The 57,671-nt window shown below is 39.9% G+C and carries 51 protein-coding genes (2 of these 51 running past the window's edge); 35 read left to right on the top strand and 16 right to left on the bottom strand.

Annotated elements, in window-relative coordinates; all coding sequences use genetic code 11:
- The 6 genes from rlmB to metF form a co-directional block, all read left to right on the top strand.
- Nucleotides 1-581, top strand: the 3' portion of a protein-coding gene (gene rlmB / locus GNP81_RS01290) for a 23S rRNA (guanosine(2251)-2'-O)-methyltransferase RlmB (protein ID WP_005421141.1). The gene continues 163 nt to the left of window position 1, outside the view; the window shows 581 of its 744 coding nt (coding positions 164-744); its start codon lies beyond the left edge, outside the window; its stop codon occupies nt 579-581.
- A 254-nt stretch (nt 582-835) separates the two neighbouring features.
- Entirely contained in the window at nt 836-1,216 is a 381-nt protein-coding gene (rpsF, locus tag GNP81_RS01285) for a 30S ribosomal protein S6 (RefSeq protein ID WP_005421140.1), read from the top strand.
- An 8-nt stretch (nt 1,217-1,224) separates the two neighbouring features.
- A complete protein-coding gene (gene priB, locus GNP81_RS01280) occupies nt 1,225-1,527 on the top strand; it encodes a primosomal replication protein N (protein ID WP_005421138.1) in 303 nt (100 codons plus the stop codon).
- A gap of 15 nt (nt 1,528-1,542) precedes the next feature.
- A complete protein-coding gene (gene rpsR / locus GNP81_RS01275; RefSeq protein ID WP_005421136.1) occupies nt 1,543-1,770 on the top strand; it encodes a 30S ribosomal protein S18 in 228 nt (75 codons plus the stop codon).
- A 40-nt stretch (nt 1,771-1,810) separates the two neighbouring features.
- Nucleotides 1,811-2,260, top strand: a complete 450-nt coding sequence (rplI, locus tag GNP81_RS01270; protein ID WP_005421134.1) for a 50S ribosomal protein L9 — start codon at nt 1,811-1,813, stop codon at nt 2,258-2,260.
- 267 nt (nt 2,261-2,527) lie between these two features.
- The gene (metF, locus tag GNP81_RS01265; protein ID WP_005421132.1) at nt 2,528-3,415 is read left to right on the top strand and encodes a methylenetetrahydrofolate reductase; all 888 of its coding nucleotides are present in this window, start codon (nt 2,528-2,530) and stop codon (nt 3,413-3,415) included.
- Between the two features lie 137 nt (nt 3,416-3,552).
- Here the strand turns inward: metF and ppc are convergent, their stop codons facing one another.
- Nucleotides 3,553-6,183 carry a phosphoenolpyruvate carboxylase gene (ppc, locus tag GNP81_RS01260; RefSeq protein WP_155670971.1) on the bottom strand — a complete coding sequence of 877 codons (2,631 nt, stop codon included), beginning with the start codon at nt 6,181-6,183 and terminating at the stop codon, nt 3,553-3,555.
- 179 nt (nt 6,184-6,362) lie between these two features.
- Entirely contained in the window at nt 6,363-7,499 is a 1,137-nt protein-coding gene (argE, locus tag GNP81_RS01255; protein ID WP_155670973.1) for an acetylornithine deacetylase, read from the bottom strand.
- A gap of 208 nt (nt 7,500-7,707) precedes the next feature.
- On the opposite strand from argE, the gene argC reads away from it, so the two are divergent.
- The 4 genes from argC (at nt 7,708) to argH (ending at nt 12,949) form a co-directional block, all read left to right on the top strand.
- Nucleotides 7,708-8,712, top strand: a complete 1,005-nt coding sequence (gene argC / locus GNP81_RS01250; RefSeq protein ID WP_155674249.1) for an N-acetyl-gamma-glutamyl-phosphate reductase — start codon at nt 7,708-7,710, stop codon at nt 8,710-8,712.
- 15 nt (nt 8,713-8,727) lie between these two features.
- The gene (gene argB / locus GNP81_RS01245; RefSeq protein ID WP_155674250.1) at nt 8,728-9,510 is read left to right on the top strand and encodes an acetylglutamate kinase; all 783 of its coding nucleotides are present in this window, start codon (nt 8,728-8,730) and stop codon (nt 9,508-9,510) included.
- A gap of 55 nt (nt 9,511-9,565) precedes the next feature.
- A complete protein-coding gene (locus GNP81_RS01240) occupies nt 9,566-10,777 on the top strand; it encodes an argininosuccinate synthase (protein ID WP_155674251.1) in 1,212 nt (403 codons plus the stop codon).
- 297 nt (nt 10,778-11,074) lie between these two features.
- Nucleotides 11,075-12,949, top strand: a complete 1,875-nt coding sequence (argH, locus tag GNP81_RS01235; RefSeq protein ID WP_155674252.1) for an argininosuccinate lyase — start codon at nt 11,075-11,077, stop codon at nt 12,947-12,949.
- A 167-nt stretch (nt 12,950-13,116) separates the two neighbouring features.
- Here argH and GNP81_RS01230 read toward each other — a convergent pair whose 3' ends face one another.
- The 3 genes from GNP81_RS01230 to GNP81_RS01220 all read right to left on the bottom strand — a co-directional run bounded on the left by GNP81_RS01230 (nt 13,117) and on the right by GNP81_RS01220 (nt 15,747).
- Nucleotides 13,117-13,365, bottom strand: a complete 249-nt coding sequence (locus tag GNP81_RS01230; protein WP_054775330.1) for a DUF3624 domain-containing protein — start codon at nt 13,363-13,365, stop codon at nt 13,117-13,119.
- 104 nt (nt 13,366-13,469) lie between these two features.
- Complete coding sequence (locus GNP81_RS01225; protein WP_155674253.1) at nt 13,470-14,936, bottom strand: dihydrolipoyl dehydrogenase; 1,467 nt, start codon at nt 14,934-14,936, stop codon at nt 13,470-13,472.
- 82 nt (nt 14,937-15,018) lie between these two features.
- Nucleotides 15,019-15,747: a redoxin family protein gene (locus GNP81_RS01220; RefSeq protein WP_011262707.1), complete on the bottom strand. Its 729-nt coding sequence runs from the start codon at nt 15,745-15,747 to the stop codon at nt 15,019-15,021.
- Between the two features lie 179 nt (nt 15,748-15,926).
- Here GNP81_RS01220 and oxyR point away from each other — a divergent pair, with 179 nt between their 5' ends.
- Complete coding sequence (gene oxyR, locus GNP81_RS01215; protein WP_155674254.1) at nt 15,927-16,838, top strand: DNA-binding transcriptional regulator OxyR; 912 nt, start codon at nt 15,927-15,929, stop codon at nt 16,836-16,838.
- A 56-nt stretch (nt 16,839-16,894) separates the two neighbouring features.
- Here oxyR and GNP81_RS01210 read toward each other — a convergent pair whose 3' ends face one another.
- Nucleotides 16,895-19,393 carry a penicillin-binding protein 1A gene (locus GNP81_RS01210; RefSeq protein ID WP_005421103.1) on the bottom strand — a complete coding sequence of 833 codons (2,499 nt, stop codon included), beginning with the start codon at nt 19,391-19,393 and terminating at the stop codon, nt 16,895-16,897.
- A gap of 138 nt (nt 19,394-19,531) precedes the next feature.
- Here GNP81_RS01210 and pilM point away from each other — a divergent pair, with 138 nt between their 5' ends.
- The 17 genes from pilM (at nt 19,532) to GNP81_RS01125 (ending at nt 36,478) form a co-directional block, all read left to right on the top strand.
- On the top strand, nt 19,532-20,533 hold the full coding sequence (gene pilM / locus GNP81_RS01205; RefSeq protein ID WP_155674255.1) for a type IV pilus biogenesis protein PilM: 1,002 nt from the start codon (nt 19,532-19,534) through the stop codon (nt 20,531-20,533).
- Nucleotides 20,518-21,084 carry a PilN domain-containing protein gene (locus tag GNP81_RS01200; protein WP_146862733.1) on the top strand — a complete coding sequence of 189 codons (567 nt, stop codon included), beginning with the start codon at nt 20,518-20,520 and terminating at the stop codon, nt 21,082-21,084. The genes pilM and GNP81_RS01200 overlap by 16 nt, the downstream gene beginning before the upstream one ends.
- Nucleotides 21,084-21,662, top strand: a complete 579-nt coding sequence (locus GNP81_RS01195; RefSeq protein ID WP_005421098.1) for a type IV pilus inner membrane component PilO — start codon at nt 21,084-21,086, stop codon at nt 21,660-21,662. The genes GNP81_RS01200 and GNP81_RS01195 overlap by 1 nt, the downstream gene beginning before the upstream one ends.
- Complete coding sequence (locus tag GNP81_RS01190; RefSeq protein WP_155670981.1) at nt 21,655-22,173, top strand: pilus assembly protein PilP; 519 nt, start codon at nt 21,655-21,657, stop codon at nt 22,171-22,173. The genes GNP81_RS01195 and GNP81_RS01190 overlap by 8 nt, the downstream gene beginning before the upstream one ends.
- An 86-nt stretch (nt 22,174-22,259) precedes the next feature.
- Nucleotides 22,260-23,948, top strand: coding sequence for a type IV pilus secretin PilQ (locus GNP81_RS01185; protein ID WP_196587402.1), 1,689 nt, complete (start codon nt 22,260-22,262; stop codon nt 23,946-23,948).
- Between the two features lie 224 nt (nt 23,949-24,172).
- A complete protein-coding gene (gene aroK, locus GNP81_RS01180) occupies nt 24,173-24,691 on the top strand; it encodes a shikimate kinase AroK (RefSeq protein ID WP_005421091.1) in 519 nt (172 codons plus the stop codon).
- Between the two features lie 36 nt (nt 24,692-24,727).
- Nucleotides 24,728-25,816 (top strand): 3-dehydroquinate synthase, encoded by a 1,089-nt coding sequence (aroB, locus tag GNP81_RS01175; protein WP_155674256.1) that lies wholly within the window; start codon nt 24,728-24,730, stop codon nt 25,814-25,816.
- Nucleotides 25,817-25,824: 8 nt separating this feature from the next.
- Entirely contained in the window at nt 25,825-27,348 is a 1,524-nt protein-coding gene (locus GNP81_RS01170) for an SPOR domain-containing protein (protein ID WP_155670987.1), read from the top strand.
- An 82-nt stretch (nt 27,349-27,430) separates the two neighbouring features.
- Nucleotides 27,431-28,261, top strand: coding sequence for an adenine-specific DNA-methyltransferase (gene dam / locus GNP81_RS01165; RefSeq protein WP_012534276.1), 831 nt, complete (start codon nt 27,431-27,433; stop codon nt 28,259-28,261).
- A 167-nt stretch (nt 28,262-28,428) separates the two neighbouring features.
- Nucleotides 28,429-29,106, top strand: a complete 678-nt coding sequence (rpe, locus tag GNP81_RS01160; protein WP_155670989.1) for a ribulose-phosphate 3-epimerase — start codon at nt 28,429-28,431, stop codon at nt 29,104-29,106.
- 5 nt (nt 29,107-29,111) lie between these two features.
- The gene (locus tag GNP81_RS01155) at nt 29,112-29,795 is read left to right on the top strand and encodes a phosphoglycolate phosphatase (RefSeq protein WP_155670991.1); all 684 of its coding nucleotides are present in this window, start codon (nt 29,112-29,114) and stop codon (nt 29,793-29,795) included.
- Between the two features lie 119 nt (nt 29,796-29,914).
- Entirely contained in the window at nt 29,915-30,931 is a 1,017-nt protein-coding gene (gene trpS / locus GNP81_RS01150; protein ID WP_005421081.1) for a tryptophan--tRNA ligase, read from the top strand.
- An 88-nt stretch (nt 30,932-31,019) separates the two neighbouring features.
- Nucleotides 31,020-31,598, top strand: a complete 579-nt coding sequence (locus GNP81_RS01145) for an aminodeoxychorismate/anthranilate synthase component II (protein ID WP_155674257.1) — start codon at nt 31,020-31,022, stop codon at nt 31,596-31,598.
- Nucleotides 31,599-31,903: 305 nt separating this feature from the next.
- The gene (locus GNP81_RS01140; RefSeq protein ID WP_155674258.1) at nt 31,904-33,118 is read left to right on the top strand and encodes an aspartate aminotransferase family protein; all 1,215 of its coding nucleotides are present in this window, start codon (nt 31,904-31,906) and stop codon (nt 33,116-33,118) included.
- 67 nt (nt 33,119-33,185) lie between these two features.
- On the top strand, nt 33,186-34,202 hold the full coding sequence (astA, locus tag GNP81_RS01135; RefSeq protein WP_065622793.1) for an arginine N-succinyltransferase: 1,017 nt from the start codon (nt 33,186-33,188) through the stop codon (nt 34,200-34,202).
- Nucleotides 34,203-34,214: 12 nt separating this feature from the next.
- Complete coding sequence (gene astD, locus GNP81_RS01130; protein WP_155674259.1) at nt 34,215-35,672, top strand: succinylglutamate-semialdehyde dehydrogenase; 1,458 nt, start codon at nt 34,215-34,217, stop codon at nt 35,670-35,672.
- Between the two features lie 11 nt (nt 35,673-35,683).
- A complete protein-coding gene (locus GNP81_RS01125; RefSeq protein WP_155674260.1) occupies nt 35,684-36,478 on the top strand; it encodes a DUF1338 domain-containing protein in 795 nt (264 codons plus the stop codon).
- Nucleotides 36,479-36,550: 72 nt separating this feature from the next.
- Here GNP81_RS01125 and crp read toward each other — a convergent pair whose 3' ends face one another.
- Nucleotides 36,551-37,183: a cAMP-activated global transcriptional regulator CRP gene (gene crp / locus GNP81_RS01120; protein WP_005421074.1), complete on the bottom strand. Its 633-nt coding sequence runs from the start codon at nt 37,181-37,183 to the stop codon at nt 36,551-36,553.
- Between the two features lie 245 nt (nt 37,184-37,428).
- On the opposite strand from crp, the gene GNP81_RS01115 reads away from it, so the two are divergent.
- The gene (locus GNP81_RS01115) at nt 37,429-37,833 is read left to right on the top strand and encodes an OsmC family protein (protein WP_155664441.1); all 405 of its coding nucleotides are present in this window, start codon (nt 37,429-37,431) and stop codon (nt 37,831-37,833) included.
- 82 nt (nt 37,834-37,915) lie between these two features.
- Here GNP81_RS01115 and hslU read toward each other — a convergent pair whose 3' ends face one another.
- From hslU to priA, 5 genes are all read right to left on the bottom strand, one after another.
- Entirely contained in the window at nt 37,916-39,250 is a 1,335-nt protein-coding gene (hslU, locus tag GNP81_RS01110; RefSeq protein ID WP_155652396.1) for an HslU--HslV peptidase ATPase subunit, read from the bottom strand.
- A 19-nt stretch (nt 39,251-39,269) separates the two neighbouring features.
- Nucleotides 39,270-39,794, bottom strand: a complete 525-nt coding sequence (gene hslV / locus GNP81_RS01105) for an ATP-dependent protease subunit HslV (RefSeq protein WP_005421069.1) — start codon at nt 39,792-39,794, stop codon at nt 39,270-39,272.
- A 179-nt stretch (nt 39,795-39,973) separates the two neighbouring features.
- On the bottom strand, nt 39,974-40,549 hold the full coding sequence (locus GNP81_RS01100; RefSeq protein ID WP_047863558.1) for an SPOR domain-containing protein: 576 nt from the start codon (nt 40,547-40,549) through the stop codon (nt 39,974-39,976).
- Nucleotides 40,550-40,720: 171 nt separating this feature from the next.
- Nucleotides 40,721-41,728 (bottom strand): DNA-binding transcriptional regulator CytR, encoded by a 1,008-nt coding sequence (cytR, locus tag GNP81_RS01095; RefSeq protein WP_155674261.1) that lies wholly within the window; start codon nt 41,726-41,728, stop codon nt 40,721-40,723.
- Between the two features lie 192 nt (nt 41,729-41,920).
- Nucleotides 41,921-44,122, bottom strand: coding sequence for a primosomal protein N' (priA, locus tag GNP81_RS01090; RefSeq protein ID WP_196587401.1), 2,202 nt, complete (start codon nt 44,120-44,122; stop codon nt 41,921-41,923).
- A 239-nt stretch (nt 44,123-44,361) separates the two neighbouring features.
- On the opposite strand from priA, the gene rpmE reads away from it, so the two are divergent.
- Together rpmE and GNP81_RS01080 are read left to right on the top strand one after the other, a co-directional pair.
- On the top strand, nt 44,362-44,580 hold the full coding sequence (gene rpmE, locus GNP81_RS01085; RefSeq protein WP_005421061.1) for a 50S ribosomal protein L31: 219 nt from the start codon (nt 44,362-44,364) through the stop codon (nt 44,578-44,580).
- Between the two features lie 264 nt (nt 44,581-44,844).
- Nucleotides 44,845-46,092 (top strand): malic enzyme-like NAD(P)-binding protein, encoded by a 1,248-nt coding sequence (locus GNP81_RS01080; RefSeq protein WP_012533332.1) that lies wholly within the window; start codon nt 44,845-44,847, stop codon nt 46,090-46,092.
- Nucleotides 46,093-46,165: 73 nt separating this feature from the next.
- On the opposite strand, the gene GNP81_RS01075 is transcribed toward GNP81_RS01080, so the two are convergent.
- From GNP81_RS01075 to metJ, 4 genes are all read right to left on the bottom strand, one after another.
- Nucleotides 46,166-46,993 carry a MalM family protein gene (locus GNP81_RS01075; protein WP_155674263.1) on the bottom strand — a complete coding sequence of 276 codons (828 nt, stop codon included), beginning with the start codon at nt 46,991-46,993 and terminating at the stop codon, nt 46,166-46,168.
- Between the two features lie 73 nt (nt 46,994-47,066).
- Nucleotides 47,067-48,410, bottom strand: coding sequence for a carbohydrate porin (locus tag GNP81_RS01070; RefSeq protein WP_155674264.1), 1,344 nt, complete (start codon nt 48,408-48,410; stop codon nt 47,067-47,069).
- Nucleotides 48,411-48,820: 410 nt separating this feature from the next.
- The gene (locus tag GNP81_RS01065) at nt 48,821-50,842 is read right to left on the bottom strand and encodes an alpha-amylase family glycosyl hydrolase (protein ID WP_336495404.1); all 2,022 of its coding nucleotides are present in this window, start codon (nt 50,840-50,842) and stop codon (nt 48,821-48,823) included.
- 119 nt (nt 50,843-50,961) lie between these two features.
- Nucleotides 50,962-51,282 carry a met regulon transcriptional regulator MetJ gene (gene metJ, locus GNP81_RS01060; RefSeq protein WP_005421050.1) on the bottom strand — a complete coding sequence of 107 codons (321 nt, stop codon included), beginning with the start codon at nt 51,280-51,282 and terminating at the stop codon, nt 50,962-50,964.
- Nucleotides 51,283-51,628: 346 nt separating this feature from the next.
- On the opposite strand from metJ, the gene GNP81_RS01055 reads away from it, so the two are divergent.
- The 4 genes from GNP81_RS01055 to GNP81_RS01040 form a co-directional block, all read left to right on the top strand.
- Complete coding sequence (locus tag GNP81_RS01055; protein WP_155674265.1) at nt 51,629-52,795, top strand: O-succinylhomoserine (thiol)-lyase; 1,167 nt, start codon at nt 51,629-51,631, stop codon at nt 52,793-52,795.
- Entirely contained in the window at nt 52,795-55,212 is a 2,418-nt protein-coding gene (locus tag GNP81_RS01050; protein WP_155674266.1) for a bifunctional aspartate kinase/homoserine dehydrogenase II, read from the top strand. Before GNP81_RS01055 ends, GNP81_RS01050 begins: the two co-directional genes overlap by 1 nt.
- A gap of 325 nt (nt 55,213-55,537) precedes the next feature.
- A complete protein-coding gene (gene leuO, locus GNP81_RS01045) occupies nt 55,538-56,509 on the top strand; it encodes a transcriptional regulator LeuO (RefSeq protein WP_011262679.1) in 972 nt (323 codons plus the stop codon).
- 246 nt (nt 56,510-56,755) lie between these two features.
- Nucleotides 56,756-57,671, top strand: the 5' portion of a protein-coding gene (locus tag GNP81_RS01040) for an AMP-dependent synthetase/ligase (protein ID WP_155671010.1). 923 nt of this gene lie beyond the right edge of the window; 916 of the gene's 1,839 nt are visible here — the first part of the coding sequence; the start codon lies at nt 56,756-56,758; its stop codon lies beyond the right edge, outside the window.

The following is a 57,671-nucleotide window of genomic DNA, read 5'->3' as shown; positions in this document are numbered from 1 at the left end:
CACGTAAAACGTTGGATGACAAAGCGAAAGGTGCTAATCACCAAGGAATTATTGCTCGTGTAACACCAGCTAAACAACTAAATGAACATGATTTAGACGATATCGTATCTCAAACAGAGAACCCATTACTGCTTGTTCTTGATGGTGTGACTGATCCTCACAATCTAGGTGCATGTTTACGTAATGCTGATGCGGCAGGTGTTGCTGCGGTTATCGTACCAAAAGATAAATCTGCCTCAATGACAGCAACCGTAAGCAAAGTTGCGTGTGGTGCGGCTGAAACGGTTCCTTTAGTGCGTGTCACTAACCTAGCTCGTACAATGCGTGCATTACAAGAAAAGGGCGTATGGTTTGTTGGGACTGCTGGTGAGGCAACTCACGATGTATTCCAGTCTAAATTAACTGGTCCTTTAGCGATAGTGATGGGCGCTGAAGGGGATGGCATGCGTCGTTTAACACGTGAAACGTGTGATGACCTAATTAAAATCCCAATGGCTGGCTCTGTATCAAGTCTAAATGTTTCTGTAGCGTCTGGTATCTGTTTATTTGAAGCTGTACGCCAACGTGCGTTACAAGGCTAAATAAGTAGGCATTTAGGTGCTAATTACCTGATTAGCATTATGAAATAAGCTCAAAAAAGAGGATGTTTTTTCATTCTCTTTTTTTCTTAGCGAAGACGAAAATATTTTTGTGATTTAAGTATCTTTTTCTTGCTACTAGCGCTGTTTTTATATACTATCTGCCGTCCTTAATTCTCGGTCTTTTTTTTAGTTCCTTGCTTCCCTTGGATGACCGAGCCGTTCGTGGAAGCTGAATAATCCGTAAGGAGCAACCAATGCGTCATTATGAAATCGTATTCATGGTGCATCCTGATCAAAGCGAGCAAGTTGCTGGCATGATCGAGCGTTACACTGGTTCAATCACTGAAGCTGGCGGTACTATCCACCGTCTAGAAGATTGGGGTCGTCGTCAAATGGCTTACCCAATCAACAAGCTGCACAAAGCACACTACGTTCTTATGAACGTTGAGTCTGAGCAAGCTGTTATTGATGAACTAGAAACTGCATTCCGTTACAACGATGCTGTTCTACGTAACATGATCATGCGTACAAAAGCTGCGATCACTGAGCCATCAGTAATGATGAAAGCTAAAGAAGAGCGTTCTGCTAAGCGTGAAGACGCTGCACCACGCGCTGAAGAAGCTGCTGCTGAGTAATTGATTTGATGACCAATCGATTGGAGTTAAGCGGTGTTATCGCAAAGGCTCCGGTTCGAAGTCTAAGTCCTGCGGGCATACCTCATTGTCATTTTGTCATTGAGCATCGTTCGATTAAACAGGAAGCTGACTTATCACGACAAGTCTATTGCAGAATGAACGTGGTAGTGAGTGGACAAGGGTCACAAGCTTTAACTGCAAATTTAGCTCAAGGCAGTAACGTTACGGTAGGTGGTTTTATCACATACCAGACAGGCCGAAATGGTGTGTCGAGAGTAGTGTTACATGCTGAGCATATTAAACTAATTTAGATCTGGAGATAGCCCATGGCTCGTTTCTTCCGTCGTCGTAAATTCTGCCGTTTTACTGCAGAAGGCGTACAAGAGATTGACTACAAAGACGTAGCAACTCTAAAAAACTACATCACTGAAGCTGGTAAAATCGTACCTAGCCGTATCACTGGTACTCGTGCTAAATACCAACGTCAGCTAGCTCGCGCTATCAAGCGTTCTCGTTACCTTGCACTTCTACCGTACACAGATAAGCATCTGTAAGTCGTTAGTTGTTTAATTAAGTTTATAGAGGACTAAGATAATGCAAGTTATTCTACTTGATAAAATCGGTAACCTAGGTAGCCTTGGCGACCAAGTTAACGTTAAAGCTGGTTACGCACGTAACTTCCTTATCCCACAAGGTAAGGCTGTTATGGCAACTAAAGCTAACGTAGAGATGTTTGAAACTCGTCGTGCTGAACTAGAAGCTAACGTTGCTAAGCAACTAGCTGCTGCTGAAGCTCGTGCTGAGAAAGTTAACGCTCTAGAAGTTACAATCGCATCAAAATCTGGTGACGAAGGTAAACTATTCGGTTCAATCGGTACTCGTGACATCGCTGAAGCTGCTACAGCTGCTGGCGTTGAAATCGCGAAAAGCGAAGTTCGTCTTCCTGAAGGCGCTCTACGCACAACTGGTTCTTTCGAAGTTAGCATCCAACTTCACTCTGAAGTATTTGCTACATTGAAATTAGAAGTTGTTGCTGCTGAGTAATCAATAGCCAACTTATGATTTAAAACGCTAGCCTTGTGCTAGCGTTTTTTTTATCTTTAAATATCTTCCACTCTTTCTACTTCCTCATCTTATTTTTTCCATCTTGAAAAAAGCTCAATTACAACTTGAGAAAAATTCATAATCAGAACCTTGACTTTGAACTCCATTGCATACATTCTGTAGACATATAGACGTCTAAATGATGTCATCATGGATGATGAGATTTTGTAGTATCACCTTTTGATACTGCGGCAGGGAGAGCAAGACATGGCATATTCACACGCAAGCCACTTAGAGTCACTGAATCAAAATATTGCCGAATTAGACGGTAATATCAACGTATCTTTTGAGTTTTTTCCGCCAAGTTCAGAGAAGATGGAAGAAACACTATGGAATTCAATTCACCGTTTGAAAACACTAAAACCTAAATTTGTATCAGTAACTTATGGTGCAAACTCAGGTGAACGTGATCGTACCCACTCAATTATTAAAGAAATTAAAGAACAAACCGGTTTAATTGCAGCTCCTCATCTAACGTGTATTGATGCGAGTCGCTCAGAGCTAATTGATATTGCTAATGATTATTGGGCAAATGGTATTAAAGATATCGTTGCTTTACGTGGTGATATTCCTCCGGGTGGTGGAGCTCCTGAGATGTATGCTTCAGATTTAGTAGAGCTACTTAAGTCTCAACATGATTTTGATATTTCTGTTGCAGCTTTCCCTGAAGTGCACCCAGAGGCGAAGAGTGCTCAAGCTGATTTACTTAACTTGAAACGTAAAGTGGATGCAGGTGCAAGTCGTGCTATTACTCAATTCTTTTTTGATGTTGAGAGCTATTTACGTTTTCGTGACCGTTGCGTATCCGCAGGTATTGATGTTGAGATCATTCCAGGGATCTTACCGGTATCGAATTTTAAGCAAGCCTCTCGTTTTGCCAAAATGAACAATGTGAAAATTCCAGGTTGGATGGCACAACAGTTTGAAGGATTAGATGATGATCCTGTGACTCGCCAAATGGTTGGAGCAAGTCATGCGATTGATATGACTCGTATTTTGAGTCGTGAAGGGGTAAAAGATTTCCATTTCTATACGCTTAACCGTGCCGAGCATACTTACGCACTGTGTCATACATTAGGTGTTCGTCCAAAATAACATTTATCATTACTTATAATAAAAGTCGCTCACGGTAGCGGCTTTTTTATTTCTGATGCAGGCAAAGATAAAGCTAAAATAAAAAAGGCCACCGAAGTGACCTTAAATTAGGAAGGATTCTTTTTATCTGCGATAAGTTAACCCGTGTTACGCATACCTGCTGCAATACCCGCTATCGTCACCATAAGCGCTTCTTCAAGCTCTGGTGACGTCTCTTCTTGTTGACGAGTACGGAATAGAAGCTCTGCTTGTAGCATATTTAGTGGATCAACATAGATATTACGTAGACGAATGGATTCAGAACCCCATGGGTCACGTTCCATCAAGTGGTCATTGTTTTCTACATTTAGTACCGCTTTGATATCTGTCTGTAGTTGATTACGTAGACGCTCGCCTAATGGCCATAGAGACTTATCAGTTAAACGTTGATCGTAGTATTCAGACATCTGTGGATTACATTTAGTGTAAACCATTTCAAGCATACCAAGGCGTGTTGAGAAGAATGGCCATTCACGACACATCTCTTCTAATAGTTCTTGGTGACCCTTATCAATTGAATATTGAATCGCTTCACCTGCTCCTAACCATGCAGGAAGCACTAGGCGGTTTTGACTCCATGAGAAAATCCATGGAATAGCACGTAAACTTTCAACGCCACCATTTGGATTACGTTTTGCTGGACGAGAACCGAGAGGAAGTTTACCTAGCTCTAGTTCTGGTGTTGCTGCACGGAAGTAAGGTACAAAGTCTTTTTCGCCACGAACGACGTTACGGTAAGCTTCACACGATACTTCAGATAGCACTTCCATTAAGTCGCGCCATTCTTGTTTTGGTTCCGGTGGTGGAAGAAGGTTCGCTTCAAGAATTGCACTTGCATACAAATTAAAGCTGTTTACTGCTACCTCTGGAAGACCCAGTTTGAATCGGATCATTTCACCTTGCTCTGTTACTCGTAGACCACCTTTTAAGCTCTTAGGTGGTTGAGATAAGAGTGCTGCGTGCGCTGGTGCACCGCCACGACCGATAGTACCGCCACGACCATGGAAAAGAGTCAGTTCGATGCTTTCTTTCTCACAGACTTCAACAAGCGCTTCCATTGCACTGTACTGAGCCCAACCAGCAGACATTACACCTGCATCTTTAGCTGAATCTGAATAACCGATCATTACCATTTGATGGTTTTGGATAAACCCACGATACCAATCAATAGAGAATAGTTGTTCCATTACTTCTTTAGAGCGATTTAAATCGTCTAAAGTTTCGAATAATGGACATACATCCATACGGAATGGGCAACCTGCTTCTTGAAGTAATAGATGAACAGCCAATACGTCAGATGCAGTACGAGCCATTGAAATGACATAAGAGCCTAAGGCTTCTTTAGATTGTTCTGCAACTACTTTACAAGTATCAATAACTTCTTGAACTTCTGGAGACGGTTCCCATTTACGTGGAAGAAGAGGACGTTTTGAACTTAGCTCATTAACAAGGAATGAAATTTTATCTTGTTCACTCCATTGGTCATAATCACCAATGCCTAAGTAACGAGTCAGTTCAGATAATACATCTGAGTGACGGGTACTTTCTTGGCGGATATCTAAACGAACTAAGTGAGCACCAAATGCTTTTACTCGACGTAATGTATCCAGTAATGAACCATCAGCGATGATCCCCATGCCACAAGCATGCAGTGATTGATAACATGCGTATAGAGGATTCCAAAGTTGGTCAGCATCAGTCAGGATAGCTTTATTTGGTACTAGCTCACCCTTCATTTGTGCATCTAGGCTTTCAAGAGTATCGCCTAGTAATGTACGTAGTTGTTTTAGAATGGCACGATAAGGTTCGTGCTGATCCCCTGCCAGTTCACGAACTTCATCAGTACATTTAACCATTGAAAGTTCGCTGATTAGCTCATTAATGTCTTTTAAGTAAAGATCGGCCGCTTTCCAACGTGAAAGAAGCATTACTTCACGAGTAATTTTGTGCGTTACAAATGGGTTACCATCACGGTCTCCACCCATCCAAGATGACATGTGAACTGGACGCGCATCGATTGGAAGCCCTTCACCTAAGTGGCCTTCTAGGCGTTGGTCGAATTCACGTAAAAATTCTGGAATACCTTGCCATAGAGAGTTTTCAACAACAGCAAAGCCCCATTTAGCTTCATCTAATGGCGTTGGACGTTCTTGACGAATAACGTCTGAGTGCCATGCTTGAGCAATCAGTTGTTCTAGACGACGTTCTGTTTTATCTCGCTCAGAAAAAGAGATATCACCAAGCTCAAGTTTTGATAAACATTCGTTGATTTTAACCAACTTGTTGATCATGGTGCGACGTGCGATTTCAGTAGGGTGTGCAGTAAGAACCAATTCGATATTTAATTCACGAACGGCTTGTGCTGTATCTAGCTTACTTACGTTACTTTGGCTTAGTTTTGAGAATAAGGTACTAATAGCATCAGGTTCACATACATGTGCTTCACAATGGCGTGAGATAGTATGATATTGTTCTGCCATATTGGTAAGGTTTAGAAATTGGCTGAATGCTCGAGCAACAGGTGTCAGTTGATCGTCTGGAAGGCTTTTAATTTCTTCAATCAGTGCATTGCGGTCTTCGTCGCTTCCTGCGCGCGCTGTTTTAGACAGCTTACGAATGGTTTCAACTTTTGCTAATAGCTCTTCACCATGTGCGTCTCGAATCGTGTTACCAAGCAGGTGACCCAACATGCTGACATTGCTTTTTAAAGCAGCGTACTTTTCATTCATACATACTTCCTATACTTGTAATTTTGTTACATCCTGATTTTTTACTGCCTTCAATCTATCCGAATTTAAGGCTACTCGTCAAATATTGGTGAATATTTGTTGGTTTTTTGAACGCTAATTTGCCGTAGATCATCGAACCTTACTTTTCATATTGACGAGTTTTGTAAATTTATTTCAGCCTAAAAGCAGTGTTTGTACATTAATTTACTTAATACACTGATGGTTGGGTCTATAAAAGAAAAAGCCAGATACTCATCAGGTTGGTGAGCTTGTTCAATAGAGCCGGGACCAAGTACTAATGTAGGACAAAGATCTTGTAAAAAAGGCGCTTCAGTACAGTAGTTTACGGTTTCTACATCTTGCCCACAAATGTCAGCAGTGCTCGTTACTATCGGACTATCGGCGCTACATTCATAACCAGGAATGGGTTCATGAAGTGGGGTAATATCAATACGTCCCGGCCATTTTGCTTCAACCTCTTTTAGAGCATCTCGAAGCATATTATCGAGACCATCTAAACTTATGCCCGGTAGTGGACGAACATCATAATGCAGTTCACAGCAGCCACAAATACGGTTAGGACTGTCTCCACCATGGATATGACCGAGATTAAGGGTTGGATAAGGAATAGAAAACCCCGGATTATGGTATTCCTTAACTAATTTATTTTTTAATGTCATGAGTGCGAACATGATCTCATTCATGATCTCTAAGGCATTCACACCATGAGCGGGATCTGAAGAGTGGCCCGATTTACCTGTTACTCGAATGGCATTAGCAACATGTCCTTTATGTCCACGGATCGGTTTTAGACTGGTAGGTTCACCGATAATGCAATAATCGGGTTGAATCTTAGTATTTGATGCAAAGTGACGAGCACCGAGCATGGTGGTCTCTTCATCACAAGTTGCTAGAATATATAGAGGTTTAGATTGATCTTTCCAATTAATGTTTTTGATTGCTTCTAGAATAAAAGCAAAGAAACCTTTCATGTCAGCGGTGCCTAGCCCATAAAATCGGTCGTTAGCTTCAGTTAATGCGTGTGGTTCATAATTCCAACGTCCTTCGTCGTATGGAACGGTATCGGTATGACCCGCTAATAATAGCCCACCCTCACCAGAGCCTAATTTTGCTAATAGATTGAGTTTACCCTTTTCAATCTCTTCTATTTCAATTTCACACCCAAGATCTTCGCACCATTGTGCAAGTTTATTTATGACTTCTGCATTGCCTTCATCCCAACTTGAGTCAGTCGAGCTTATTGAAGAGGTTGAAATGAGTTGTTGATAATAATCTTTAAATTCCGGAAATTTCATTTATTCATACATCCACTGTTGACACAAAAGAGAGAATTCTGTAAAACACATATTAAATCACATTAAGTGAATAAAAATACAATTTAGTTAAGTTTGAGTGAATAACTAAATTGAGAGAAGGAAAGGATACCTTCAATATGGGCAACACTCACGTTACCCTGAATGGCTTTTCCCTTCAATAAGATTTAAGAGATAAAAGGGACGAATTATGTTGAAAACAGCCATTATTGGAGCGAGTGGATACACAGGAGCTGAATTAGCTCTGATGGTATTTAAGCATCCACATCTTTCTTTATCGGGTTTATATGTTTCAGAAAACAGTTTAGATAAAGGAAAAGCGATCAGTGAATTGCATGGTTCATTAAAAGGAATTGTTGATGAAGCATTACAGCCATTAATTAATGTGAACCAAGTTGCTAAAGAGTGTGATGTCGTTTTGTTAGCGACTGCTCATGAAGTCAGTCATAACTTAGCCACAACATTTTTAGAAAATGGCTGTGTAGTGTTTGATCTATCTGGTGCCTTTCGTGTGAAAAAAGAAGGCTTTTACAGTGAGTTCTATGGTTTTGAACATCAATATGAAGCGTGGTTAGATAAAGCGGTTTATGGTTTAGCTGAGTGGAATGCTGAAGCCATAGCGAAAGCGCAATTGATTGCTGTTCCTGGTTGTTATCCGACTGCGTCACAATTAGCACTAAAACCGTTAGTTAAATCTGAATTATTAGATAAGAATCAATGGCCTGTTATAAATGCAACCAGTGGAGTAACAGGCGCAGGACGTAAGGCAAGTTTAACCAGTGCTTTTTGCGAAGTGAGTTTACAACCCTATGGTGTGTTTAATCATCGTCACCAACCTGAAATTGCAGCTCATTTAGGTTGTGATGTGATTTTTACTCCTCATTTAGGTAATTTTAAGCGTGGTATTTTAGCGACAATCACCACGAAATTAGCGAAAGGCGTGACAGAAAAAGAAATTCAAGAAGCGTTTGAAGCGGCTTATACCCAAACCCCTGCTGTGCGTTTATTAGGAAACGAAATGCCCAAGATTCAATCGGTAGAGAAAACGCCTTTTTGCGATATTGGTTGGAAGATTCAGGGAGAGCATCTGATCGTTGTTTCTGCTATTGATAACTTGCTGAAAGGTGCATCAAGTCAAGCAATGCAGTGCATTAATATTCGTTTTGGTTTTCCGGTATTAACCGCATTGATTTAAGGATGAATAATAAATATGAATCAACGTCCATTGGTTATAAAGCTTGGTGGGGCAGTATTGTCTTCAATTGATACGCTCACGCTGTTATTTAAAACAATTTCAAACTATCAACAGCAAGCTAAGCGTTCTCTTATTATTGTTCATGGTGGTGGGTATCTTGTTGATGAGCTTATGGCAAAGCTTCAATTAGAAACAATAAAAAAAGAGGGGTTACGAGTTACTCCAAAAGATCAAATTGGCTATATCACAGGTGCGTTGGCGGGAACGGCAAATAAAATGCTACAAGGCCAAGCGATGAAAAATGGTGTGAAAGCGATTGGTCTAAGTTTGGCTGATGGTGGTTTATGTAAAATCACTCAGTTAAATCCTGAATTAGGTAATGTAGGTTTGGCAATCGCAGGTGATGCAAAGGTATTAGAGGCGATTTTAGCAACTCAAGTAACGCCCATTATTAGCTCTATCGGTATTACGAATGATGGTGAATTAATGAATGTAAATGCTGATCAAGCAGCGGTTGCAGTAGCTACTACTCTCGATGCTGATTTGGTTTTATTGTCAGATGTTCCCGGAGTGTTGGATGCTGAAAAACAGTTGATTAAGAGTTTAGATTCAGCTCAAGCAGAAATGTTAATTCAACAAGCTGTTATTACCGATGGAATGATAGTTAAAGTGCGTGCAGCTCTGGATGCAGCTCAAGAATTAGGACGAGCGATAGAAGTGGCTTCATGGCGTTCACCAGAAAAATTAGCTGAGTTGTTTATTGGAAACAGCATTGGCACACAATTTCAGCCTCAATAGGCAATGTGATTTTAAGAATACAGTCGCCGCGAGTATGCGGTTCAAGGAGAATAGAATGAGTAAGAAAGTAGAAGTAAACAAGGTTGTTGTCGCATACTCTGGTGGCCTAGATACCTCAGTGATCATCCCGTGGTTAAAAGAAAATTATAACTGTGAAGTAATTGCTTTTGTTGCGGATGTTGGTCAAGGCGAAGAAGAGCTTGAAGGTATTGAAGCTAAGGCAATTGCATCGGGTGCGACAGAATGTTACATCGCTGATTTAAAAGAAGAAATGGTTTCTGAATATATTTTCCCAACTCTAAAAACAGGTGCTTTGTACGAAGGGAAATATTTACTAGGAACGTCAATGGCACGCCCTATCATTGCTAAGGCACAAGTTGAAGTTGCACGTAATGTAGGAGCGGATGCACTTTGTCATGGTTGTACTGGTAAAGGTAATGACCAGATTCGTTTTGAAGGTGCTTTTGCTGCACTAGCTCCAGATCTTCATATTATTGCTCCGTGGCGTGAGTGGGATCTTGTGAGTCGTGAAGAATGCCTAGATTATTTAGCTGAGCGTAATATCCCTTGTACAGCTTCTCTTACTAAGATTTATTCTCGTGATGCTAATGCATGGCATATCTCAACGGAAGGTGGTGTTTTAGAAGAAACATGGAATGCACCAAATGACGATTGTTGGGCATGGACGGTTGATCCTGAACAAGCACCAAATGAATCAGAAACGATTTCATTAAAAGTAGAAAAGGGTGCGGTTGTTGCGGTTGATGGTAAAGCGATGACACCTTATGAAGTGGTTGTATACCTAAATGAGAAAGGGGCAAAGCACGGTGTTGGTCGTATTGATATCGTTGAAAACCGTTTGGTAGGAATGAAGTCTCGTGGTTGTTATGAAACACCTGGGGGCACGATCATTAATGAAGCGCTACGTGCAGTTGAGCAGCTTGTTTTAGATAAAACGTCATTTGAATTCCGTGAAGAGCTAGGCATTAAAGTCTCTCACCTTGTTTATGATGGTCGTTGGTTTACACCGTTATGTAAATCTATCTTAGCGGCATCTGAAGAGCTAGCAAAAGACGTGAATGGTGAGGTCGTTATTAAGTTGTATAAAGGCCATGCGACGGTAATTCAAAAGCGTTCTGATAACAGTTTATATTCAGAAGAGTTTGCTACTTTTGGTGCTGATGAAGTGTATGACCAAAGTCATGCAGAAGGCTTTATTCGTCTTTACTCGTTATCAAGCCGTATTCGTGCGCTAAATAGCAAATAAGTAATGCGTATTGTTTATTAAGAACAAGATTTAAACAATTTGTTTTACACTATGTCGAAGCTCGTTTTATATAAACGAGCTTCGATTTTTTGTATATAACGGTGAATATCAATCAAATATCCAATTGCGTTGATTAATATAATCCGAGTTAAATAAATTTATTTTGAATAAATATGTAGAAATAATGAATTTTTTCTTTATTTTTATCTGTAATTACCGTAAGTTAAAACCATCAAGAAAAATACTGAGTTTAATCAGAATAAAAGCAGTGAGCATTGTGCATTTAGGAGAGACAGCATGGCATTATGGGGCGGACGTTTTAGTCAAGCAGCAGACACCAGATTCAAACAGTTTAACGATTCACTTCGTATTGATTACCGCCTTGCAGAACAAGATATTGTTGGTTCGATTGCATGGTCTAAAGCATTACTTTCAGTCGGTGTTATTACCGAACTTGAGCAGCAAAAGCTTGAATTAGCACTAAATGAATTAAAATTAGAAGTGATGGAAGATCCTGAGCAGATCTTATTGTCTGATGCTGAAGATATCCACAGTTGGGTAGAAACTCAGTTGATTGGTAAAGTTGGTGACTTAGGTAAAAAACTCCATACCGGCCGTTCTCGTAATGACCAAGTAGCGACAGATTTAAAACTCTGGTGTCGTCAACAAGGACATCAACTGTTGCGTACACTTGATCAACTACTTAATCAATTAGTCAACGTAGCAAGTGAACACCAAGCGACAGTGCTTCCGGGCTATACACATTTGCAACGTGCGCAGCCTGTAACTTTTGCTCACTGGTGTTTAGCTTATGTTGAGATGATTGAGCGTGATTATTCTCGTCTTGAAGATGCCATTACTCGTTTGGATACTTGTCCCTTAGGCTCAGGGGCTCTTGCTGGTACCGCTTATCCTATGGATCGTGAAAAGCTGGCTCGTAACCTTGGATTCCAACGTGCAACACGTAATAGTTTGGACTCGGTATCGGATCGTGATCATGTCATGGAACTTATGTCGATCGCTTCCATTTCAATGTTGCACCTTTCTCGTCTTGCTGAAGACATGATTTTCTACAATTCAGGTGAATCTAATTTCATTGAGTTGGCTGATACGGTGACATCAGGCTCATCACTCATGCCACAGAAGAAAAACCCAGACGCACTTGAGTTAATCCGTGGTAAGTGTGGACGTGTATATGGTGCAATGGCTGGCATGATGATGACAGTAAAAGCATTGCCATTGGCTTACAATAAAGACATGCAAGAAGACAAAGAAGGTTTATTTGATGCACTGGATAGCTGGTCTGATTGTATTGAAATGGCTGCGTTATGTTTTGAAGGTATCAAGATTAATGGTGAACGTACGCTTGAGGCTGCAAAACAAGGTTATGCAAACTCAACAGAACTTGCAGATTATTTGGTAGCGAAAGGCATTCCATTCCGTGAAGCTCACCATATCGTTGGTGTAGCTGTTGTCGGTGCGATTGAAAAAGGTTGTGCACTAGAAGAACTTTCTATTGCTGAACTTAAAGCTTTCTCTGAAGTAATTGAAGACGATGTGTATGAAATCCTCACCATTGAATCTTGCCTTGCAAAACGTTGTGCATTAGGTGGCGTTGCTCCTGAGCAAGTTGCGTATGCCGTTGAGCAAGCAGGTAAACGTCTACAAGAGCGTGATAATGCTGGTGTGAAGGTTCGTCCAGCTCGTTTAACTGATCTAGATGCACTGGAAGGAATGGTTGCTTACTGGGCAGGGCTTGGTGAAAACTTACCACGTAATCGTAATGAATTAGTACGTGATATTGGCTCGTTTGCTGTAGCTGAGCACCACGGAGAAGTTACAGGCTGTGCTTCTTTGTATGTGTATGACTCAGGACTTGCAGAAATTCGTTCATTAGGTGTAGAAGCTGGGTGGCAGAGTCAAGGTCAAGGTAAAGCAATTGTTCAGCATTTAGTTGAAAAAGCACGGGAGATGGCGATTAAGAAAGTCTTTGTATTAACTCGTGTTCCAGAGTTCTTTATGAAACAAGACTTTATTCCGACCTCTCGTTCATTGTTGCCAGAGAAAGTGCTGAAAGATTGTGACCAATGTCCACGTCAACATGCCTGTGATGAGGTTGCATTAGAAGTGAATCTACAAGAGCAAGTGATCATTAAAAGCAGTGTAGCTTAGTTTGTATTGCAAATATTTATGCGATTGAGTTAACTAAATAAGCGGAATAAAAAAGAAAAAGTGGTGAACTTTTTAATTAAGTATTAGTCTTATTAATACTGCTTTTTCTTAGAAAGATTCTAAGAGGCCCCAATGCTTATATGGTATTGGGGCTTTATTTTATCTGCTCACTTACTATGATTGGTATTATTCAAACGGTAATAAGCCATGGCAATAAGATGTAAAACAAGTAATCCAGTAAAGGCTGAACTCACCATAAATGTGGCGATTGCTTCTATTTTATATGGTGTCATTTGAAAGAACTCCAACCAAGTCAACCATCCCCCAATAGAAAGAAATGTCAGTTGTTTCATACAACGCGTACAGCGACCTAGTTTTTGTTTGAAAATGTCTGAGCGACAAGTTTTACATGTCATGTATTGAGTTCTTTGATTGATAAGCGGGTGGAGAGAACTTTAAATGCAAAAAGACCAATGCGCAAACATTGGTCTTTTTATTTTTCAGTGACGCTTTAATTCGATTAACAACCTGGACCACAATCCATGCAGTGTTTGATCATTTCAGGTCCTAAATGTAATTTCGCATTTAAATCACGAAGGGCAGTACGAACCCCTTCTTCGATTACAGGGTGGTAGAAAGGCATATCTAGCATTTCAGAAACCGTCATCTTGTTTTGATGTGCCCATGCTAACAAGTGAGCTAAGTGTTCTGCGTTTGGTCCCATCATTTCAGCACCAAGGAAACGACCTGTACCTTGCTCACCGTATACATGAAGAATACCTTTATTGCGTAGCATCACTCGTGAACGACCTTGGTTTTCAAAAGATACTTCACCCGTTGCGAAACAACCACAAGTACCTAAACGTGTTGTGATTTCTTTATAAGTTTCACCAACCATTGCAATCTGTGGGTCAGAGAATACCGCTGAGATTTTCGAGCGGCGAAGACCTGCACGGATCTCTGGGAATCGGCCTGCATTATCACCGGCAATACGTGCTTGGTCAGCGGCTTCGTGTAATAACGGCAATTGGTTACTTGCATCACCAGCAATAAATACCGTTGGTAGTGATGTTTGAAGTGTGTAGAAATCGGCTGTTGGTACACCACGTTCATCTAATTCAATTGACGTATTTTCTAAGCCCAGTTTATCGGTATTTGGACGACGCCCCGTTGCTGCTAATACATACTCAACAATATTGATTTCTAATTCACCTTGCTTGTTGATGAATTGAATTTCAACGCGATTTTCTCCTGATTCTGTTGTAATGCGTTTCATGCTTTCAACTTTTACGTCCGCATCAAGGTAGAACTCTTCATTGAATGCTTTGTTCGCGTATGCCATTACTTCAGGGTCTGTAACTGGGCCTACTTGACCACCTAAACCAAACAGTTTGGTTTTAACACCTAAACGGTGAAGAGATTGACCAAGTTCAAGACCAATAACTCCAGGGCCAAATACCGCAACTGATTTTGGTAGCTCATCCCAGTTAAATACGTCATCATTAATGATCAAACGATCACCTAGTTCATTCCAAACTGCAGGGTAAGCAGGACGAGAACCAGTAGCGATAACAATACGTTTTGCATTAATGATCGTGTGATCATCAACTTGAAGCGTGTTGTCATCTAAAAATTTTGCGTAGCCAGAGATTTTATCTTCAGCAGGAATTTCATCAACGCCTTCTAAAACAAACCCAACAAAACGGTCACGCTCAAACTTAACGCGCTCCATTACTTCACGGCCATTAATTACGATTTCACCTTGAGGGTGGATACCAAATTTAGGTGCTTTTTCAATTTGGTGAACGCTTTCTGCTGCTGCAATTAATAGCTTAGATGGCATGCAACCAACGCGAGCACAAGTAGTACCGTAAGGACCGCCTTCGATCATGACAACACTGTCAGTATGTGCTTTTGCTGCACGGTAAGAGCCTAAACCTGCTGTACCACCACCGATAACAGCTACATCAACATTGACTTGTTTCATAATTCATATCTCACGTAGATTTATTTTAGAAGAAGAGTTTGAAATGGTAGCCCACGGTTTGTGGGCTACTTTTCATTAATGGTTAAGCTAGGAAAGCTTCTAGTTCTTCGCTACCACCGATGTGCTTACCACCGATGAATACTTGAGGAACCGTAGTGCGACCAGTGATAGCTCGTAGGCTTACTGTTGTTGCATCTTTACCTAGTACCACTTCTTCGTAGTTTAGGCCTTTGTCGATTAGGTTTTGTTTCGCTTTCATACAGAAAGGACAACCTGGTTTTGTGAATACTGTGATTGACTCTTGCTCTTTATGTTCAGGAGCAAGGTAGTTAAGCATTGTATCTGCATCAGAAACTTTGAACGGGTCGCCTGGTACGTCTTCTTCGATAAACATTTTTTCAACTACGCCATTTTTAACTAGCATGCTGTAGCGCCATGAACGTTTACCAAAACCAAGGTCGTTTTTCTCAACTAGCATACCCATGCCGTCTGTGAATTCACCATTACCATCAGGGATGAAAGTGATGTTTTCTGCTTCTTGATCTGCTTTCCATGCGTTCATTACAAACGTATCGTTTACTGATACACATAGGATGTCATCAACGCCATTCTCTTTAAATACAGAGTGTAACTCGTTGTAGCGAGGTAGGTGGCTTGAAGAACATGTTGGTGTAAAAGCACCTGGAAGACTGAATACGATAACTGTTTTGTCTTTAAATAGTTCTTCTGTTGTTACGTTAACCCAAGCATCACCTTGACGAGTAGGGAAAGTTACTTGAGGAACTGATTGACCTTCTTTAGATGTAAACATAATGATGTCCTTTAATTTAAATAATTTTGAATTTCTTTTTCGGGGTCTGCCCGTTTGATGTAGCTATTATGCAAAAGTTACCTTGATAGCTCTAATCGTTTGGTGTTATCGTTTCAATCGTTAAAATCTATCAATCAATATTTGATAATAAAGTGGTAAAGCTTACGGGAGTTTAATACATGAATATCCGAGATTTTGAGTACTTGGTCGCACTTGCTGAGCATAAACACTTTCGTAAAGCGGCAGAATCTTGTTTTGTTAGTCAGCCGACATTAAGTGGACAAATCAAGAAGTTAGAAGATGAAGTTGGTTTGGCTTTATTAGAGAGAACCAGTCGAAAAGTCTTGTTCACTGAGGCGGGGTTGCAGTTAGTCGAGCAAGCGAAAAAGATTTTACTTGAAGTAAAACGCTTTTCTGAACTTGCCAATCAACAAGGCAAGGAAATGACAGGCCCGTTGCATTTAGGGTTTATACCTACCGTTGGACCTTATGTGTTGCCATGGATTGTTCCAACACTAAAAGCACAATTCCCTGATTTAAATTTATACCTTCATGAAGCGCAGACACACCAATTAGTGAAAATGCTAGAAGAGGGGAAAATTGACTGCATGATTTTGGCTTCCGTCGAAGAGACCAATATGTTTATCGAGGTTCCTGTTTATGATGAGCCGATGGTACTTGCAGTGCCTAAAGATCATAAATGGGCAATAGAGGAGTCGATTGACATGTCTCGTCTGAATGGTGAGTCGGTTCTTATGCTAGGAGATGGTCACTGTTTACGAGATCAAGCATTAGGTTTTTGTTTTGCTGCTGGTGCTAAAGATGATGATCATTTTAAAGCAACCAGCTTAGAAACCTTACGTAATATGGTTGCTGCGGGTGGGGGTATTACATTAATGCCATACTTGTCGGTACCAAAAGAAAAAGAGCGTGATGGTGTGTGTTATTTACCTGCTCAAGATCCTGTCCCTCATCGTCAAATAGTTTTAGCTTATCGTCCTGGTTCACCATTAAGAACGCGATATGAGTCACTCGCTAAAGAGATTGAAAATAAAATGTCAGATGTTATCCATAGGCAAAAATCGGAATAATAAAAAAGGCACGCTATATAAGTAGCGTGCCTTTTTACTAAAGTGCTTTTAAAAGATTAGAACAGACTTTCGTCTTCCATTCCGTCACCATCTGCATCGTGTGATGAATAAATAGTGTCTTGGAAATCTTGTTCTACATACTCTTTTGGTTGAGTTCCACCAGCAAAATATTCCCACATACTGGTTTCATCATTTTTGTTGGTTAGTAGACCGGTTTCGCGATCTATCTTCACTTTAATGATGTTTGCCGGAAGCTGTAGCTTCTCTTCAGGAACACCTTCTAGTGCGACCTTCATGAAATTAACCCAAGCGTAAATAGCCGTTTTACCACCCGCTTCACCACCAAAAGACATCTCTTCTTTGGTCATGTTGTCGTTTTTGGTTGTGTAACCTAGTCGGTGCGACGGGTTATCAAAACCAACCCATGCTGTTGCTACTACATTCGGTCCATAGCCATTGTACCAAGCATCAACAGAGTCGTTAGTTGTACCTGTTTTACCACCAATATCACGACGTTTTAATACTTGTGCACGCCAACCAGTACCATTCCAGCCTGTACCTTTACGCCAACTACCGCCACCCCAAATGTTGCTGTACATCATTTGTTTAGTTAAGAAAGCATTTTGTGCCGAAATTACTTTTTTCGCATAAGGTGAATCTTCATCATTTTGATGAGAACAATCACGCTGACAAATGGTTTTTGGTGTTGCTTTGTAAACCTCATCACCAAATGGACCAGTAATGTGGTCAATATAGTAAGGTTCTACGTAATAACCATTGTTAGCGAATACTGCGAAGCCTTGTGCCATTTGAACTGGTGTTAAACTACCAGCACCAAGAGCGATGGTTTCAGAGCGTGGAAGTTCATCTTTCTTAAAGCCAAAACGTGTTAGGTAATCGATAGTTTCATCTAAACCAACATCACGTAAAACACGAACTGCCATTACGTTTTTAGATTGAGCCAAACCAATACGTAAACGAGCAGGACCAACATAAGTTGGTGGTGAGTTTTTCGGTCTCCATGCTGTACCTTGGCTCTCATCCCATGTATTAATTGGCGCATCGTTGATTAAACTAGCTAATGTTTTACCGTGGTAAAGTGCCGCGGAATAAATAAATGGTTTGATACTTGAACCAACCTGACGAACAGATTGAGTTGCTCGGTTAAATTTGTTATGAACAAAGTTAAAACCACCAACCAAAGAAGTAATTGCACCATCTCTTGGGTCCATAGCAACAAATGCTGTGTTCGCTGCAGGTACTTGGCTTAGTTTCCATACGGTTGTTGTTACATCGTCTGTTGTCTCTTGGCTTAATGGACGAACATAAATTTGTTCACCAACCGCTAAGATATCAGAAGCACGACGTGGTGCAGGTCCTTGGCGCTTATCTGTTTTAAAGCGACGAGCCCACTTTAGGCCATCCCAAGGAATAGTCGCGACGCCATTATTTTTAATATCAACCGTTGCCGTTTTACCTTTAATTGAAGTAACAACAGCAGGCATTAACTCACCGTATGAAGGTTCGTTTTTAAGATGCTTAGTAATTGCTTCTTCATCAAGAGGTGTTGCTTTTGGTTCCCATACGGTTTTAACCGCTCCACGGTAACCATGACGCTCGTCATAAGCTAATAGGTTATCAATTGATGCTTTATTAGCAGCAGCTTGCATTTTTGAATCTACGGTTGTGTAGATGTTCATGCCAGAAGTATAAGCCGCTTCTTCGCCGTATTTGTTTACCATCCAAGCACGAGCAATTTCAGCAATATATGGTGCTTGTAATTCGATTTCTGCGCCGTGGTATTTAGAAATAACCACCTCGGCCTTTGCATCATCAAATTCTTGTTTTGTTATGTAGCCTTCATCAAGCATACGAGCAAGAACAACATTACGACGTGTTGTTGCACGATCAACAGAATAAATAGGGTTCATTGTTGATGGGGCTTTTGGTAAACCTGCGATAATAGCAACTTCACCTAAGGTCAGTTGGCTCACTTCTTTACCAAAGTAAACATGAGCAGCCGCACCGACACCATAAGAACGGTAACCTAAGTAAATTTTATTTAGGTAGAGCTCTAAGATTTCTTGTTTTGTTAATAGCTGCTCAATGTGAACGGCAATAAAGATCTCTTTAACTTTACGCATAATTTTCTTTTCATTAGATAAAAAGAAGTTACGTGCAAGTTGTTGAGTGATGGTACTTGCCCCTTGCTTTGCAGAGCCAGAAGCTAATACAGCAAAGGCTGCACGAGTAATACCGATAGGGTCAAAACCATAGTGGCTATAAAAGCGGCTATCTTCTGTGGCAATGACGGCTTCAAGTAGATGAGGCGGCATTTCTTCCAGTTTCAATGGAATACGGCGCTTTTCACCAAATTGTGCGATTAACTTACCATCGCGGCTATATACCTGCATTGGTGTTTGCAGTTGAACATCTTTTAATGTTGCCACATCTGGTAATTCTGGCTTCACATATTGGTAGAAACCAAAAATTGTTGTGACCCCAAGAATTATGCAAACCAATGTAACTATTAGTAGTGCCTTTATGAACTTCACCTGATATTTCCCGTTTACTTTAATCTGTATTATCGTTTCTGACCCATAACTGAGTAGTATAAATATAACACAACAAAAAATAACGCAAATAAACGCTTAATTTTGAGATATTTATTTATTACTTGGAGTTAAATCAGGATGATCTACCCCACTATTACAGGTTTAGATGTAGGGCATCATAGCATTAAAGCCGTATCTGTAAGGTTAAAGAAAGGTCAATTAGATCTCGTTAGTTCTTTCGAAGTTCTATTGCCTGAATCTGTATTTGTGGATACCAATAATTTAAATGTCGAAGAATTAAAGCCTTACTTATCTCGAATAAAGAAACAGTTAAAGCTGAATCAAAAACAAATTGCATTTTCCATCCCGGATAGCAGCATCACTAGTAAAGTAGTGCAAATTGATAGTCAACTCGATGAACGAGAAACAGAATTTGCTATTGCTCATAATTTTGAACAGCACTCTTCTTTTTCATCTGATGATCTGAATATTGATTATGTGGCCTCTGAACATAGAGGAACAGGCAGCTTACAGACGATCACTTACCAAGTTTTTGCGACCCGCAAAGATTTAGTTAACTCTCGTCAGCGTTGTTTTGAATCTGCTGGACTTAAACCTGTGCTGGCAGATGCTCATTCAAATGCACTTTTAACCTTATGGCAGAGAGCGATAGCGGTTTATCCAGACAAAAAAAATTGGATGCTAATTGATATTGGTTATATGCAAACCGTTTTTTGTATTGCTTCTCCGAGTCAACATTTATATAGCAAGCACATAGCATTTGGTGCGGTTGCTCAAGAAAAAGAACAGGCGTCTAACACTGAAAATGCTTCAATTGATTTGTCTGCAGGGACGCTTTTTATTAAGCAGTTATCTGAGCATATTCATCGTCAAGTCACTCTTTATTCATCGGTTAATCAGCATAAGGTTGAAGGCGTATGGATTACTGGTGGTGGCTCAATGCTACCAGGGTTATCGGATTCTTTAAGTTATGAATTATCCTTACCAACGGTTGATTTAAATCTTCTTTCTTTATTTCAAACACCAAAGAAAAGAGTGGGATCGTTCCATGAACAAAAAAATCAATACGCATCGGCTCTTGGATTGGCATTGAGAGGGATCGAATGGCTTACCAAATAAACCTATTACCTTGGCGAGAAAAGCAGAGAGCAAGATATAAGCAACGTTTTATTGCATTACTTTGTGCTGGGGTGACGTTATCTGTCGGTATTCAATGGGGGATTGCGCAATATTTAGAGCAACAAGTTTCGATTCAGACACAACGTAAGCAATCGTTAGAAAAGCATATCTCTTGGTTAAACAATGAATTAAAAGATCTTAACGAAGTTGGAAAAGAGCATGAAGCGATATTAACTCGTCTTGATGTTGTCGAACAGTTACAGCAGAACCGAAACAAAACCACTCAGCTATTGAATATTCTACCCGACATCATCACTGAAGGTATTTATTTAAATAAAGTTCGCATGCATGAAAGGGAAGTTGAAATTAAAGGGTTCAGTGATAGTAACTCTCGGCTAGCAAGTATGTTGGATAAATTAGAGCGTTCCTCTCAAATTACTTCAGTAGAAATGCACTCTATTGTCTCTGGACAAAAAATATTTGGCCATGATGTCAGTAGTTTTGAAGTCTCGTTTAAATTACTTCCTCCAGTGAAAAAGGAACCGTCGTAATGGATTGGCGTGAATTAGATTTAGATGAAATTACGGAATGGCCGATTGTTCCGCAGCTGTTAGTGATTTTGTTGTTGTGTTTATGTATTCAAGGTGCTGGATATTGGTTTTGGTTACAACCAATACAAGAAAGTATCGAGCAGTCAAAATTGGATGAAATAAGCTTAAAAACAACGGTGAAATATAAATATAACCAAGTTGCTGCTATGCCCAAAATGAAAGATCAATTGAATGAATTGAATCTACGATATGAGTTTTTGTCGCAGCAATTACCTGCTCAAAAAGAGTTAGCAAGCATGCTTTCAGGTATCAACCAGGTTGGTATTCAAAACAAGCTTACTTTTACTCGGATTGACTGGGGCGAAAAACAAAATAAGACGTTTTTATATAAGTTACCTCTGAATATTGAGCTGACAGGGCAATACCACGACATTGGCTCGTTCTCTGAAGCCATGGCTGATTTACCACGTATTGTTAGTCTGGAAAATATTGATATTCAAAGGGTAAGTAAAGAGAGCAGTACATTGCACTTTCGTGTAATGGCTTATACCTACCAATTTAGGGGGGATCATGAATAGTCGGATGTTTGTTTCAGCCATTACATTGATGTTGATGGTTGGATGTAAAGCGAATAAGGACTCTCTTGATACTTTTTATACTGATGCTAAACGATCAGGGCATAAAGAGGTTGAAGTATTAGCTAATGTTGTACCTTTTGAGGTGGAAGTGTATGCCCAATCAGAAGCTCGTTCTCCCTTTGTTCTTCCTAAGCAACCAGAGCGGGTAACCCAACCGAAAAAGAAAAAAACGTGTTGGCAGCCGAAATACAGAAAAAAAACGGGAGCATTAGAGCGATATTCATTGCGTAAATTACGTTTAAAAGGCGTGATGGGAGCAGACAAAGACATTACCGCTTTAATACAAACACCGAAAGGGAGTGTGATTAAAGTTCGCAAAGGGCAGTACATGGGAACCAATAATGGTCAAGTGGTTGCGATTAAATCAAAACAAATTACGTTGAAAGAAACCCTGCCAGATGGAATGGGATGCTGGCAACAAAGATATGTAAAACTGGCGTTGAAACATTAATTGAAATAAAGGATTAGGAATATCTCATGTCGCTAGGACGCAATAAACTCATCAATTCATATTGTATTCGGTTATGTGCATTTATTATGTTCAGTTTCGTTCATTTGAATGTACTTGCTGAAGAGTCAGTGATGAATCAGCTTGTTGAAGTAGATTTTCAACTAAGTAAGAAAAAAGAAGGTGTCATAACAGTAGAGTTAGCCTCTGCAGCTGCGACGGTGGATTTACGCAAAGAAAAAGATAAGCTGATTATTGAATTGCATGACACCAAAGTCAGCGATGATAAATTGGTTATCTTAGATGTTGAAGATTTTGCGACTCTTGTTTCTCGTATTGAAACATTTAGAGAGCCAAGTAGTACCGTTTTATCTGTTGATGTTAAAGGTGACTATCAATATGACTACTTTTTGAAAGGGCCCTCCTTGCAAGTGGTGGTATCTCAATTGCCTGAAAGTGAGAAAAAATCGCCGATTAGCTCTAATAGTGAAGATAAAAGTAAGCCTATTTCGATTAACTTCCAAGATATTCCAGTCCGTCATGTATTGCAGTTGATCGCGGATTATAATGATTTTAACTTGGTTGTTGCTGACTCTGTTAAGGGGAATCTAACCTTACGTCTAGATGGCGTTCCATGGCAGCAAGTGCTTGATATTATTCTTCAAGTTAAAGGGTTGGATAAACGAGTTGAAGGTAACGTTGTTTTGATCGCTCCTAAAACCGAACTTGATGCACAAGAGCAGCAAGTATTAGAGCAAGCTCAAATGGCATCTGAATTGGCTGCGCTATCATCCGAGATCCTTTCTATTAAATACGCAAAAGCGTCAGATATAGCAGAACTTCTTGTTGGAGAGGGTGACATTACCATGCTATCTAGTCGTGGCAGTATTACGGTAGATGAGCGTACAAACTCTTTATTGTTAAGAGATCTTCCAGAGAATATTACGGTAATCAAAGACATCATTGATACGTTAGATATTCCAATTAAACAGGTTCAAATTGAAGCTCGTATTGTAACGGTGAATGAAGGTAATTTAGATGAGTTAGGGGTTCGTTGGGGGATAACTAATACCAATGGCAGTACAACGGTTGGTGGCTCTATTGAAAGTAATTTAGCAGCCGTTGGGTTGTATGATGGCGGTGGAAGTGATGATAAGAAGAGTGGCAATAATAGCCTTCCTGTCGATGATTTCTTAAATGTGAATTTAGGGCTAGCGAATCCTGCCGCTTCAAGCATTGCTTTTCAGGTGGCTAAATTAGGCTCTGATTTATTGCTTGATTTAGAACTTTCGGCACTTCAAGCTGAATCGAAGGCTGAGATTATCTCTAGTCCACGTTTGATAACGACCAATAAAAAACCTGCGTATATTGAACAAGGTACAGAGATCCCTTATTTAGAAGCTTCATCGAGTGGAGCGACATCGGTATCGTTTAAAAAAGCAGTATTAAGCTTGATGGTAACACCGCAGATTACCCCAGATAACCGATTAGTTTTAGACCTGACGGTGACACAAGATAGACCTGGACAAGTGGTTAAAACTGGTACTGGTGAGGCGGTAGCTATTGATACTCAACGTATTGGTACTCAAGTGTTAGTTGATAATGGAGAAACGGTTGTTTTAGGTGGTATTTATCAACATTCGTTATCAAATAGCGTTGAGAAAGTGCCTCTTCTTGGTGACTTACCTCTGCTTGGGGCGTTATTTCGTCGAAGCTCTGAAAATATAGGTAAAAAAGAATTATTGATATTCGTTACGCCAAAAGTTGTTATACAGTAATGAGATAGTATTCAAATTCAGCATGATTTATAGGAAAAAAAGCGGTAAAAAAAAATAATTATGCTGAACTTTTCATCTAGCTATTGCAATCACTACTAGTTAGCTGAGATAATTTTCGGTCTGATCACGAAATATCTGTGAGGAATATGGTGCCACAGGCGAGCGTCTATTAAAGAGACAACTGTTGGCAATGTCGTTAATGAACTTTGCATAATTTCTGAAAAATGGCTGAAAAACGAAATATTTTCCTTGTTGGCCCAATGGGCGCCGGCAAAAGCACAATTGGTAGACACTTAGCTCAACAACTTCATATGGAGTTTCTTGATTCTGATACGGTAATCGAAGAACGCACAGGCGCAGATATTGCTTGGGTTTTCGATGTTGAAGGTGAAGAAGGTTTCCGCAAACGTGAAGAAGGTGTGATTAACGATCTTACTCAAGAGCAAGGTATTGTTCTTGCGACGGGTGGTGGCTCTGTAATTAGTAAAGAGAGTCGTAATCGTTTATCTGCTCGTGGTGTTGTTGTATATCTTGAAACTACAATTGAGAAGCAGTTAGCACGTACACAACGTGATAAAAAACGTCCACTGCTTCAAACTGATGAGCCTCGTGAAGTGTTAGAAGCACTAGCGAAAGAACGTAACGCACTTTACGAAGAAGTGTCTGATTACGTTGTTCGTACCGATGATCAAAGTGCAAAAGTAGTTGCAAACCAAATCATTCAAATGCTTGAAGAGCGTTAATTTAAGCAATTAATAGACATAAAGTGGGAACGAATCATGGAAACGATTCATGTAGATTTAGCAGAACGTAGCTATCCCATCTCTATCGGCGCCGAGTTGTTTTGCAACCCGGCGCATTTTTCATCTGTAATACCTGCCAAAAAACGTGTTGTCGTTATCAGTAATGTGACGGTTGCGCCTCTGTATGCTCAACAAATTATTGACACTTTAAACACCTTTGAATGCCAAGTATCACTACTTGAATTAGACGATGGTGAACAATATAAAAATTTAGATACTTTTAACCAAATACTGACTTTTTTACTTGAAGAAAATCACAGTCGTGATGTGACGATTGTTGCTTTAGGTGGTGGTGTTGTTGGTGATGTTGTTGGTTTTGCTTCTGCTTGCTATCAACGAGGTGTCGACTTTATTCAAATACCTACCACGCTTCTTTCTCAGGTTGATTCATCTGTTGGCGGCAAAACGGCCATTAATCATCCTCTTGGTAAGAATATGGTTGGTGCTTTCTATCAACCAAAAGCCGTTATTATTGATATAAACTGCCTTAAAACATTACCTGAGCGTGAATTTGCTGCAGGAATGGCTGAGGTGATTAAATATGGCATCATTGTTGATAGAGAGTTTTTTGATTGGCTTGATGAGAATATGGATAAATTATACGCGTTAGATCATGATGCGTTGATTTATGCGATTTCACGTTGTTGTCAAATCAAAGCGGATGTCGTTGCTAAAGATGAAAAAGAATCAGGAATGCGTGCACTCTTGAACCTAGGTCATACTTTTGGTCATGCGATTGAAGCTGAAATGGGTTACGGTAATTGGCTTCATGGTGAAGCTGTTTCTGCCGGAACGGTTATGGCAGCGGTAACTGCGCAAAAAGAGGGATTAATCTCTCAATCTGATGTAGAACGCATTTGTTCTATCTTAGAAAAAGCCAAGTTACCATTAAAAGCACCAAAAGAAATGACAGTAGATGCGTTTATGAAGCACATGATGCGTGATAAGAAGGTCTTATCAGGTAAATTACGTTTGGTTCTACCAACTTCTATTGGTAGCTCTGAAGTAATTACAGGTGTTTCTGAGAGCGTACTTGCTGAAGTAATTGAGCAATGTAAGGCATAGAAAAAGATATGAGTATTGGTCATGATTTAACTGTTTTGGAATTAGAAAGCCAAATTGATGTGTTATCCCGCATTCAGTTTGTTTCTCGTTTTGGTTCTAATTTAGTTCACATAGAAGGAGTTAAAGGCTCTGGTAAATCGTGGCTAGCTCAGCGTTATCTTGAAAAATGGTGTGATGATGCAGATCAAGTGCTATTGATGTGTCATCCAAACCAATCTATTCAACAACAGCGTGGCATTATTTTAAAGCAAGTGGTTCGAGATCCGTTGTTTAATGAGTCTGATTCTGTTGTTGATAGTGTCGGTCGAATGCTTGCTGGTGAAAAGTGTAACTTAGTACTAGCGATTGATGATGCACACTTGCTTTCATCTGAGCTTTTAAGTGAGTTATGGCTACTGGTTCAAAAGGCGCAGTCAGCTCCAAATTGGCAAATTAATATCTTATTATTTGCTGAAAAAGGAAAGCTAACTCAAACACTGTCTCAAATGTCTTATGGACAGGATAATAAGCCTGTTGATATTGATATTAATTCGTTAACAGAAGAAGAAGCCGTTACTTTTGCTGAAATGTTAGTGGTTCGCTTTGCTGTCGATAAAGACGAAAAATCGCGTCTTCGTACTTTGGCTCGTAAATGTAATCGTCTGCCTGCTGAGCTAGTTGCTCTTGGGGAGAAGAAAACAGAGCGTCGCGTTATTATTCGTTCAGTGACGCGTTCTCCTGTTGGTATTTTAGGACTAGCGTCTGTTTTATTACTTGGTTCTGCTGGAGCATATTGGTGGTTAAATCAATCATCAACGATGCCAATTTCATCTATTGTCGATAACACATTAGAGCAAGATACTCGAGTTGCATTAGATTTAGATGGAAATCCAACGTCAATTGATACTGAAGTAGATAAGACGAATCAACCAGAAGACGATACGCATTCTATTCCGCCAGATGTCATTGATACTCCTGTTATTGCTGAGACAACAGAAGAAGAAGGCAAGCGTGTGGTTGTTCCTTCAGAGTTAGTTGATTCTTTAGTTACTGAAGATAAAGAAGTACAAGAGAAACCAACACTGGACGTTGAACCTGTTCAACCAGAAGAAAAGCCAACGGTTGAAAAAGCACCTACAGCGACGCAAGAAAAAGCGGATAAACCAAAAATAACATCTGAAAGTAAGAAACAAGATGAAAACCCATCGGTTTCTATAGTAACGACTGATAAAGCTGACGCCAAAATCACATTTACTTTAGCGGATAAAGAGCTAAAAGCGATTTCAAGTAAGCGTTATATATTGCAATTAGCGGCTTTGACTAATGAAGAAGCGGTGCAAGAATTTTTAGATGACCATAAAATAGAAGGTTCAGCTCGTATTTATCAAGCATTAAGAAATGGTTCTATTTGGTATATTGTTAGTTATGGTGATTATGCATCAATTTCATCCGCTCGTGGAGCAGTAAAAACTTTGCCAGCTTCGGTTCAAAGCTTGGGTCCTTGGGCTAAATCGTTAGTACAAGTCCATCGCGAGATTGATTCTGTAAAATAACCATAAGATAAACAGATCCTAGTTAAAAAATAGGGTACAATCCCCCGCTTTCTGGATTAAGGTAAAAAGGCGTAAAAGACGTATGAAAAAGCATCGCGCATTTCTCAAGTGGGCTGGCGGTAAATATAGCCTAGTAGAAGAAATTCAACGTCATCTCCCTGATGCTAGAAAATTGATCGAGCCTTTTGTTGGGGCAGGTTCTGTATTTTTGAATACAGATTATGATCATTATCTATTAGCGGATATTAATCCAGACCTTATCAATCTTTATAATCACCTTAAAGATGAACCGCAGCGTTTTATTGAAGACGCTCGCGCGTTATTTCAACCTGAATACAATAAGAAAGAAGTGTATTTAGCGTTACGTGTTGAGTTTAATCAGTGTACTGATACTTATCGCCGTTCGTTATTGTTTTTATACATGAATCGCCATGGTTTTAATGGGTTATGCCGTTATAACAAGAAAGGTGGTTTTAATGTGCCATTTGGTTCGTATAAAAAACCGTATTTCCCAGAAAAAGAGATGGTGTTTTTTGCTGAAAAAGCGAAGAAAGCAACATTTGTTTGTGAAGGGTATATGGATACATTTAAACGCGCTCGCAAAGGTGCGGTTGTTTATTGTGATCCTCCGTATGCGCCGTTATCAACGACCGCTAACTTTACCTCTTATGCTGGAAATGGCTTCTCATTAGATGACCAAGCTGCACTGGCTGATGTTGCAGAAAAAGCGGCATTTGAGCGTGATATTCCAGTATTGATTTCAAATCACGATACAACACTGACTCGACGCTTATATCATGGTGCGACACTTAATACGATTAAAGTGAAAAGAACCATTAGTCGAAATGGTGCTGGGCGAAATAAAGTGGATGAGCTTATGGCTTTGTTTCATGCACCTAAATGTACAGAATAAGTTAACTTAAGACTCTTTTTTCTTCGAACGCCAGATTTATGTGATTTGTGTCCCTTTATTCACATAAGACAGCCCCCAAAATATCAGGTAGAATTGCGCCGTCGATTTAATCGATTGCGCTATATCAATTTAGCGGTATCTAAATAATTACTAACCTGAGGCTCAACATGAAAGATTTTTTGATCGCACCATCTATTCTCTCTGCTGATTTCGCACGTCTAGGCGAAGACGTTGAAAAAGTACTAGCGTCAGGTGCTGATGTGGTTCACTTCGATGTAATGGATAACCACTATGTTCCAAATCTAACTTTTGGTGCTCCAATCTGTAAAGCATTACGTGATTACGGCATCACAGCTCCTATTGATGTTCATTTAATGGTGAAGCCTGTTGATAGTATTGTTCCTGAGTTTGCAAAAGCGGGTGCAACAATGATCACTTTCCATGTAGAAGCTTCAGAGCATATTGATCGTACACTTCAATTAATCAAAGAGCACGGTTGTCAGGCTGGTGTAGTTCTAAACCCTGCTACACCATTATCATGCCTTGAATACATCATGGACAAAGTGGATATGATCTTACTAATGTCTGTAAACCCAGGCTTTGGCGGTCAATCTTTCATTCCAAGTACACTTGATAAGTTACGTGCAGTACGCAAAATGATTGACGAGTCAGGTCGTGATATTCGTCTTGAAATTGATGGTGGCGTAAAAGTGGATAACATCCGTGAAATCGCAGAAGCGGGTGCCGATATGTTTGTTGCAGGTTCAGCTATTTTTAATCAACCAAATTACAAAGAAGTGATTGATGAAATGCGCGCTGAATTAGCAAAAGTGAAAGGTAACTAAGATTCATGTTTGAAGATATCAAACTGATCGCATTTGATTTAGATGGGACGCTACTTGATAGTGTTCCTGATTTAGCTCGAGCGGTGGATCTTGCGATGCAAGACATGGGATACCCTCGCGTTACATTAGAGCAAGCATCTCATTGGATTGGTAATGGTGCTGATGTACTCGTTTCTCGCGCGTTAAGTCAAAACTATATCGTGAAAGACGATCTTGATGCTGAATTAATAAAGCAAGCTCGTGCAAGATTAGATCAACATTATCATGACGGCGGTCATCAACTTAGTCACCTCTATCCTGATGTCAAAGACACGTTGGAACGATTGCATCAGCAAGGTTATACCTTGGCGTTGGTGACGAACAAACCGTCTCAATTTGTACCTGAACTTCTTGAGCAGCATCAGCTTACTCATTTATTTAGTGATGTGATTGGTGGTGATACGTTCGCCGAGAAGAAACCGAATCCATTTGCGTTAAATTGGCTGCTTGATAAACATGGTTTATCAGCATCTGAAATGCTCATGGTTGGGGACTCTAAAAATGATATCCAAGCGGCTCAAGCTGCCGGATGTCATAGCTTTGCGCTGACTTATGGCTATAATCATGGCGAACCTATCTCAGATAGCCAACCTGATGTGGTTAGTGATGAATTTAAGTATTTATTAGCCGTGTTGAGTGTGGCAAGATAGTATTCATTGATAAGTACAGTGACTAATAATGTTCAGGCTTATCAAACTATATAGAATAACCATTAAATGATCCCACAGTGGATCATTTAATTTTTACAGTTAAACAAGGAATCATAACCATGAGCAAGCCCATCGTATTAAGTGGCGTTCAACCATCAGGTGAACTAAGTATCGGTAACTACTTGGGTGCTCTACGTCAATGGCAACAGATGCAAGACGATTATGATTGTCAGTACTGTGTGGTAGATTTGCATGCAATTACGGTTCGTCAAGATCCTAAAGCACTGCATGAAGCGACACTAGATGCGTTGGCAATTTGTCTAGCAGTTGGTGTTGATCCAAAGAAGAGTACGCTATTTGTTCAGTCACACGTTCCAGAGCATGCTCAGCTTGGTTGGCTTCTTAACTGTTACACTCAAATGGGTGAGTTGAGCCGTATGACTCAATTTAAAGATAAATCAGCACGTCATTCAAATGATGTAAATGTTGGTTTATTTGATTACCCAGTGCTAATGGCAGCGGATATTCTACTTTATGGTGCACATCAAGTGCCTGTAGGTAGTGATCAGAAACAACACTTAGAGTTAGCGCGTGATATCGCAACACGCTTTAATAATATTTATAGCCCAGAAGCGCCAATCTTTACAGTGCCAGAACCTTACATTCCACAAGTGAATGCTCGTGTTATGAGCCTACAAGATGCGACGAAGAAAATGTCTAAATCAGATGATAACCGTAAGAACGTAATCACGCTGTTAGAAGAGCCTAAGTCAATTCTTAAGAAGATCAATAAAGCACAAACGGATGCAGAAATGCCTCCACGCATTGCTCACGATTGGGAAAATAAGGCGGGTATTTCAAACCTTATGGGTCTGTACTCTGCTGCGACTGGCAAAACGTTTGAAGAGATCGAAGCACAATACCAAGGTGTTGAAATGTACGGTCCTTTCAAGAAAGATGTAGGTGAAGCGATTGTTACTATGCTTGAGCCGATCCAAGAAGAATACAAGCGTATTCGTGAAGATCGTGCTTACATGGATGCTGTAATGAAAGCGGGTGCTGAGAAAGCGTCTGAGCGTGCAGCTGTGACATTGAAAAAAGCGTATGAAGCAGTAGGTTTTGTTACTCGCCCATAGCATCTTATTGTATTTAGGTATCATCAATTGCTCGTAGGTTGACCTGCGAGCAATTTTTATTTTATCCATCTTATAAAGTAGTTCTTTTATGCTATTAATGATCGACAATTATGATTCGTTTACTTACAACCTATATCAGTATTTCTGTGAATTGGGTGTTGAGGTAAAAGTCGTTCGTAATGACGAGATCGATATTGTAGGTATTGAATCACTAAACCCTTCTCATTTAGTTATCTCCCCCGGCCCATGTACACCAAATGAAGCTGGCATTTCATTAGAAGCCATTAAGTATTTCGCCGGTAAATTACCGATTCTTGGCGTATGCTTAGGCCATCAATCCATTGCTCAAGTATTTGGTGGCGATGTGGTTCGAGCTAAAAAAGTCATGCACGGTAAAACTTCAGCAATAGTTCACACTAGTCGTAGCGTTTTCAAAGGGTTAAATAACCCGCTTACGGTGACACGTTACCACTCACTGATTGTGAAAAAAGAGACACTACCAGAGTGTTTTGAAGTGACAGCATGGACAGAAACAGAATCAGGTGAAATGGATGAGATCATGGGATTTTGTCATAAAAGTTTACCTATTGAAGGCGTACAGTTTCACCCTGAGTCTATTTTGACTGAGCAGGGTCATGAGATCTTACGTAACTTTATCCAAAAATAATTATTACCTTACCAATGATGAGCGATCTAGCTCACCCTTCTTACTTTTTCTTTACTTTTATAACGCATTTATTTTGATGCAACTTTATTCATAAGCTAAAGCGTTTCTTTTCTTATAAGATCGTTTACATATCAAGCAAGCTGCGATAGCTTGAGTTTATAACTATTCTAAAAAACTGATTTATCAGTCATTAGTTTATGTTGGATAATGCTTTTTTAGTTCAAAAAAAGAATTTTGTGCTATTGAAAAGGTTAATGGTTTGTAAATATTATGCAGGATAACGGCATACGCAGAAGGAAAGTGTGATGACGACCAATTCACAAGTCGAACGTAAAGATTTTAATGATGTAATGGTACCTTGTTATAACCCAATGGAAGTGATTCCTGTTAAAGGAGAAGGTGCTCGAGTATGGGATCAAACGGGTAAGGATTACATCGATTTTGCTGGAGGTATTGCAGTGAGCTGTTTAGGTCACTGTCATCCTATCATGGTTAATGCGCTGCAAGAGCAGTCACAAAAGTTATGGCATTTAAGTAATGTTATGACCAATGAGCCTGCGATTCGACTCGCTAAAAAGTTAACTGAAGTCTCTTTTGCTGAAAAAGTATTTTTTGCTAACTCAGGTGCTGAAGCGAATGAAGCGGCGTTGAAGTTAGCGCGTCGTTGGGCTGTGGATGTTCATAGCGAAGAAAAGAGTGAAATCATTGCTTTTAAACAAGGCTTTCATGGTCGAACTTTCTTTACTGTAACCGTTGGTGGTCAAGCTGCGTATTCTGATGGGTTTGGTCCTAAACCGGGTGATATTACTCATTTAGAATACAATAACCTTGCTGAACTTGAAGCGCATATGTCTGATAAAACATGTGCGATAATGATGGAGCCATTACAGGGAGAAGGGGGGATAATTTCACCAACCTCTGAATTTGTAAAAGGCGTAAAAGCATTATGTGAAAAGTACAATGCGCTGTTGATTTTTGATGAAGTTCAAACAGGTAATGGCCGAACTGGTGATTTTTATGCTTATCAAGGTTTAGGCGTTACACCTGATATTCTAAGTACTGCGAAGTCTCTTGGTGGTGGTTTTCCTATCGGAGCGATGCTTACAACGACTGAACTGGCTCAGCATTTAAAAGTGGGTACTCACGGTTCGACTTATGGTGGTAATCCACTGGCTTGTGCTATTGCGGAAGCGGTGGTTGAAGAAGTATCAAAACCTGACGTTTTAAATGGTGTTAAAGAGCGTGAGCAATGGTTCCGTTCCGGTCTAGAAGCATTAAATGCCAAATATCATATGTTTTCAGAGATCCGAGGAAAAGGTTTATTGCTTGGTGCTGCTCTAAATGAAGAGTGGCAAGGTCGAGCTCGTGACATATTGGTGGCAGCAGGAGAGCAAGGTTTGATGGTACTTGTTGCTGGCGTTAATGTGGTCCGATTTACCCCATCATTAGTGATTACAAAAGAAGAAGTTGAGTTAGGTTTTGAGCGTTTAGACAAGGCGCTTGCTTCTCTAACGAAATAACGCTTTAAAGAATATTAGGCAACTCATGGTCGAGTTGCCTTTGTTTTTGGCATCGGAGGGAATATTGATGCTTGTTATTCGTCCTATTACTCAAGAAGATTATCCTGCTCTTCATCAATGTGCCGTTGAATCTGGACATGGGTTTACTTCACTTCCTGTTAATGAAGAACAATTAAGAAATCGTATCGATCACTCGATAGATAGTTTTCAGAAAGACGTGACAGAGCCGGGTGTTGAAGGCTACCTCATGGTTGGTCAAGATTCGGTTACTGGAGAGGTAACTGGTACAACAGGTATTGAAGCCGCTGTCGGTTTAGATTCGCCATTCTATAATTATCACATCAGTAAAGTTGTGCATTTTTCTCGTAAATTAGATGTGCATAATGTCGTGAAAGTGCTGACATTTGGCAGTAATTACACAGGAAGTACAGAGATCTGTACGTTATTTCTTCGTCCTGAATATCGAGAAGGATTAAATGGACGGTTGATGTCGAAAGCTCGATTTTTAATGATGGCAGAGCATCCTCATCGTTTCTCAGATACCATTTTTGCGGAGATGCGCGGTGTTTCAGATGAAGAGGGTGAATCGCCATTTTGGAAGTGGTTACAAAAACACTTTTTCTCTATTGATTTTACTGAAGCTGATTACTTAACTGGCATTGGCTACAAAGGCTTTATCGCAGATCTCATGCCGAAACTTCCTATTTATGTCAGCCTATTAAGTAAAGAAGCTCAGGCTGTAATTGGGAAAGTTCATGACAATACAAAACCTGCTTTAAAGCTACTAGAAAATGAAGGTTTCCGCTGTCGAGGATACGTTGATATTTTTGATGCAGGCCCAACGGTTGAATGTGATTTACGCAGTATAGAGTCTGTTCGTAATTCGTTTAAAGCCAAAGTGATTATTACTGAACATAGCAGTTCGCAGCAGTATTTGATTGCAAATACATCGTTCGAAAACTTTAGAGCAACGGCAACGACAGCTGCATACGATAAAGCCACGGATACTGTTCATTTAACACCAGAAGCAGCAGAAGCATTGCAAGTTGACGTTGATGATTACGTACGTTTATTAGCTCAATAGGGGACACAGGATATGACACATTGGATTGCAGGGGATTGGATTTCAGGCGAAGGTGAAACGATACAATCGTTAAGTCCTTATAACAGTGAGGTGGTGTGGAAAGGCGAAAGTGCTACTGAGGCTCAGGTTGAGTCTGCTGTTAATGCTGCTCGTAATGCTTTTATTGAGTGGAAGAAATTGCCATTTGAAAATCGCCAAGCCATTGTGGAGCGCTTTGCTGAGCTAGTGAAAGAGAATGCCGATTCAATTGCTGAAGTGATAGCAAAAGAAACGGGTAAGCCATTTTGGGAAACCAAAACAGAAGCGGGTGCCATGGTGGGTAAGATAGCGATATCGATTCGAGCTTATCATGAAAGAACTCCCTATAAAGAGCGTGAAGCTGCAGGAAATAAAATTGTACTCAGACATCGTCCATTAGGTGTTATGGCTGTCTTTGGACCGTATAACTTTCCTGGGCACCTACCTAACGGTCATATTGTTCCTGCATTACTTGCAGGTAACACCGTGGTACTTAAACCTTCAGAGCAAACCCCATGGACAAGCGAAGTGATCGTGAAACTGTGGCAAAAGGCTGGGTTACCTAAAGGGGTCATTAATCTCGTTCAGGGGGCGAGAGCAACGGGTGAGGCACTAGCCAACGCTAAAGGTATTGATGGCCTTTTATTTACGGGGAGTGCGAATACCGGCCATATCCTACACCGTCAATTTGCAGGTGATACAGGTAAAATGTTGGCTCTCGAAATGGGAGGCAATAACCCAATGGTGATATCAAAAGCATTCGGTGATTTAGATGCAACGGTATATACCATAGTGCAATCTGCATTTATTAGTGCAGGACAACGTTGTACTTGTGCTCGACGTTTGTATGTTCCTGAAGGAGAAAAGGGTGATGCCTTATTAGCACGTTTAGTTGACGTCACTAAAAATATTCATGTTGATCAGCCTTTTTCTGAAACGACGCCATTCATGGGGCCACAAATATCCATTTCTGCTGCTGAATTTATTTTAAATGCTCAGACTCATTTACAAGCATTAGGCGGTGAATCGTTACTGGAAGCGAGAAGTTTGGGTCATGCATTTGTATCTCCTGGGATAATCGATGCAACAAATGTCGCGGAATTACCAGATGAAGAATACTTTGGTCCACTATTGCAAGTGATACGTTACGCAACATTAGAGCAGGCGGTAGAACTGGCTAATGATACGCGCTATGGATTATCTGCGGGATTGGTTTCAACCGATGACAGTGAGTGGGATTATTTCGTTGAACATATTCGTGCAGGGATTGTAAATCGAAACCGTCAATTAACAGGAGCCAGTGGTGATGCGCCATTTGGTGGTCCGGGTGCATCAGGTAACTTAAAACCAAGTGCTTATTATGCAGCAGATTATTGTGCTTATCCGATGGCATCAATGGAAGGTGATGCGTGTGAGATTCCTGAGCAATTATCTCCGGGTTTAACTTTGTAGGAGTGCTGAAAATGAATAATGTAAACACACTTTTTTCATCATTATGGCAAGACTATATTACACGTTTGTCGCCATCAGCTGATAAAGTCCATCAATTGCTATCCAGTGATGGCGATATTGTGAATGACCACATTGCCTTAAGAACGTTTAATTTACCTAAGGTTGGTTTATCAACATTAGCCGCTCCCTTTTTAGCTATTGGGTATAAACCGTGTGATGAATATGAATTTTTTGCTAAAAAATTGAAAGCACAACATTTTGAGCACCCAGATCCTAATGCACCACTTGTATTTATCAGTGAGCTATTGGTTGAAAAATTATCTGATGAGGCTCAGACCATCATTAAATCATTAGTAGAACAAGTTCCTGCTCATTATTTTGCAACTCGTGACTTTCTGTCTTCAGGCAGACCGTGGTCTTTAAGTTTTGATGAATATAAAGTGCTAGCAAAAGAGAGTGAATATGCTTCTTGGTTAGCTGCCCATGGATATGGAGCAAATCATTTTACCGTGTACGTAAATCAACTTGATGGATTTGATGAAGTGGTTGATGTTAATCAGCACCTACGTAATGCTGGATTTAGTATTAATGAGGTGGGTGGAGAAGTAAAAGGCTCTCCAGAGGTTTGTTTAGAGCAATCATCTACTATGGCGGATAAAGTGATGGTGAAATTTAGTGATGGTGAGTTTGAGATCCCCGGTGGATTTTACGAATTTGCTAAACGCTATGAGTTACCAAACGGTGAGCTATACAAAGGGTTTGTTGCGGCTTCTGCGGATAAAATCTTTGAAAGTACTGACGGGTAAAACCGCCACTTTTAGATATAAAAAAACGCAGCTCAAGGGCTGCGTTTTTATTTGTTTAAAGTAAATGTTAAATTAACGAGTACCGTAAACTACAATTGTTTTACCGTGCGCTGAAATCAGGTTTTGCTCTTCAAGCATCTTCAAGATACGGCCAACAGTTTCACGTGAACAACCAACAATTTGACCAATCTCTTGACGAGTGATCTTAATTTGCATGCCATCTGGGTGAGTCATTGCATCAGGTTGTTTCGCAAGGTTCAGTAGCGTTTGAGCGATACGGCCTGTAACGTCTAGGAATGCTAAGTCACCTACTTTTTGGCTAGTGATTTGTAGACGAGTTGCCATTTGCGCAGAAAGACGCATTAGGATATCTGGGTTAACTTGGATAAGTTGGCGGAATTTCTTGAATGAAATTTCTGCTACTTCACAAGGGCTTTTCGCACGAACCCATGCTGAACGCTCTTGACCTTCTTCAAATAAGCCAAGCTCACCAATGAAGTCACCTTGGTTTAGGTAAGAAAGGATCATTTCTTTACCTTCTTCATCTTTGATAAGTACAGCAACAGAACCTTTTACGATGTAGTAAAGAGTTTCCGCTTTTTCACCAGCGTGAATTAGTGTGCTCTTTGAAGGGTACTTATGAATGTGACAGTGAGACAAGAACCACTCTAATGTTGGATCTGTTTGAGGTTTACCTAGAACCATACTTTATACTTCCTCTGCGTTTGCCAAGTAGGCGATGTCCATTTTAAAATAACTGAGCCAAATATCAGTTTGGCCTATACAATATGGTTATCGGAACAAGGCTGCATGTTCGTTGAGATAATTAACAAAATCATACCTTGTTTCGCAATTGATTTCTTGACTTTGATCGTATGAATTGTGCGACCAAGGGCACAGTTTCGTGAAATGGATCACGAGTTTTCCTTTTAAGTAGTAAAGAGGCTTTTATGAACGCTGAAGTTAAATGGATTGAGGGATTGTCTTTTTTAGGTCAATCTCAATCAGGTCACTCTATTGTTATGGATGGCAATGGGGGAGAAAAAGCACCAAGCCCGATGGAAATGGTCTTAATGGCTGCTGGAGGATGCAGTTCTGTTGATGTTGTTGATGGACTTAAATCGGCAAATCAAGAAGTCACAGCTTGTGTTGCTAAGCTATCTAGTGAGCGTCGCGAAATCGCACCAAAGTTGTTTACTTACATTAATATTCATTTTGAAGTAACAGGTAACAACCTAGATTCAACGGTTGTCGAGAAAGTCACTGCGGATTCATTGCAGAAATATTGTTCAGTGTGCTTAATGCTTGGTGAGGGTGTAAAAATGACGCACTCATGGGAGATTGTTCCTGCTTAAGCTTTAAATCTGTCTGGTTTTGTATTAGAAAAAAGCCTCGCAAGTTAATACCTGCGAGGCTTTATTTTTAAGTTGTAAGAGATTACAGAATGAAACGGCTTAGATCTTCATCAGCAACCAATTCACCTAGGCGTGAACTTACATACTCAGCATCAACAACTAAGCTTTCACCGTTCTTCTCAGAAGCATCGTAAGAGATCTCTTCCATTAGTCGTTCCATCACTGTGTGTAGACGACGAGCACCGATGTTTTCAGTGGTTTCATTTACTTGGAATGCAGATTCAGCAATACGGCTGATGCCATCTTCTGTAAACTCAACTTTTACATTTTCGGTCGCTAATAGAGCAATGTATTGTTCAGTTAATGATGCATTCGGCTCCGTTAAAATGCGTTTGAAATCATTTGCTGTTAGTGCTTCAAGTTCAACACGGATTGGTAAACGACCTTGTAATTCAGGGATCAAGTCAGATGGTTTTGCCATTTGGAATGCACCTGAAGTGATGAATAACATATGATCGGTTTTCACCATACCGTGTTTAGTACTAACTGTGCTGCCTTCTACTAATGGAAGTAAATCACGTTGAACACCTTCACGAGATACATCACCAGAGTGAGAGTTTGAACCCTTACAGATTTTATCAATTTCATCGATAAACACGATACCGTGGTTTTCTACATTGAAGATAGCTTGTTCTTTTAGCTCTTCAGGATTAACCAGCTTCGCACCTTCTTCTTCTGTTAGTGCTTTAAGTGCATCAACGATTTTCATTTTGCGTTTTTTCGTTGTATTGCCACCTGAAAGGTTTTGGAACATACCTTGAAGTTGGTTTGTCATCTCTTCCATACCTGGAGGAGCCATGATTTCAACGCCAACCTGAGGTGCAGCAACATCCACTTCGATTTCTTTATCGTCTAACTTACCTTCGCGTAATTTTTTACGGAAAGATTGGCGTGTACCAGAATCGTTATCGCCTTCTTCATTATTGCCCCAAGCGTCACGAGCTGGTGGCAGTAAGATATCTAGAATGCGATCTTCTGCGTGCTCTTCAGCTCGGAATTTTACTTTTTCAACCGCTTGTTGGTGCGTCATTTTGATCGCAACATCGGTTAAATCACGAATGATGCTTTCTACTTCTTTACCAACGTAACCCACTTCTGTGAATTTAGTTGCTTCAACTTTGATGAAAGGTGCGTTTGCAAGTTTTGCTAAACGGCGAGCGATTTCAGTTTTACCCACACCGGTTGGGCCAATCATCAGAATGTTTTTTGGTGTTACTTCTGTGCGCAACTCAGGAGCAAGTTGCATACGACGCCAGCGGTTACGAAGTGCAATGGCAACTGAACGTTTTGCTTTATCTTGACCAATAATATGGCTATCTAATTCGTGTACGATTTCACGAGGAGTCATCTCAGACATGGTAATTCCTTATTCTTGATTAAGCGTTCAGTTCTTCAACTGTGTGGTTGTGGTTGGTGTATACATCAATATCGCCAGCAATCGTCAGTGCTTTAGTTGCAATTTCGCGAGCGTCTAAATCGGTATTTTCTAACAGCGCTGTTGCTGCTGAACGAGCGAAATAACCACCAGAACCAATAGTTAATAAGTCATTATCAGCATTGATTAGATCACCGGTACCACTGATGATTAATGATGTTGTTTTATCTGCAACAATTAGCATTGCTTCAAGACGACGCAATGCACGGTCACTACGCCACTCTTTTGCTAGTTCTACTGCGGCTTTTGTTAGATTACCTTGATGCATTTCTAGCTTACGTTCACACAGGTCGAACAGAATAAATGCATCAGCTGTGCTACCAGCAAAGCCAACTAATACTGAGTCATTGTATAAGCGACGTACTTTTTTTACGTTGCCTTTTGCGATCATATCGCCTTGAGATGCTTGGCCATCGCCAGCAACCACGACTTTGCCTTCACGGCGTACAGAAACAATTGTAGTCACGAGTAAAACCTCTTTTTCGATGACGTCAATAAATGAAAGCAGACGACCATCTTCATGATTATTACTATTGTAATGGGGGAAGGTAAGGCGCTTTTCAAGATGAATAGATAGAAAAAAGGAGCACTAGATGTGCTCCTTTTATTAAATATGTGATGTGTTATTGATTTCGGATGATGGTTTTATTGATCTTTCCAAATCGCACAAGGTTCGATTTTTGCGCGTTGCAGTTTGTGACGATCTTTCTCTGCATCTCGTTTGAATTTATATGGTCCAAGAACCACTTTATACCAGCTACTACCTTCAGCATGACGGACGGTAGAGGTTATGCCTTGAAAAGCGATATTCATCTTACGTTCTTCAGCTTGTGAGCGGTTTTTATAAGCGCCACACTGCATAATGTAAGGGATCTCAGATACTTTTAATTCTTTTTGTTCAACGGTTATTTCTTTATTTGGCAGTTCATCCATGTAACTCCATTGCTCTTCTGGCAGTGGTGGGATGTCTTCTGTGGATGTTGTTTTCTTTGGTTTAACAGGAACAACTTCGGTTACTGGTGCTTTAACTTCTGGCTCTGGTGAGTCATTAAGAAAATAGAGTGCGTAGCCAAAAACCATAACTAAAAGAGCGGCAACGGCAACTGCTTTCCATGGCGTAGAGCCATTAGACATAGGTTGTTTAGCGCCTTTTTTCTTAGTTGTTTTTTTTGTCGCTTTCTTAGGAGAGCGTCCGCGTTTTACATAATCTTTATTGGCCACAATCTTTACTTTACACAAATTCACTGATGGTCGTTTATGGTAATCAGTTGTGTGAACTCATACCAGTATTTGTGTAAAAAAGTACGCAAAAAGTCACTATTTAGACAAATTGATTGTCTAGAGTTATGACTTTTTGGCGTTAACGTGGCTTAAAGAATGAATCGAGATGTTTTATTTGTTTTTTGGGGACGCCGTACTCTCTCTAACAATCAATGAGGATTCGAGTAATCGAGAGCCTGAACGAACATCATGGCCTTTTAATAATTCAAGTAGCATTAGCATAGATTGACGACCAATTTCATAACGAGGTTGCGAAATAGTCGTTAATGCAGGATCACAATATTGAGAGAATTCAATATCATCAAATCCCATGATGGAAATGTCTTGAGGCACTCTAAAACCCATTTGTTTCGCTTTTTGAATCGCTCCGATTGCCATAATATCGTTATGACAAAAGACGGCAGTTGGTGGCGTTGAAAGAGAAAGAAGTTGAGTGATTGCTTTTGCCCCCGCTTCGAAAGTGAAATCACCATATTGCACATAAGAGGCATTCATGGTGATCCCCGCTCGGCGAAGTGCTTGCTGGTAACCTTGATGTCTGAACTGACAGAGCGCGGAGCTCTCAGGGCCAGATAATTCGGCAACGTGCTTATGCCCTAACTTAGTAAGGTAGTTAACTGCTTCATAGGCCGCTGTAAGGTTATCGATATGAACGGTTGGCAGTTCTAATTCTGGTGCATATTCACACGCCATTACAAGAGGTGGTAAATTTTTTTGTTCTTGGCGACTAACGTTAAAAGGGAGATCTGAACCAAGTAATACCATGCCATCAACTTGCTTGGTATACACAAGGTTTACAAAGGAGTGTTCACGTTTTTTTTGCTGACTGCTGTCGCCCACTAAAATGACATAACCATTTTCAACGGCAGCATCTTCAATACCACGAATAATGTCACTAAAGTAAGGATCGCAAATATCAGGAACAATCGTCACAATGGTTTTTGACTCATTGCGTCGTAATGTTCGAGTTAACGTGCTTGGTGAGTAACCCGTTTCTAATACTGCATCTTCAACCCGCTTACGAGTGGATAATGATACTTTTTCTGGTGTCATTAGTGCTCGTGATACCGTTGCTGTTGACACTCCTGCCGATAAAGCAACGTCCTTCATTGTCGCCATAATTATCTTCTCCCCAATACTTTTATCTTAAAAGTAAACGATTGCTCTATTTGAATGAGAAGATATTTTATTCATAAAATAAAGATTTAAATACGGCTCGTTTAACAAAAATTACATCTGTATTGTGATTTCTCTCACATGAAGACCGATTGTTTCACTTTTTCAACAGGAAAATTGTTGATAAAACCGACATTAACTTAAATCTTGTGGCTCAATATCTAAAGTCCATCGAACTTTTTTTGCTAGGGGTAAAAGTTCGATGGCGGTTTTTGCACCGCGAAGCATTGATTGCATTACCGTCCGATTTGGTGCTTGAAATAATAATTGCCAGCGGTATTTACCAGCACGACGGGCTAATGGTGCAGGGATCGGCCCAAGTACTGGTGTTGCATCATGAAATTGTGGGTGGCTTTCTAAAATATCACGCACTTGCCGTAAGAATTGTTCCACGTTTTCGTTATTATTTGCTTCCGCTCTAAAAAGAGATAAATGGGTATAAGGTGGTAATTGAGCAAATTTACGCTCTTTTAAAGCGTGCTCTGCAAAATGCCCATAACCATGATGTAATAAGCTTTGTAGTAGTGAGTGCTCAGGGTGGTGAGTTTGTAGAATTACTTCACCTGGTTTACTTGCACGTCCAGCACGTCCAGCAACCTGAATAAATAATTGAGCCAATCGTTCAGGCGCTCGAAAATCACTACTAAACAGAGAGCTGTCTACGTCGATTAATCCAACCAAAGTAACGTTAGGAAAGTGGTGGCCTTTTGCCAGCATCTGAGTGCCAATTAAAATTTGGTATTCATTGTTCTTAATCGCTTCTAAATAGTCTTCTAAGCTGCCTTTACGACGAGTGCTATCTCTATCTATACGAACCGTTTTGTATTCGGGAAATAGATTGGTTAATTGTGTTTCTAGTTGTTCTGTACCAACACCGACAGAAATTAACTGTGTCGATCCACACCCCTGACATTGATGAATAATTGGCTGTTGTGAACCACAGTGGTGACAACGAATTTCATTTGAGTGTTGATGGAAAGTATAGAAAGCATCGCAACGTTTACATTCAGCCATCCAACCGCATTCATGACACATTAGTGCTGGTGAAAAGCCTCTGCGGTTTAAAAACAACATAACCTGATTGCCCTCAGATAAATGTTTTCTCATCTGAGCAATTAATGGTGCTGATAAACCACTATTAAGATATAAGCCTTTTACATCAAGAACACCATGACGAGCAGGAATAGCAGTACCTGCGCGTTTGGTTAGTGTTAGATGATGATATTTTCCAACATTCGCATTGTGTAATGTTTCTAACGCTGGCGTTGCCGAGCCTAGAATAATAGGGATGTTATCTAAGTTGGCTCTCATCACGGCTAAGTCACGTGCATGGTATCTCATGCTGTCTTGTTGCTTATAAGAGGCATCATGCTCTTCATCAACAATGATGATCCCTAAATCATGAAAAGGCGTAAATAGAGCTGAACGAGTACCAATGATGATACCGGCGTGATTATCTCTTGCTGCTAGCCATGCATTTAAACGTTCAGTGTCATTAAGTCCTGAGTGAATAACATCAACAGGTACATTAAAGCGACGCTTAAAACGATTAATGGTTTGTGGAGTTAAACCAATTTCAGGAACCAAGATAAGCGCTTGTCGTCCGGCTTTTAAAATTGGTTCTAGAAGCTGTAAATAGACTTCCGTCTTTCCTGACCCCGTAACCCCTTCTAATAGATAACAACCAAATTCACGATTCGCATTGACCGTAGCAATAGCGATAGATTGCTCTTCATTGAGTTGAGGTTTTTCTTGAGTGACTTTAACATCTCGATACCAGTAGCTTGGTGTCGGAGCGAGAGATACCTCTTCAATCCAACCTTTATCTGAAATCGTTTTTAGTGTGGCTGCAGTGACTTCTTCTTCAAGCATTTGCTCATGGCTGCATTGTTGATGCCTTACTAAATTGAGTGCTTTGGCTTGTTTGGGAGCTCGGGTTAGCTTATTTAAATCTTGATTCTTACCTAGCTCGGTAATTTGCCAAGCTTTTAACGAAGCAAAATTGGCTTCTCTTCCTTTTCTAAGCCATGAAGGCATTGCATTCGCTAAGGTATCTCCTAATGGATACTGATAATACGTACTGCTCCAATTTAATAATTTGTATAAATTGGTAGGCCATAAGCTTTGTTCATCAATGACGACATCAATGGCTTTTAATTTCTCACGAGCAAACTCAGATTCATTGCTGAGTTTTGTTACCACACCAATTAAACGCTGACGCCCAAAAGGAACTTTTACTCGTCCACCGATCACAGGTTTTTGCTCTGATTTAATAAGATAATCAAAGGTGCGATCAAGTGGAACAGGCAGTGCAACATGAGCGATTGAATAGGGCATGGTTAACATCATTAAGAAATTGGAATGAGAATAGTCTACCCTTAGATAGAAATATCGCAAATGGGTAAAAAAATCGGTGAAAAAAGTAACAGATCAGTTGATTGATCGCTCCAGATTCATTACTATACGCGACCTTAAGTAAGTGTAATCCATTTACGCTTATTATTTTTGTTAAACTACGTGTGGTGTCCGGCATTAGAATCGGATAGCGACACGGCCTAAACTATTAAGGTTTTCCCATGAAAGTAGGTATCCACCCAGAATACACAGCTGTTAAAGCTACTTGTTCTTGCGGCAACGAGTTCGAATTCAACTCTGCACTAGGCAAAGATTCAATCCACCTAGACGTATGTGACAAATGTCACCCGTTCTACACTGGTAAGCAACGTATCGTTGATACAGGCGGCCGTGTTGATCGCTTCAACAAACGTTTCGGTGCAATTGGTTCTAAGAAATAATTACCAATTTCCGATAAAAGAGGAGTCCAATAGGGCTCCTTTTTTTATGTCTGCAATTTACGATTTGTTCATTTCTGTATTCGATTATTCTTATTGTGTTTTTATTTTTTCTGTATTTAGTTGAATTATCACTAACTCAAATTTGTACGATAGCTCGGCATTTTTGTTGGTACGATCTGTAAGCAAAGGCTATGAAGTTTGAGCTAGATCAACTAATATAGAGGTTTACTATTTTGACGTTACCTTTTAAATCAGGAAACCATCATGTCTGAAGAATTTCGCAAGCAAGCTCTAGATTATCACGCTTACCCAACTCCAGGTAAAATTGAAGTTGCATTGACTAAACCAGCTGACACAGTAGAAGACCTTGCACTGGCTTACAGCCCTGGTGTTGCTGAGCCTGTACGTGAAATTGCAAAGAACCCTGATGATGTTTATAAGTACACATCAAAAGGTAACATGGTTGCGGTTATTTCAAATGGTACGGCGATTCTTGGTTTAGGTAACTTAGGTCCTCTTGCATCAAAACCAGTAATGGAAGGTAAGTCGCTTCTTTTTAAACGTTTTGCAGGCTTAGACTCTATTGATATCGAAGTAAAACACCGTACGATTGATGAGTTTGTTGATACGGTTGCCAATATTGCAGATACATTTGGTGGTATTAACTTAGAAGATATTAAAGCACCAGATTGTTTTGAGATTGAACGTCGCCTTATTGAGCTTTGTGATGTACCTGTATTCCATGATGATCAACATGGTACTGCGATCGTAACTGCTGCTGGTATGCTAAATGCGATTGAGCTGCAAGGTAAGAAGTTAGAAGATGCGATCATTGTATGTTTAGGTGCTGGTGCTGCAGCGGTAGCATGTATGGAGCTACTTATTAAGTGTGGCGCAATGCGTGAGAAGATCTACATGCTGGATCGTAAAGGTGTGATTCATACTCGTCGTGACGATATTAATGAGTATAAACAACGTTTTGCAAATAATACTGATAAGCGCACATTGCAAGATGTTATCGAAGGTGCCGATTTATTCTTGGGTGTATCTGGTCCAAATTTATTAGATGCAGAAGATCTGAAGTTAATGGCTGATAAACCAGTTGTTTTTGCATGTTCAAACCCAGATCCTGAAATTAAACCTGAATTAGCTCATGAAGTTCGTTCTGATCTAATCATGGGTACAGGCCGTTCTGATTATCCAAACCAAGTAAATAACGTACTTTGCTTCCCATTTATCTTCCGTGGTGCGCTAGATGTGCGTGCAAGTGAAATTAATGATGAAATGAAGTTGGCTGCTGTTGATGCAATTCGTCAATTGGCTAAAGAAGAAGTACCCGTTGAGGTATTAAAAGCCGCGGGCGTTGAATCGCTGACATTTGGTTCTGACTATATCATTCCAAAACCAATGGATCCTCGTTTACTTCCACGTGTTGCTAAAGCGGTAGCACAAGCTGCTGTTGATTCAGGTGTCGCTCGTATTGAAATGCCTGAAGGATACATGGAAGCGTAATTCGCTTTATCTTTCGTGTAGAAAAGGCTTCTAACTAATTAAGTTAGAAGCCTTTTTTTATTAAGGTAAGAAATTATTTTTGACTTTCTAAAGCTTGAACAAATGTATCTTGAGCATCTTTAATTCCCAACGCTTTTGCTTCCTCTAGTAGTGCTAATGCTTTAGGTATGTCGTTTGTTTTTACTGCTTCAACAATAGCCTCTTTATAGAAAGTGTGGGTTTCTGGTTGTGCTGATTTTATTGCTACTTTAGGTTGTTGAGCAGCTTGTTTATTCGCTTGTAATGAAAGCGTTTTTATCGATAGCTTTAGTTTACCAAAACGCTCATAAGCATAAGTTGGATCCGTTACCATTGGCATCGGTTCACCTAATTCTTCCGCTCTGATCCTTGCTGGGTGCTTCACCTTAATAGACTGACCTAAATACTCATTAGAAGAATAGATAATAAAATAAGGGGTCTTAGCTGCATCAAGTTGGAAATTTAATTGAAACTGAGTTCGAGTAAATGCATCGGATGGTTTGATATCAAATTGGTCTAAACTTGTTGTACTTACCACATTAAACTCATGATCGAGAGCAATGAGTTTTGGTGCCGCAACAGAGTCATTAATCATTAAACTAGAGAGACGAAGTTGTACTTTTCCTGAACGTTCAGCGAATTTGAAGGCATTAAAATAGCTGTTTCCATCAGAAAAATGACCAATAGGTGAATCTTTATCTAATTGGAAATCGATATCTTCCGTTGTCGCTAGTTGTATCCAAGGATATTGAGAAAAGTCACTACAGCATACTTGAGAGTTTGCGAGCGGTTCTATCGGCTGTTGTTGTATGGCTTCGGTTGAAGAACACGCAGTCACAGAGAGACCGATAAATAAACTAAGTAACAATTTTTTCGTGTTCATCACGATACTCCATTATTAAGGTGATAATAAACGCAAAAAGGCAGCCATTTGGCCGCCTTTCACTTTAACTCAGTTAGAACCAGATTTCAGTGTGTACACCGATAATTGTTTCTGACTTACCATCTTTAATGCCAATTTGTTTAGCACTTGCTTCATCATCAGCGGTAATGTAGCTCACGTATGGTTTGATTTGTGGACGGCCGAAATAGTCAGCGTTCACTGTAAATGCAGCTGCTAATTCAACGTTAATAATGTCACTCTTCAGATCATCACCTGTACGTCCCCAATAACCTTCAGCACCTTCTTCATGAGCGTAAGAACCTGTTGCTTCAAGACGAAGGTTATCGTTTACTTTGTATGATGGACGTGCCGCAACGATGTAACGTTTTAGATCTTTTGCACCAAATAATTCATCTAATGCCGCAAAATACGTTACTTCAGAACCCATTTGCCAGTTTTCAGAGATGTTTACCACACCACCAGAAGTGAAGAAGATAGATTCAGCATTGTCATCGCCGCCTGACCAGCTACCAAAGTTCACACCACGGTTTTGAGCTGCGCCTTTACCGTAAGCAATCGCTGTTTGTGACCAACCATCTAGGCCGTAGTAGCTAGAGTTTAATGTGATAGAAGCACCAATACCGTCATCATCTTGAACGTTAGCTTGAGTAATGTATTTGAAATCAAAGTCTAAGCTACCAAAGCCAACATCAACACCGTAGTAGTATAAATCATGTGAGGTTAGTGTTTGTCGACCATCAGCACCAGGGCCATTATTGATATCACCGTCTGTATCTGCAGCAACAATTGCAATACCTGCTGTGTTGCCTGCAATCTTAGTTTGGATACCAGCACCAACACCTGATGATTGTTTCCAGAATTCACCTGATAGTGCACTTGCAGAACGGTTTAGGTAACGTTGACCACCCCAGATAGAGGTATCTTCACCTAGGTAAGATAAGCCACCAATTTCAACATAGGTTTCTTTGATTTCAAATTGTGCTGTTGTGTTGGCTTTTTGGCTGCCTGGAGATGAGTAAGCGTAAGAGTTACCATTACCGTATTCTGAACGAACAACAAAATCAGACCAAACACCATTTGCGTGCTCAGTATGTTTTTTGATTACGAATTCAACTTGGTTAGTACTTTTTCCGTGTGTACCTGCGGTTTTGTAATCTGGCTTACCAAATTCAGTATCTACTGTTTCACCATCTACCATACGGAAGTTCATTGACGCGTAACCGTGTACTTCCCAACCATCTGAAATAACATCAGTTCCATTTACTTTTTCAACTTTTGGTGCAGCTTCGTCACCTGCGATGACATCCAGAGCAACATCGGTTTCAGCAAGTGTAGCGCCAGAAAATAATGCTGTAGAAACAGCAGCGGCAAGCAATGTGTATTTATTCATTTTCATCGTAAAATCCTATTTCCTTTTTTCAGGATATTTTGATTTGAAAACGTTTACTTAACTCATGGCAGTGTAGGGAAGTGAAGTAAACATCTGTCGTTATCGAACGAGACACAGATTAAAAATAAATAGGTATTTTGCCCTCCTCCTCTTTTTAAGGATGATAGGGCGTAGTACTAAGGAGGAGAAAAATGAATGGCAGGTCTTCTTTTGATAATAATCACACTTAGTAGGAGTGATTGAAAATATTTATGAGATAAGGCTCACGCCGAAAGATATTTTGAAATTGGAAATAATGAGGAAAATCGTAAAAGAGTGAAATTAAGAAATAATCAGAAATGTGATCTAACCAACAATAGACATTGTTGGTTAGAAATAGTTCATATTTTATTCATTAATTTAAGGTAAAGGAGGGGTTATTTACACCTAGAAACCATCATTGATTTTGGTTCTCCTTGAGATGTAAATTCTAAGCTCCAAACGTAGTTACCATCTTCAGGAAGATAAATGGCAGTGTCTTGGCCATAGCCACCAGTAATTAATTTATTTGATTTTCCCAGTTTTGGTGATAGTCCCTCTGCTGTGTATTGAGCTTCCCAGTTTTTGGTCGCATATTGCATTTTATAAGGGCCTCGTTTTTCATTGATGACCACTTGGTAAATGTTGTTTCCTTTGTATTGATAGGCTCTGGTTTCTTTATGGCTCCAGCGAGAGTCAGAGAAATCGCCAACTAAATATAAGGTATCTTGTAAAGGGGCATTGATGTCTGTGATCGTAGGGTTATTACATTGCGCCATAAAGCCGCTGCCATATAGTGCGATTTCTTTTTTCGCTATGATAGGTCCAGTACTATTTGGCTCTTCTATTTTTAAAAAGCGACTTTCAAAGTTGGGTAATGGAATGGTATATATTCCATTTATTGAAGTGAAAACCTGTCCAGTGATTAGATCTACAATGTGACCTTTCGAACCAAGCAGTTCTTCATTTAGAGAGAGAATTTGATCTTCCTCTTGAGTACTTACCATATAAATAATCGCATCATTTTGAGATTGCTTATGATCGATATAGACCTCTTTATTTGCCACTAGATTAACTCTTTTACCCTTAGATAGAGCTGGGTGCTTAATACGCAATTGCATTAATGTGGTGACGTAATTTTTTAAATCCGTTTGCTCTGGAGTTAGGTTAGCTGTAAGGCCATCAACTTTTGCTGATGATCGAGCAATGTGATCGTCACAAAGCCCTTTAATGGCGCAAGTGTCTTTATTCTCTTTTTTGGAAAATCCTTCTACTTGATCACCAATTTCATCACCATAGTATAGAGTTATTGGGCCTGTATAAGCGGCTTGAAAAGAGAGCGCCGCTTTGTGTCGGGTCCAATAGTTTTTGTCATTTGGATTAGCAATATCACCACGTTGAAGTAAATCACCAAAGCGAACGACATCATGATTTCCTAGCATTAAATTAGGCACTGCATGAGAAGGGTAAAGCTCGTGCATTTGCATACCTTGATTAAGCCAATCTCCCCCTTTTTGTCCTACACCACTTTCATTAACTGCAAAGGTTTCAGCAACGCGAAAACGCAGAGGGAAGTCAAAAGCCGAGCAAAGAGCTGGATTTTGTTCGCTGCCATATCCTGTTTCTGTTATGTAGTTTTCGTTATTCCAGATCTCGGCAACCATATAGCTGAGAGGATTTACTTGTTCACCTTTATTATTGGTATAAAAGGTCTCTTTTGAGGCGACGTCAACGGCTTTACGAATGTTCGTCCAAGATTGTGTTGGTACTTGGTAAGCTTGGTCTAACCGCCACCCGTCGATCTTTAGCTCTTTAATCCAGTAGGTTGCTACTTCTTTATAAAAAGCTTCACTTTCAGGGTAGCTAACAGGATTGTGCTCTCCAGCTGGAAGTAACCCTGTTGGGGATGGTTTAATCAGTCCTTTTTTATGGTGGCCAAACACACCATCAAATAATACGTAAATACCGCGCTTATGAGCTTCTTCAACTAATTCTTTGGCTTTCTCTAATGTGCCAAAGCGTGGATCTATTTTAAAAAAGTCAGTAGCAAAATATCCGGTGGCATCGAGCTTATCTGCCCAATGGTCTTGATTGTCGAGAGGGGCAGATTCAAAGACTGGAGTCATCCAAATAGCATTCATACCAAGCGATTGAATGTAATCTAATGAATCAATAATTCCTTGTAAGTCACCATTATGATGACTAGGACCGTAGCCTGTACCATGTCCAATAGTGCTATCGCCATCAACAAAGCTTTCGACCATGATTTGGTAAATTCGTAAGTCATCACTTTGTGCCATCATTTGTGGGTCACATTGATAAGCTAAAGGGGATGTTTCATTATTAGATGTTGAGCTACATGCGCTCAAAAGGGAGGTAATAGCAATAGCTATTGTGGTTTTTGCGATCTGTTTTTTCACAGTAAGTCCTTTATATTTATAAGTAGGGCACTGTGATTATTTATTAGCCAAGAGGGAATGTAATCCTCCTAATTTTATTAAAAGAAGGAGGAGACAAAAGGAGGAGGAATAAAACGTATTTACTCTTCGTCAAACGCTTCGAATTCGATCCCCATTGCCGTCATTAATGCTTTTGCTTCAGCTGGAATATCATCTGGACGATCTTTACGTAGATCTTCATCTGTTGGTAAAGGCTGACCAGTATATGCGTGTAGGAATGCTTCACACAATAATTCACTGTTTGTCGCATGACGTAGGTTGCTTACTTGGCGACGAGTACGCTCGTCAGTAAGGATTTGAAGTACCTTTGTTGGAATAGAAACAGTAATTTTTTTTACTTGTTCGCTTTTTTTACCATGTTCGGCATAAGGACTTAAATAGTCACCATTCCAATCAGCCATTGTTCACCTTCGTTCAGAATTATTGATGTATATAAGTAGAATAGGCGATTTTAGCGATATTTACCGCTAAAAGTAAAGACATATAGACGTCTAGAAGTGTTGACGTCTTATTTTGTGATGGTAAAGTAGACTATATACTTATGGATTAGCGTATATCAGTCATATTAATTATATGAGCGGGAAATTGCGAAGGAAAATTATCTATTATCAGAAATAAATTTCGGTAATTAATTTTATGTAATTATGAAATTTAAGACATGAAGATAAAGACATTCCCTTGTAAGCCTGTTTAGATAGTTTATATCGTTGGTATTACATTACTGCACCGCAGTTCGGAAGGGAAATTATGAGCGAAAGAAAACCTGCAACTATTGCTGTTCGTACCGGCATTGAAACGGATTCACAACATAATGCTGTTGTACCACCTATCTACTTGTCAACTAACTATAGTTTCCCAGAATTTGGGGATGTACCTAAGTATGATTATGCTCGTTCTGGAAATCCAACTCGAACTCAATTAGAAACCACACTTTCAGATTTAGAAGGTGGGGCTGGTGCAGTGGTCACTAATTGTGGAACATCCGCACTTAATTTAATGGTATCTGCATTACTTGGTCCTGATGACTTAATTGTTGCTCCCCATGATTGTTATGGAGGAACTTATCGATTGTTTAATACTCGAGCAAATAAAGGAGACTTCCAAACTTTATTTGTAGACCAATCTAATACTGAGGCTTTAGATGCTGCAATTGCTAAAAAGCCTAAACTAATCTTACTTGAAACCCCTTCAAATCCATTAGTACGAGTGGTGGATATTGCTGAAATTTGTCAAAAAGCGGCCCAAGTTGGTGCGTTAGTCGCAGTAGATAACACTTTCCTTTCCCCTGTATTACAGCAGCCTCTCTCTTTAGGGGCGGATTTTGTTATTCACTCTACGACTAAATATATTAACGGACATTCTGATGTTGTTGGTGGTGTACTTATCGCTAAAACAAAAGAGCATGCGGATGAGCTTGCATGGTGGGGGAACTGTATTGGAGCAACCGGTACTGCATTTGATAGCTACTTAACGTTGCGTGGTATTCGAACATTGGGCGCACGCATGCGTGTGCATGAAGAAAATGCAATGGAAGTTCTAAAATGTCTTCAAGAGCAGTCATTAGTTGGTACGATTTACCACCCAAGTTTACCTGACCATCCCGGTCATGAAATTGCAAAACGTCAACAAGCAGGCTTTGGTGCCATGCTCAGTTTTGAACTAAATGGCTCACTTGAGCAATTGAAAGTATTCGTTAAAGAACTGAAATACTTCTCTTTAGCTGAGTCTTTAGGCGGTGTTGAAAGTTTGATTGCGCATCCAGGAACCATGACACATAGAGCTATGTCTGATGAAGCTCAAGAAGAAGCAGGATTAGCACCAACATTATTGAGATTATCTGTTGGACTAGAAGATAGCCGAGATCTTATTTCTGATCTTCAACAAGCATTCGCGATTGCTGCAGAGGTGAAATAATGACAAAACCTTGTTCTCGTCAATTACATAAATTTGGTGGTAGCAGCTTAGCTGATCCTGAGTGCTATCGCCGGGTTGCCACCATTTTAAAAGAATATTCAAATAAACATGATCTGATTGTTGTATCTGCTGCAGGTAATACAACAAACCGTATTTTAGAGTGGATTGATAACCTTTCTAAAGATGGGCGTTTAGCTCATGAAACATTAGAGTCCTTGCGTACATACCAACAGGGACTGATAACTGAATTATTGTCTGCTGAGAATGCAGAACCTTTATTGACCGTTTTACACCAAGAATTGATTGCGATAGGGCAACTGCATGCACCGTTAACAGAGGTGCAGCAAGCTGATGTGTTAGGTCATGGTGAAGTGTGGTCTTCAAGATTACTTTCTGCGTATTTAAATCAAATTGATTTACAAGCAGCTCCTCTTGATTCTCGAACGTTTCTAAGGGCAGAGCGAGCAGCGCAACCAGAGGTGGATCGTGTACAGTCTTGGCCTTTGTTTAAAGAGCAGGTAGCTCAGCATCCGCATGGACGAATTGTGATTACTGGTTTTATGGCTCGTAATCAAAAAGGAGAAACCGTACTTCTTGGACGTAATGGTTCTGATTATTCGGCAACCATGATTGGTGCCCTTGGTGAGGTGTCATGCGTTACTATCTGGAGTGATGTTGCTGGAGTGTTCAGTGCTGATCCTAGAAAAGTTGAGGATGCGTGTTTACTGCCATTATTAAGGTTGGATGAAGCGAGTGAGTTGGCTCGTTTAGCTGCTCCTGTATTGCACAGTAGAACATTACAACCTGTAGCTCAAAGTGCATTAGATTTGAGTTTACGTTGCAGTTATCAGCCTGAGTCTGGATCAACCCGAATCGAGCGTGTATTGGCTTCTGGGCGAGGAGCAAAAATTGTCACGTCATTAGAAGATGTTTATTTGATTCAGCTTGGCTTTGGTCGTGGACAAGATTTTGAACGCGCTCAACAAGAAGTTCTTTCTTTACTTACTCGTTCTCAACTGCAACCACTGGCCTTAGAGCCTCAAGCTGATCAGTTTACATTATTGCTCGCTTATACTTCTGAAGTCGTGAATGAAGCGTTAGAAGTGCTACAAAACTCAGCGGTACATGCTGAAATTAAGCTAAAAGAAGGCTATTCAATGGTTGCTGCTGTTGGCGCGGGGGTTACCGCGAATGCCATTCACAGTCATGGTTTCTATCATCAATTGAAAAATTGCCCTCTTGAATTTGTGTACGCATCAGAATCGGGTTTAAGCCTTGTCGCTATTTTACGTAAAGTTGATACCTCATCGATCATTAATGCTATTCATAACAGTTTATTCCAAGCACAAAAACGAGTGGGATTGATCCTGTGTGGACATGGGAATATTGGTTCTCAATGGTTATCGCTATTTACTCAACAAAAACGTCAACTTGAAAAGCGTCATGGAATGCAGTTTTCACTCATTGGTGTTGTTGATAGAGAGCGTTGTTGGCTTGATTTTGATGGTTTAAACAGTACTGAAGTGGTTGCTAAGTTCGATGATGAAGCAACAAACTATACGGATTTTGATTGGATTGAAAAAGTTGGTGCCGTTCAAGGTTATGATGATGTTGTTGTTTTAGACGTAACGGCAAGTGCTGATCTTGCTAATCGATATACAAAAATTGCAGAACAAGGAATGCATCTGATCTCTGCGAATAAAGTTGCTGGTTCAGCGCCAAGTGCCGATTATCAAGCGGTAATTGATGCCTTTGCTAAAACATCGCGTCACTGGTTATATAATGCAACCGTTGGAGCAGGTTTACCTATTAATCATACCGTAAGAGATCTTCGTGAAAGTGGTGATGAAATCATCGCATTATCGGGCATCTTCTCTGGTACGTTATCATGGCTGTTTCAGCAATATAATGGCGATGTTCCTTTTACTGAATTAGTCGATTTAGCTTGGCAACAAGGATTGACTGAACCGGATCCAAGGCACGATCTTGATGGTTCAGATGTCATGCGAAAATTGGTGATCCTTGCTCGAGAAGCTGGACTTCATATTGAGCCTAATCAGGTAAAAGTTGAATCACTTGTTCCTAGTGAACTATTAGAAACCAGTCTTGATGATTTTCTATCTCAAGGTGAGGTGATTAATGAGCTATTGCTCGAACGACTAGCGAAAGCTCAAAAAGAACAGAAAGTATTGCGTTATGTGGCGCGTTTAAATAAAGACGGTAGCGCAACGGTTGGAATAGAGGCATTACCTGAATATCACGCATTAGCCAATCTACTACCATGCGATAATATTTTTGCTATAGAGAGTAAATGGTATAAAGATAATCCACTGGTAATTCGAGGTCCTGGAGCTGGACGAGAGGTGACTGCAGGAGCGATTCAATCAGATTTAAATCGTATTGCTTCGTTGTTTTAACATCACTTAGCCTGACGTATATTTATTAAGCCATACACATAGTATGGCTTTTTTGTGCCTATTGTCTTGAAATACGCATATTTTCAATATTTAGATTAATTTATATTTTTAGTTAACTGTTTGAATAAAAAAGCTTATGTAGCACTTAAAAACAATTAAGCATAAATTAAAATTAAAATAATTAACATGCTATGGATTTTGTAAATCTATTCAGTAATGATAATTGAAGTTCGATTAACATACGTCTGTTCAATATCTATAACAAAAATAAAATGTATGTAATCGTTTTCTTTATGATAATGATTAATTGCTGAGAGAGTAATACATGAATACGCCTGAAACTTCTTTATCTTCTGTTGCACGTACAGAACAAATACTACGTGGTGTTGATCTTAACTTATTGACTGTTTTTGATGCGGTAATGCAAGAACAAAATATAACAAGAGCTGCACAAAACTTAGGTATGTCACAGCCAGCAGTAAGTAATGCGGTATCACGTTTAAAATTAATGTTTAATGACGAATTATTCATTCGTCATGGCCGTGGTATTCAACCGACACAACGTGCTCGTCAGCTATTTGCACCGATGCGTCAGGCGCTTCAATTGGTTAAAAACGAATTACCAAGCTCAACATTCTCACCTGAAACATCGATGAGACAATTTAAGCTATCTATTTGCAGCCCATCAGACATTCGTTTTGCACCACGCATCATGAAAGATATTCAAAATAAAGCGCCGCATATTAGCTTAAAGCTTTCTGGTGAACATGAACCAGACATTGCTCAAAAGCTGCGTTATCAAGAAGTGGATTTTGTTATCGATTACGTTCGATTCGACGAACCTGGTTTTATGAGTACAGAGCTATTTACTGATGAGTTAGTTGTGGTTGCTTCTGTTAATCACCCTCGACTTCAAAACGGTATCAACAAAGAACAATTAGCAAGCGAAAAACATGCGGTTCCGGCTCGTATCGCAAATACTAAAGGTTTTGCTGACCACCTGTATGTGGATTCTTTGTATGAGCAAGCTTATAAAGGCGCAAGCATTAGTAATATTTTGTATGTTGTTTCTCAATCAGAACTGATCACTGTGGCACCAAAATGGTTAGTGAACTCAATGCCAAATCGTGATCAATTAATGGTTTTACCACTGCCAATCGAGTCAAAAGGCATTAGTGGCTATTTAAGCTGGCACGACTCTTACCAAAAAGACAAAGGTCACATTTGGATGAGAGATCAGTTGATGCTTATTTGTGGTGAAGAAGTGGTTGCATCAAGCAAAGGCATGATGTTTTAAGCTTTTAAAATAGACACAATAATAGAAAAAGGTTGCGTATTTTACGTAACCTTTTTTTTAAACACATTATTCTATATAACGAAAATGTAGATTATTAATAATAAAGTTGTTAATTGTGGTTCTCTGAAATGGGTTTCACACAACAATACTTACATTTTATACTGAGAAACAGTTGCCTTTTTTGTCACCAATTGTACACTTTGTGCAGATTATAGCTTACACCTGTAAGCCTAAAGGTGATACGAGATGACTATTCAAAACCTACATATTGTAAAAGAGATCCGCCAACATATCGCAAATAAGCCAAATGACACGGCAATGCGTGAGCGTCAATGTAGTATCTTAATCGATACGCAATGCTCTGCATGGAGTGATATTACGTGGGGGGAATTTGGTGAGCAAATGGATAAGCTGTCATTAGCTTTACTTGCCCATGGATTGAAAATACAAGAAAAAGTAGGAATTTTCTCTAACAACATGCCTCGTTGGACGGTTGCTGATTTTGCAACAATGCAATTACGTGCAGTTCCTGTTCCTATTTATCCTACGAATACTCCAACACAAGCGGCATACATTATTAATGATGCCGATATTCGTATTTTGTTTGTTGGTGAGCAAGCGCAATATAATGCCGCTGTTGTTATTTTTGAACAGTGTCCGCAGTTAACTCATATTGTTGCTTTAAGCGATGACATCGATTTAAACGATCATGAAGCAGGCATTTCATGGCATGATTTTATTGCAAAAGCAGATGAAGCCCACCAAAACGAGCTTGCGACTCGTCTTGATGACGCGCAAATGAATGACCTTCTAACATTAATATATACCTCAGGAACAACAGGTGAGCCTAAAGGGGTAATGTTAGATTATGAAAATATTGCTTCGCAATTAGAGGGACATAACACTCGCTTAGCGTTAACTGAACAAGACGTTTCTTTGTGTTTTTTACCGTTATCACATGTGTTTGAGCGTGCGTGGACTTTTTATGTTTTGTATAAAGGTGCGACGAATTGCTACCTACCAAATACAAACTTAATCAAAGAAGCATTAACAGAAGTTAAACCAACGGTAATGTGTGCCGTTCCTCGTTTCTATGAGAAGATTTTCTCAACGGTTCATGAAAAGGTATCTAGAGCGCCAGCACACCGTAAAGTGATGTTTA

The sequence above is a fragment of the Aliivibrio fischeri genome, assembly GCF_009727955.1.
In the GTDB taxonomy this organism is placed as follows: Bacteria; Pseudomonadota; Gammaproteobacteria; order Enterobacterales; family Vibrionaceae; genus Aliivibrio; species Aliivibrio fischeri_A.
Note: the sequence above shows the minus strand (reverse complement) of the source record. Positions and strands in the feature narration are given on the sequence as shown.

Bases quoted from the DNA above. Each gene is read 5' to 3' on its own strand.
- rpsF (WP_005421140.1), top strand. From the start codon at position 836: ATGCGTCATTATGAAATCGTATTCATGGTGCATCCTGATCAAAGCGAG.
- priB (WP_005421138.1), top strand. From the start codon at position 1,225: ATGACCAATCGATTGGAGTTAAGCGGTGTTATCGCAAAGGCTCCGGTT.
- rpsR (WP_005421136.1), top strand. From the start codon at position 1,543: ATGGCTCGTTTCTTCCGTCGTCGTAAATTCTGCCGTTTTACTGCAGAA.
- rplI (WP_005421134.1), top strand. From the start codon at position 1,811: ATGCAAGTTATTCTACTTGATAAAATCGGTAACCTAGGTAGCCTTGGC.
- metF (WP_005421132.1), top strand. From the start codon at position 2,528: ATGGCATATTCACACGCAAGCCACTTAGAGTCACTGAATCAAAATATT.
- ppc (WP_155670971.1), bottom strand. From the start codon at position 6,183: ATGAATGAAAAGTACGCTGCTTTAAAAAGCAATGTCAGCATGTTGGGT.
- argE (WP_155670973.1), bottom strand. From the start codon at position 7,499: ATGAAATTTCCGGAATTTAAAGATTATTATCAACAACTCATTTCAACC.
- argC (WP_155674249.1), top strand. From the start codon at position 7,708: ATGTTGAAAACAGCCATTATTGGAGCGAGTGGATACACAGGAGCTGAA.
- argB (WP_155674250.1), top strand. From the start codon at position 8,728: ATGAATCAACGTCCATTGGTTATAAAGCTTGGTGGGGCAGTATTGTCT.
- GNP81_RS01240 (WP_155674251.1), top strand. From the start codon at position 9,566: ATGAGTAAGAAAGTAGAAGTAAACAAGGTTGTTGTCGCATACTCTGGT.
- argH (WP_155674252.1), top strand. From the start codon at position 11,075: ATGGCATTATGGGGCGGACGTTTTAGTCAAGCAGCAGACACCAGATTC.
- GNP81_RS01230 (WP_054775330.1), bottom strand. From the start codon at position 13,365: ATGACATGTAAAACTTGTCGCTCAGACATTTTCAAACAAAAACTAGGT.
- GNP81_RS01225 (WP_155674253.1), bottom strand. From the start codon at position 14,936: ATGAAACAAGTCAATGTTGATGTAGCTGTTATCGGTGGTGGTACAGCA.
- GNP81_RS01220 (WP_011262707.1), bottom strand. From the start codon at position 15,747: ATGTTTACATCTAAAGAAGGTCAATCAGTTCCTCAAGTAACTTTCCCT.
- oxyR (WP_155674254.1), top strand. From the start codon at position 15,927: ATGAATATCCGAGATTTTGAGTACTTGGTCGCACTTGCTGAGCATAAA.
- pilM (WP_155674255.1), top strand. From the start codon at position 19,532: ATGATCTACCCCACTATTACAGGTTTAGATGTAGGGCATCATAGCATT.
- GNP81_RS01200 (WP_146862733.1), top strand. From the start codon at position 20,518: ATGGCTTACCAAATAAACCTATTACCTTGGCGAGAAAAGCAGAGAGCA.
- GNP81_RS01195 (WP_005421098.1), top strand. From the start codon at position 21,084: ATGGATTGGCGTGAATTAGATTTAGATGAAATTACGGAATGGCCGATT.
- GNP81_RS01190 (WP_155670981.1), top strand. From the start codon at position 21,655: ATGAATAGTCGGATGTTTGTTTCAGCCATTACATTGATGTTGATGGTT.
- GNP81_RS01185 (WP_196587402.1), top strand. From the start codon at position 22,260: ATGTTCAGTTTCGTTCATTTGAATGTACTTGCTGAAGAGTCAGTGATG.
- aroK (WP_005421091.1), top strand. From the start codon at position 24,173: ATGGCTGAAAAACGAAATATTTTCCTTGTTGGCCCAATGGGCGCCGGC.
- aroB (WP_155674256.1), top strand. From the start codon at position 24,728: ATGGAAACGATTCATGTAGATTTAGCAGAACGTAGCTATCCCATCTCT.
- GNP81_RS01170 (WP_155670987.1), top strand. From the start codon at position 25,825: ATGAGTATTGGTCATGATTTAACTGTTTTGGAATTAGAAAGCCAAATT.
- dam (WP_012534276.1), top strand. From the start codon at position 27,431: ATGAAAAAGCATCGCGCATTTCTCAAGTGGGCTGGCGGTAAATATAGC.
- rpe (WP_155670989.1), top strand. From the start codon at position 28,429: ATGAAAGATTTTTTGATCGCACCATCTATTCTCTCTGCTGATTTCGCA.
- GNP81_RS01155 (WP_155670991.1), top strand. From the start codon at position 29,112: ATGTTTGAAGATATCAAACTGATCGCATTTGATTTAGATGGGACGCTA.
- trpS (WP_005421081.1), top strand. From the start codon at position 29,915: ATGAGCAAGCCCATCGTATTAAGTGGCGTTCAACCATCAGGTGAACTA.
- GNP81_RS01145 (WP_155674257.1), top strand. From the start codon at position 31,020: ATGCTATTAATGATCGACAATTATGATTCGTTTACTTACAACCTATAT.
- GNP81_RS01140 (WP_155674258.1), top strand. From the start codon at position 31,904: ATGACGACCAATTCACAAGTCGAACGTAAAGATTTTAATGATGTAATG.
- astA (WP_065622793.1), top strand. From the start codon at position 33,186: ATGCTTGTTATTCGTCCTATTACTCAAGAAGATTATCCTGCTCTTCAT.
- astD (WP_155674259.1), top strand. From the start codon at position 34,215: ATGACACATTGGATTGCAGGGGATTGGATTTCAGGCGAAGGTGAAACG.
- GNP81_RS01125 (WP_155674260.1), top strand. From the start codon at position 35,684: ATGAATAATGTAAACACACTTTTTTCATCATTATGGCAAGACTATATT.
- crp (WP_005421074.1), bottom strand. From the start codon at position 37,183: ATGGTTCTAGGTAAACCTCAAACAGATCCAACATTAGAGTGGTTCTTG.
- GNP81_RS01115 (WP_155664441.1), top strand. From the start codon at position 37,429: ATGAACGCTGAAGTTAAATGGATTGAGGGATTGTCTTTTTTAGGTCAA.
- hslU (WP_155652396.1), bottom strand. From the start codon at position 39,250: ATGTCTGAGATGACTCCTCGTGAAATCGTACACGAATTAGATAGCCAT.
- cytR (WP_155674261.1), bottom strand. From the start codon at position 41,728: ATGGCGACAATGAAGGACGTTGCTTTATCGGCAGGAGTGTCAACAGCA.
- priA (WP_196587401.1), bottom strand. From the start codon at position 44,122: ATGCCCTATTCAATCGCTCATGTTGCACTGCCTGTTCCACTTGATCGC.
- rpmE (WP_005421061.1), top strand. From the start codon at position 44,362: ATGAAAGTAGGTATCCACCCAGAATACACAGCTGTTAAAGCTACTTGT.
- GNP81_RS01080 (WP_012533332.1), top strand. From the start codon at position 44,845: ATGTCTGAAGAATTTCGCAAGCAAGCTCTAGATTATCACGCTTACCCA.
- GNP81_RS01075 (WP_155674263.1), bottom strand. From the start codon at position 46,993: ATGAACACGAAAAAATTGTTACTTAGTTTATTTATCGGTCTCTCTGTG.
- GNP81_RS01070 (WP_155674264.1), bottom strand. From the start codon at position 48,410: ATGAAAATGAATAAATACACATTGCTTGCCGCTGCTGTTTCTACAGCA.
- metJ (WP_005421050.1), bottom strand. From the start codon at position 51,282: ATGGCTGATTGGAATGGTGACTATTTAAGTCCTTATGCCGAACATGGT.
- GNP81_RS01055 (WP_155674265.1), top strand. From the start codon at position 51,629: ATGAGCGAAAGAAAACCTGCAACTATTGCTGTTCGTACCGGCATTGAA.
- GNP81_RS01050 (WP_155674266.1), top strand. From the start codon at position 52,795: ATGACAAAACCTTGTTCTCGTCAATTACATAAATTTGGTGGTAGCAGC.
- leuO (WP_011262679.1), top strand. From the start codon at position 55,538: ATGAATACGCCTGAAACTTCTTTATCTTCTGTTGCACGTACAGAACAA.